At 41.7% G+C, this 57,671-nt stretch carries 47 protein-coding genes, 1 tRNA gene and 1 pseudogene (2 of these 49 cut by a window edge); 31 read left to right on the top strand and 18 right to left on the bottom strand.

Features of this window, described 5'->3' with window-relative positions; all coding sequences use genetic code 11:
- From ACGF49_RS06420 to rtxA, 6 genes are all read left to right on the top strand, one after another.
- On the top strand, window positions 1–542 hold the 3' end of the coding sequence (locus ACGF49_RS06420; protein WP_387490186.1) for an HlyD family secretion protein. The gene continues 724 nt to the left of window position 1, outside the view; 542 of the gene's 1,266 nt are visible here — the last part of the coding sequence; its start codon lies off the left edge, out of view; the stop codon is at window positions 540–542.
- A 3-nt stretch (window positions 543–545) separates the two neighbouring features.
- Window positions 546–1,157 (top strand): cysteine peptidase family C39 domain-containing protein, encoded by a 612-nt coding sequence (locus ACGF49_RS06415; RefSeq protein ID WP_387490183.1) that lies wholly within the window; start codon window positions 546–548, stop codon window positions 1,155–1,157.
- Window positions 1,158–1,165: 8 nt separating this feature from the next.
- Window positions 1,166–2,254 carry an ABC transporter transmembrane domain-containing protein gene (locus ACGF49_RS06410; RefSeq protein ID WP_387490180.1) on the top strand — a complete coding sequence of 363 codons (1,089 nt, stop codon included), beginning with the start codon at window positions 1,166–1,168 and terminating at the stop codon, window positions 2,252–2,254.
- Between the two features lie 62 nt (window positions 2,255–2,316).
- A complete protein-coding gene (locus ACGF49_RS06405; RefSeq protein WP_387490244.1) occupies window positions 2,317–2,904 on the top strand; it encodes an ATP-binding cassette domain-containing protein in 588 nt (195 codons plus the stop codon).
- A gap of 283 nt (window positions 2,905–3,187) precedes the next feature.
- Window positions 3,188–3,724 carry a hypothetical protein gene (locus ACGF49_RS06400; protein ID WP_349010589.1) on the top strand — a complete coding sequence of 179 codons (537 nt, stop codon included), beginning with the start codon at window positions 3,188–3,190 and terminating at the stop codon, window positions 3,722–3,724.
- 634 nt (window positions 3,725–4,358) lie between these two features.
- Window positions 4,359–14,924, top strand: coding sequence for an MARTX multifunctional-autoprocessing repeats-in-toxin holotoxin RtxA (rtxA, locus tag ACGF49_RS06395; protein ID WP_387490176.1), 10,566 nt, complete (start codon window positions 4,359–4,361; stop codon window positions 14,922–14,924).
- A 122-nt stretch (window positions 14,925–15,046) separates the two neighbouring features.
- Here the strand turns inward: rtxA and ACGF49_RS06390 are convergent, their stop codons facing one another.
- Together ACGF49_RS06390 and yefM are read right to left on the bottom strand one after the other, a co-directional pair.
- Window positions 15,047–15,301: a Txe/YoeB family addiction module toxin gene (locus ACGF49_RS06390; RefSeq protein ID WP_228902596.1), complete on the bottom strand. Its 255-nt coding sequence runs from the start codon at window positions 15,299–15,301 to the stop codon at window positions 15,047–15,049.
- The gene (yefM, locus tag ACGF49_RS06385; protein ID WP_228902595.1) at window positions 15,301–15,555 is read right to left on the bottom strand and encodes a YoeB-YefM toxin-antitoxin system antitoxin YefM; all 255 of its coding nucleotides are present in this window, start codon (window positions 15,553–15,555) and stop codon (window positions 15,301–15,303) included. Before yefM ends, ACGF49_RS06390 begins: the two co-directional genes overlap by 1 nt.
- A 524-nt stretch (window positions 15,556–16,079) precedes the next feature.
- On the opposite strand from yefM, the gene ACGF49_RS06380 reads away from it, so the two are divergent.
- The 3 genes from ACGF49_RS06380 (at window position 16,080) to ACGF49_RS06370 (ending at window position 18,434) form a co-directional block, all read left to right on the top strand.
- Complete coding sequence (locus tag ACGF49_RS06380; RefSeq protein WP_387490171.1) at window positions 16,080–16,658, top strand: transposase; 579 nt, start codon at window positions 16,080–16,082, stop codon at window positions 16,656–16,658.
- 257 nt (window positions 16,659–16,915) lie between these two features.
- Entirely contained in the window at window positions 16,916–17,968 is a 1,053-nt protein-coding gene (locus ACGF49_RS06375) for a fucose-binding lectin II (protein WP_271867456.1), read from the top strand.
- 73 nt (window positions 17,969–18,041) lie between these two features.
- On the top strand, window positions 18,042–18,434 hold the full coding sequence (locus tag ACGF49_RS06370; RefSeq protein ID WP_387490168.1) for a hypothetical protein: 393 nt from the start codon (window positions 18,042–18,044) through the stop codon (window positions 18,432–18,434).
- Between the two features lie 60 nt (window positions 18,435–18,494).
- On the opposite strand, the gene vapC is transcribed toward ACGF49_RS06370, so the two are convergent.
- Together vapC and vapB are read right to left on the bottom strand one after the other, a co-directional pair.
- On the bottom strand, window positions 18,495–18,899 hold the full coding sequence (gene vapC, locus ACGF49_RS06365; protein ID WP_228903131.1) for a tRNA(fMet)-specific endonuclease VapC: 405 nt from the start codon (window positions 18,897–18,899) through the stop codon (window positions 18,495–18,497).
- Window positions 18,892–19,134, bottom strand: coding sequence for a type II toxin-antitoxin system VapB family antitoxin (gene vapB / locus ACGF49_RS06360; RefSeq protein ID WP_267479207.1), 243 nt, complete (start codon window positions 19,132–19,134; stop codon window positions 18,892–18,894). The genes vapC and vapB overlap by 8 nt, the downstream gene beginning before the upstream one ends.
- Window positions 19,135–19,548: 414 nt before the next feature.
- On the opposite strand from vapB, the gene ACGF49_RS06355 reads away from it, so the two are divergent.
- Entirely contained in the window at window positions 19,549–20,565 is a 1,017-nt protein-coding gene (locus ACGF49_RS06355; protein ID WP_271859152.1) for a formamidase, read from the top strand.
- A 128-nt stretch (window positions 20,566–20,693) separates the two neighbouring features.
- Here the strand turns inward: ACGF49_RS06355 and ybfF are convergent, their stop codons facing one another.
- Window positions 20,694–21,485, bottom strand: a complete 792-nt coding sequence (gene ybfF / locus ACGF49_RS06350) for an esterase (RefSeq protein WP_113041733.1) — start codon at window positions 21,483–21,485, stop codon at window positions 20,694–20,696.
- A gap of 461 nt (window positions 21,486–21,946) precedes the next feature.
- Between ybfF and ACGF49_RS06345 the strand changes: the two genes are divergently transcribed.
- Entirely contained in the window at window positions 21,947–23,200 is a 1,254-nt protein-coding gene (locus tag ACGF49_RS06345; RefSeq protein WP_113041734.1) for a dicarboxylate/amino acid:cation symporter, read from the top strand.
- Window positions 23,201–23,430: 230 nt separating this feature from the next.
- Here ACGF49_RS06345 and ACGF49_RS06340 read toward each other — a convergent pair.
- Window positions 23,431–23,505, bottom strand: a tRNA-Arg gene (locus ACGF49_RS06340).
- 189 nt (window positions 23,506–23,694) lie between these two features.
- Here ACGF49_RS06340 and mlaA point away from each other — a divergent pair.
- Window positions 23,695–24,447: a phospholipid-binding lipoprotein MlaA gene (mlaA, locus tag ACGF49_RS06335; RefSeq protein ID WP_228901112.1), complete on the top strand. Its 753-nt coding sequence runs from the start codon at window positions 23,695–23,697 to the stop codon at window positions 24,445–24,447.
- A gap of 77 nt (window positions 24,448–24,524) precedes the next feature.
- On the opposite strand, the gene fadL is transcribed toward mlaA, so the two are convergent.
- On the bottom strand, window positions 24,525–25,853 hold the full coding sequence (fadL, locus tag ACGF49_RS06330) for a long-chain fatty acid transporter FadL (protein WP_113041736.1): 1,329 nt from the start codon (window positions 25,851–25,853) through the stop codon (window positions 24,525–24,527).
- Window positions 25,854–26,435: 582 nt separating this feature from the next.
- Here fadL and fadI point away from each other — a divergent pair.
- The 3 genes from fadI to sixA all read left to right on the top strand — a co-directional run bounded on the left by fadI (window position 26,436) and on the right by sixA (window position 30,669).
- Window positions 26,436–27,746, top strand: coding sequence for an acetyl-CoA C-acyltransferase FadI (gene fadI / locus ACGF49_RS06325; protein WP_113041737.1), 1,311 nt, complete (start codon window positions 26,436–26,438; stop codon window positions 27,744–27,746).
- Complete coding sequence (gene fadJ / locus ACGF49_RS06320) at window positions 27,746–29,929, top strand: fatty acid oxidation complex subunit alpha FadJ (RefSeq protein WP_271866017.1); 2,184 nt, start codon at window positions 27,746–27,748, stop codon at window positions 29,927–29,929. The genes fadI and fadJ overlap by 1 nt, the downstream gene beginning before the upstream one ends.
- Before the next feature lie 257 nt (window positions 29,930–30,186).
- On the top strand, window positions 30,187–30,669 hold the full coding sequence (sixA, locus tag ACGF49_RS06315; RefSeq protein ID WP_112876303.1) for a phosphohistidine phosphatase SixA: 483 nt from the start codon (window positions 30,187–30,189) through the stop codon (window positions 30,667–30,669).
- Between the two features lie 20 nt (window positions 30,670–30,689).
- On the opposite strand, the gene smrB is transcribed toward sixA, so the two are convergent.
- On the bottom strand, window positions 30,690–31,223 hold the full coding sequence (gene smrB, locus ACGF49_RS06310) for an endonuclease SmrB (RefSeq protein ID WP_112876302.1): 534 nt from the start codon (window positions 31,221–31,223) through the stop codon (window positions 30,690–30,692).
- A gap of 236 nt (window positions 31,224–31,459) precedes the next feature.
- Between smrB and hutI the strand changes: the two genes are divergently transcribed.
- From hutI to hutC, 3 genes are all read left to right on the top strand, one after another.
- Window positions 31,460–32,701 (top strand): imidazolonepropionase, encoded by a 1,242-nt coding sequence (gene hutI / locus ACGF49_RS06305; RefSeq protein ID WP_228901107.1) that lies wholly within the window; start codon window positions 31,460–31,462, stop codon window positions 32,699–32,701.
- 17 nt (window positions 32,702–32,718) lie between these two features.
- Window positions 32,719–33,675 carry a formimidoylglutamase gene (gene hutG, locus ACGF49_RS06300; protein ID WP_228901106.1) on the top strand — a complete coding sequence of 319 codons (957 nt, stop codon included), beginning with the start codon at window positions 32,719–32,721 and terminating at the stop codon, window positions 33,673–33,675.
- 105 nt (window positions 33,676–33,780) lie between these two features.
- Window positions 33,781–34,512: a histidine utilization repressor gene (hutC, locus tag ACGF49_RS06295; RefSeq protein WP_228901105.1), complete on the top strand. Its 732-nt coding sequence runs from the start codon at window positions 33,781–33,783 to the stop codon at window positions 34,510–34,512.
- Here the strand turns inward: hutC and ACGF49_RS06290 are convergent.
- The gene (locus ACGF49_RS06290; RefSeq protein WP_113041741.1) at window positions 34,502–35,158 is read right to left on the bottom strand and encodes an HAD family phosphatase; all 657 of its coding nucleotides are present in this window, start codon (window positions 35,156–35,158) and stop codon (window positions 34,502–34,504) included. The genes hutC and ACGF49_RS06290 overlap by 11 nt on opposite strands.
- A gap of 113 nt (window positions 35,159–35,271) precedes the next feature.
- Entirely contained in the window at window positions 35,272–36,546 is a 1,275-nt protein-coding gene (locus ACGF49_RS06285) for an FAD-dependent oxidoreductase (protein ID WP_158536517.1), read from the bottom strand.
- 249 nt (window positions 36,547–36,795) lie between these two features.
- On the opposite strand from ACGF49_RS06285, the gene ACGF49_RS06280 reads away from it, so the two are divergent.
- Complete coding sequence (locus ACGF49_RS06280) at window positions 36,796–37,395, top strand: TetR/AcrR family transcriptional regulator C-terminal ligand-binding domain-containing protein (RefSeq protein WP_158536518.1); 600 nt, start codon at window positions 36,796–36,798, stop codon at window positions 37,393–37,395.
- 413 nt (window positions 37,396–37,808) lie between these two features.
- On the opposite strand, the pseudogene ACGF49_RS06275 reads toward ACGF49_RS06280, so the two are convergent.
- Window positions 37,809–38,119 (bottom strand): annotated as a pseudogene (locus tag ACGF49_RS06275) (helix-turn-helix domain-containing protein); the annotation flags it as partial.
- Window positions 38,120–38,699: 580 nt separating this feature from the next.
- On the opposite strand from ACGF49_RS06275, the gene hutU reads away from it, so the two are divergent.
- The 8 genes from hutU to ACGF49_RS06235 all read left to right on the top strand — a co-directional run bounded on the left by hutU (window position 38,700) and on the right by ACGF49_RS06235 (window position 47,548).
- Window positions 38,700–40,379, top strand: coding sequence for a urocanate hydratase (hutU, locus tag ACGF49_RS06270; protein ID WP_228901103.1), 1,680 nt, complete (start codon window positions 38,700–38,702; stop codon window positions 40,377–40,379).
- An 8-nt stretch (window positions 40,380–40,387) separates the two neighbouring features.
- Window positions 40,388–41,932, top strand: coding sequence for a histidine ammonia-lyase (hutH, locus tag ACGF49_RS06265; protein ID WP_387490155.1), 1,545 nt, complete (start codon window positions 40,388–40,390; stop codon window positions 41,930–41,932).
- 87 nt (window positions 41,933–42,019) lie between these two features.
- Window positions 42,020–43,414 (top strand): amino acid permease, encoded by a 1,395-nt coding sequence (locus ACGF49_RS06260; RefSeq protein ID WP_228901100.1) that lies wholly within the window; start codon window positions 42,020–42,022, stop codon window positions 43,412–43,414.
- Between the two features lie 231 nt (window positions 43,415–43,645).
- Window positions 43,646–44,578 (top strand): 50S ribosomal protein L3 N(5)-glutamine methyltransferase, encoded by a 933-nt coding sequence (gene prmB / locus ACGF49_RS06255; RefSeq protein ID WP_113041746.1) that lies wholly within the window; start codon window positions 43,646–43,648, stop codon window positions 44,576–44,578.
- 115 nt (window positions 44,579–44,693) lie between these two features.
- Window positions 44,694–45,779, top strand: coding sequence for a chorismate synthase (aroC, locus tag ACGF49_RS06250; protein ID WP_113041747.1), 1,086 nt, complete (start codon window positions 44,694–44,696; stop codon window positions 45,777–45,779).
- 88 nt (window positions 45,780–45,867) lie between these two features.
- Window positions 45,868–46,671, top strand: coding sequence for a sulfite exporter TauE/SafE family protein (locus ACGF49_RS06245; RefSeq protein WP_228901097.1), 804 nt, complete (start codon window positions 45,868–45,870; stop codon window positions 46,669–46,671).
- 22 nt (window positions 46,672–46,693) lie between these two features.
- Window positions 46,694–47,245 (top strand): elongation factor P hydroxylase, encoded by a 552-nt coding sequence (locus ACGF49_RS06240; RefSeq protein WP_228901096.1) that lies wholly within the window; start codon window positions 46,694–46,696, stop codon window positions 47,243–47,245.
- A gap of 24 nt (window positions 47,246–47,269) precedes the next feature.
- Window positions 47,270–47,548 (top strand): YfcL family protein, encoded by a 279-nt coding sequence (locus ACGF49_RS06235; protein WP_228901095.1) that lies wholly within the window; start codon window positions 47,270–47,272, stop codon window positions 47,546–47,548.
- A gap of 74 nt (window positions 47,549–47,622) precedes the next feature.
- Here the strand turns inward: ACGF49_RS06235 and mnmC are convergent, their stop codons facing one another.
- From mnmC to ACGF49_RS06220, 3 genes are all read right to left on the bottom strand, one after another.
- On the bottom strand, window positions 47,623–49,659 hold the full coding sequence (gene mnmC / locus ACGF49_RS06230; RefSeq protein ID WP_387490149.1) for a bifunctional tRNA (5-methylaminomethyl-2-thiouridine)(34)-methyltransferase MnmD/FAD-dependent 5-carboxymethylaminomethyl-2-thiouridine(34) oxidoreductase MnmC: 2,037 nt from the start codon (window positions 49,657–49,659) through the stop codon (window positions 47,623–47,625).
- A gap of 116 nt (window positions 49,660–49,775) precedes the next feature.
- Window positions 49,776–49,904: a hypothetical protein gene (locus ACGF49_RS06225; RefSeq protein WP_262405128.1), complete on the bottom strand. Its 129-nt coding sequence runs from the start codon at window positions 49,902–49,904 to the stop codon at window positions 49,776–49,778.
- A gap of 187 nt (window positions 49,905–50,091) precedes the next feature.
- The gene (locus ACGF49_RS06220) at window positions 50,092–50,637 is read right to left on the bottom strand and encodes a hypothetical protein (protein WP_113041751.1); all 546 of its coding nucleotides are present in this window, start codon (window positions 50,635–50,637) and stop codon (window positions 50,092–50,094) included.
- Between the two features lie 677 nt (window positions 50,638–51,314).
- Between ACGF49_RS06220 and fabB the strand changes: the two genes are divergently transcribed.
- A complete protein-coding gene (gene fabB / locus ACGF49_RS06215) occupies window positions 51,315–52,529 on the top strand; it encodes a beta-ketoacyl-ACP synthase I (RefSeq protein WP_387490144.1) in 1,215 nt (404 codons plus the stop codon).
- Window positions 52,530–52,591: 62 nt separating this feature from the next.
- Here fabB and ACGF49_RS06210 read toward each other — a convergent pair whose 3' ends face one another.
- The 4 genes from ACGF49_RS06210 to ACGF49_RS06195 all read right to left on the bottom strand — a co-directional run bounded on the left by ACGF49_RS06210 (window position 52,592) and on the right by ACGF49_RS06195 (window position 56,061).
- Window positions 52,592–52,795: a hypothetical protein gene (locus ACGF49_RS06210; RefSeq protein WP_387490141.1), complete on the bottom strand. Its 204-nt coding sequence runs from the start codon at window positions 52,793–52,795 to the stop codon at window positions 52,592–52,594.
- A gap of 309 nt (window positions 52,796–53,104) precedes the next feature.
- A complete protein-coding gene (locus tag ACGF49_RS06205; protein ID WP_011147390.1) occupies window positions 53,105–54,625 on the bottom strand; it encodes a tripartite tricarboxylate transporter permease in 1,521 nt (506 codons plus the stop codon).
- Between the two features lie 10 nt (window positions 54,626–54,635).
- Complete coding sequence (locus tag ACGF49_RS06200; RefSeq protein WP_011147389.1) at window positions 54,636–55,067, bottom strand: tripartite tricarboxylate transporter TctB family protein; 432 nt, start codon at window positions 55,065–55,067, stop codon at window positions 54,636–54,638.
- Window positions 55,068–55,080: 13 nt separating this feature from the next.
- A complete protein-coding gene (locus tag ACGF49_RS06195; RefSeq protein WP_165578515.1) occupies window positions 55,081–56,061 on the bottom strand; it encodes a tripartite tricarboxylate transporter substrate binding protein in 981 nt (326 codons plus the stop codon).
- Between the two features lie 376 nt (window positions 56,062–56,437).
- On the opposite strand from ACGF49_RS06195, the gene ACGF49_RS06190 reads away from it, so the two are divergent.
- The 3 genes from ACGF49_RS06190 to tctD form a co-directional block, all read left to right on the top strand.
- A complete protein-coding gene (locus ACGF49_RS06190) occupies window positions 56,438–57,094 on the top strand; it encodes a hypothetical protein (protein WP_387490137.1) in 657 nt (218 codons plus the stop codon).
- A 268-nt stretch (window positions 57,095–57,362) separates the two neighbouring features.
- Window positions 57,363–57,524: a hypothetical protein gene (locus tag ACGF49_RS06185; RefSeq protein WP_158536521.1), complete on the top strand. Its 162-nt coding sequence runs from the start codon at window positions 57,363–57,365 to the stop codon at window positions 57,522–57,524.
- 11 nt (window positions 57,525–57,535) lie between these two features.
- Window positions 57,536–57,671: the 5' end (the start) of a transcriptional regulator TctD gene (gene tctD / locus ACGF49_RS06180; protein WP_112876278.1), read on the top strand. 542 nt of this gene lie beyond the right edge of the window; 136 of the gene's 678 nt are visible here — the first part of the coding sequence; the start codon lies at window positions 57,536–57,538; its stop codon lies off the right edge, out of view.

Below are 57,671 nucleotides of genomic sequence, written 5' to 3'. Positions count from 1 at the left end.
CATTGTTACAAGAAAAAGAAAATGATATTAATTTGAAAAAGATTGATATAAATTCTGATTCTACTCGTGTCATAACCTCACCTATTAATGGAGTATTGGATTATCAATATAAAACTTTAGGTCAGGAAGTGACTAAAAATGATGTTTTGGTAAAAATCTCACCGAAAAAGGTAGATTCATATTTTATTATATTTAATATTAGAAGCGACAGCTACCCTTATATAAAAATAGGCAGTAAGGTAAATATTAGATTTAGTTCATACCCGTTTCAAAAATATGGTTCATTTGAAGGAATAATAGAAACGATTTCACAATCAACAGTGAGTAATGAAAACAGTATGCTGCAAAATCCAGAAAAAAACATTAAAATAGATCACGATAATTTTTATTCTATAAAGGTTAGGTTGACAGACAAAAATATAACTCAACTAAGATTGGTAGCAGGCATGAAAGCAGAAACTTCTTTAATAGTTGAAAGTAAGAGCATTTATAATTTAATGGTAGATAAAGCTAAGCGTTATTTGAAAAAACACACGGAGTAAATCATGAAGGATAATAATTCTCTGTTTGATTTTATCCCTGATTTATTTTTTAGAAAAAAAATAAATATTATTTATCAAGAGAGTATTGCCGATTGCGGACTAGCATGTATATCCATGATACTTTGCTATTATGGGTGTGATACAACTCTGAAAGAACTAAAAGGAAATAATAATTTTGACTCTAGAGGATTACGGTTAAAAGATTTATTAGAGATTTCAGAAAACAATAAGTTAAATACAAATGTATATTCTTTGGATGTTGATGAAATTAACCTTTTAAAAAAACCTTGCATACTCCATTGGGATATGAATCACTTCGTTATTTTAGAAAAAGTCAATAAAAACAAATTTTTTATATTAGATCCAGAGAAAGGAGAAAGGATCTTATCTATTAATGAAATATCAAAACATTTCACTGGAGTCGCAATAGAACTAACGCCAACACCGGAGTTTAAGAAAAGGTCTTCTTTTAATAAAAAAACAATTAAATTAATAGATCTTTTCAAAAGCTCCAAAGGACTGTCGAGTGCTCTTTTAAAAATATTTGCAATATCTATACCCTATGGATTTCAAGATGCATCGCGGCGGCAAGGGAGCGAATCCCCGGGAGCATAGCAAACTATGTGACCGGGGTGAGTGAGTGCAGCCAACAAAGAGGCAACTTGAAAGATGACGGGTATATACTAATAGAGAGCATTACTCTTACTATACCAATAGGAATCCAATTAATAATGGACCATGTTATAGTAACAAAAGATACGCTACTATTGTCATCAATATGTATTTTTCTTATTTTTTTTACTTTAGTAAAAACTTTTTCCGATATCATAAGATCCTATATGTCTCTTTCTATAAATATTCTTTTGGATATACAATGGAAAAACAGTCTTTTTAGTCATTTATTAAGAATACCAATTCACTATTTTTCTAGTAGAAAACTAGGTGATATCCAATCTAGGTTTAACTCAATTGAAAACATAAGGGAAACATTTTGCAATAACATTGTTGATTTAATCATTGATTTCCTAATGATAATTGGACTGTTGAGCATGATGATTATTTATGGTGGTAGCCTAACGATTGTTGTCATCTTATTTTCGGTATTGTATTTTTTAGTTAAAATAATTGTTTATAAAATTTATAAGAATGCTTCTGATAAAAAAATTCAAGATGAAGCTACTATAAACTCTTTTTTTATGGAAAGTCTTTATAGCATGCCGACAATTAAGATTCTCGGCATTCTTAACAATAGACAAAGGATCTATAGTGATAAAGTAAAAACTTTAAACAAATCTGAAGTAAAGAAAAAGAAAATAGAAATTATTACAATCGCTCTCAGTTCAATTATTATTGCACTTGATCAAATAGTTATACTTTGGGTTGGTTCATACTTAGTAATAAACAGTACAATTACTATAGGAATGTTTATCGCGTTCAATACCTACCGAGGTCAATTCTCGGATCGTATCACGAATATAATCAATAAATCAGTAGAGCTGAAATTATTATCATTACATAACGAAAGATTATCTGGAATTGCTTTGCAAGAAAAAGAAATATTTAAAAAAAATATTAATTCTGAAAGTTATGATATAGCATCTTTAGAGTTATCACATGTTTCTTATACATATGATGAATCAAACTATACAATATACCCGTTATCTTTCAAGCTGCCTCTTTGTTGGCTGCACTCGCTCACCCCGGTCACATAGTTTGCTATGCTCCCGGGGACTCACTCCCTTGCCGTCGCGATGCATCTTGAAATCCATAGGGTATATCAGACTTCTCAATAAAAATTGAGGGCGGTGAATCTGTTGCAATAGTAGGACCTTCAGGCGCGGGAAAATCTACTCTTATTAAAATAATGAGTGGTCTCATTAAGCCTCAATCAGGTGAAGTTTTATTTAATAATCTTGATATTTATAGTTTAGGTGTAAATAATTACAGAAAAAATATTTCTTGTATTTTACAGGAAGACAAGCTTTTTTCTGGTACAATTGCTGAAAATATTTCAGGATTTGATGATGATATTGATATGGAGTACGTTACTGAATGTGCAATTAAAGCTAACATACATAATGAAATAGTTAGTTTCCCAATGGGGTATTATACACAGTTGAGTGAACTGGGTGGAAGTATCTCAGGAGGGCAGAAACAGAGAATAATGATTGCCAGAGCGCTCTATAAAAAACCAAAAATTATATTTATGGATGAAGCAACAAGTCATCTTGATACAAACAATGAATCTATTGTTAACAAATCTATTGCAAATTTAAACGTGACTAGAATCATTGTTGCTCATAGAGAATCCACTATTCAAAGTGCTGATAGAGTTATTCATTTAAATTCTGAACCTAAATGATAAATGCAGAACTAAAGGCTGCATAATATTAATCTGGTGGCGATTTCGATCTAGTATAAATTCAGTAATCCTACTCCCTTAGGAGTTATATGAACAGATATAAACTATCGCTGGATTAATAACTAAGAGATGTAATATTTGGTAAAGACATTTGGGTAGTAAGTATAATGGGTAAAATGAAATTACAGCTATCAAGTGTTACAAACGGGATTTTCTAATGTGGGTAATATTTAAGCATTCATGCGGTTGCCCTGGTGAATTACCCATCCAATAGACCCACTTTGTGGGTTTTTTCATAATCGATCTGAATGATTCCATTATAATTAACTTGCGATATACCCAATGGATTTCAAGATGGATCGCGACGGCAAGGGAGCGAATCCCCGGGAGCATAGATAACTATGTGACCGGGGTGAGTGAGTGCAGCCAACAAAGAGGCAACTTGAAAGATGACGGGTATATATCAATCCTCACCCAACGCGCTATCCCTCATTGTAAAGTCTATAAATTTCCAGAACAGTGTTTGAAGTCTAATTTTGCTATTAATTTAACTCATTATAGTTATACCCTATGGATTTCAAGATGGATCGCGACGGCAAGGGAGCGAATCCTCGGGAGCATAGATAACTATGTGACCGGGGTGAGTGAGTGCAGCCAACAAAGAGGCAACTTGAAAGATGACGGGTATAGTAATATTGTATTTATTGGTCGTATTTATTTAGATCAGAGTAATGGGAGTGAACTGTTGTTTTTTACTATCGATATTTTCTTGAAAAGAAATAAGTTAAATTTTCCTGCATTTCTGATGCAACAATGTTAATAATTTAACCTTAGTAATTTTATTTATGAAAATTTTTTTAATTATTCCAATAAAAACAATAAATTAGCCTGTAGTTTAATCTTGTTTTTCACTATTTTATTTGCATTGTTAATATCAATGTAGGGATATAGGGCAATATATGGGGGGTAAACAGACTTTCTTATGCATTAATATTGATTTTGAGTTTTTGCTCTATATTATTTTATTCTGATTATTCATTTAACCGTATTTTTAGATATATAAGTCCATTATGTCTCTGAGCTTAGGGTTTTTGCTTCACTATATATTTTATAATCTTTTTGAGTAAATTTCTTGTTGAGGAAGAAATATGTCTAAAAAATTCGAACAAATCACTTCTGATATCAGTTATAACAAAGGCGTTTTTTTTCATTATTTCGTTGATTAGAAAGAAAACAATCAATGGAGTAATAACTCAATAGAGTTAGAATAATCTACCTAATTAGACATAATTATATAAATAATGCCTGGGTGATGGCTGTCATTATATTTTTTTACCGTGGGAAGAACGGTGGATTTGCTCTGTCCATGGAAAACTAGATTCTCAAAACCGCTGCTGTATCTGCCAGATGCAGTGGTTTTCTATTTAACCTCAGTTTAAATTAAGGGATTGTTTATGGGAAAATCATCAAACCGCAGTACAGAATATTTCTTTACTGGAAAATATTACGATGATGATGATGGCAATAATATTGTTGCCATTGGTGTCGGAGGGGTTATTTATGCCAAAGGAGGAGATGATCGTATTATCCTCGGGTCAATTGGAGCAACAGTTTATGCCGATTCTGGCAATAAGATAGTCGATGGTAGCGCCGGATATTTAAAAGTAGTGGATAAGGAAGGTAATCTGGCTGTACATGGCGCTGCGGGTTATTCGGGTATTGATAAAAGTGGTAATGGTAATATTTCATTTACTGGTGCGGCAGGGGGTGTTTTTATGGATCATCGGGGTGACCACGGTGATCTCAATTTCTCAGGAGCAGCGGCTTATAATGGCCTGAATCGCAAAGGACAATCCGGTAATGTGACTTTTAACGGTGTTGGTGGTTATAACGAATTATGGCATGAAACGAATCAAGGTAATTTAAATTTTGCCGGCGCTGGTGCCGGTAATAAAATTGACCGTACCTGGTATGATCACTATGAGAAAAGCCACGGTGATGTGAAATTTGACGGTGGGGGAGCAGCGAATAGTATTAGTTCGTGGGTTGAAAGTGGCAATATTAATTTCACAGGTGCCGGGGCTGATAACCACATTATACGTAAAGGTAAAGAAGGCAATATTATTTTGCATGGCGCCGGGGCATCAAACCGTATTGAGCGTTTGCGCCAAAGTCAAGATCAATATGGACAGACGCACGGTAATATCGAATTTGAAGGGGCAGGGGGTTATAACCGGATCTATTCTGATGTCGCACATGGTGATATTACTTTCGATGGTGCCGGTGCTTACAATGAAATATCAAGAATCGGCGCAGATAGCGGTTCTCGTGATGGCGCTCTGGAATATGCTAAAGCCGAAGAGATTGTGTTAACGACAGCGACAATGGGAGGAAGTTGGATTCAGCAATCCCAACAAGTAACAGGTATTAAATCAACTATCGAGCCTGACACTTATCTCTTTGCATTTGCCGATGAAATGTACACTAAGATTAGTAAAGTCCAACTCAGAAATGATCCTGAAACCGGTAAGCTCAATTATTACGCCACTTCTTGGTATAAACAGGGAAATCACCTTAAGAATCTTACTACGGAGAATATCTCTTCAAGCAATGGATTTACTGATATAGGCATCAATGGTGGTTACCGTCTCTCTAATTTAATCTTCGAACATCATCACCCCGTTATTATTCAACATACTGTTGAAGAAGATTTGCAGGAGAACCAGTGGGTGACTTATGCCGGTGGAACCAATGCCCGAGCAGGAGATGTCACGTTAATTGATGCCAAGATGCATGGGCATGCAATCCATTCTGGTGGTTTGATATTAGATGTTTCAGCGGTGAAATCGAACAGTCAACCGAACACTTATATTTATGCCAAGTATGTTGAGTCATATACCAAAGTGGTGATGGTTGAATTGGCGAATAATCCTGAAACCGGCGCACTGCAATATTATGCCAGTGCGTGGTACAAAGCGGGTGATCATACCGGTAATCTGGCTGCTGAAGATTTTTCATTCAAAAATGGTTATCGCTCAATGGATATAGGCGGATATTTGCTAACTAATCTGCAATATAAAGTGAATTCAGTATGCCGTGTTTCTGAGCACTTAGCACATACCGAAGAGTACAGTCATCAGGAGCTGGTGAACTTATCCGCCGATATGGGTGACAGCGCCGGTGACATTAATTTCAAGGGCATGGGGGGCGGTAATGTCATTACCTCCAGTGTCATACGCGGCAACGTCAATTTTGAAGGCGCTGGTGCTGCCAATGTGATTGTGAAACGTGGGGAACAGGGCAATCTGACATTCCGGGGCGCAGGTCTGGCAAACGTATTGGTTCATCAAAGCCAGCGTGGAGAAATGGATGTTTACGCTGGCGGTGCGGCAAACGTATTGGTTCGAATCGGTGATGGGCGGTATTTGGCTCATCTTTTGGCGATGGGTAATATTTCGATTCATCAAGGTAATGGCGATAGCCGAGTTATCATGTTTGGGGGGTACAACACCCATAGCCAAATAGGTAATGCTAACGCTAATTGGTTAGGTGCCGGCGGTTTTAATGTGATGACCCAAACAGGTAAAGGGAAGGTTTCCTCGGTACTGGTGGGTGGCGCTAATGTGCTGACTAAGCTTGGTGCCGGTGATTTGGTTGCCGGTATGCTTGGTGGCGCGAACATTATCACGCATCTCAACGATGATGAAATATCAGGCACTACGGCGGTTGCATTAGGCGGCGCCAATATTCTGACGAAAAAGGGCAGAGGAAGTGCTATTGCGCTGATGGGTGGTGGCGCCAATGTGTTTACTCACATTGGCAATGGAAATATGACGGGGGTGATGTTAGGTGGCGCTAATATCTTGACCAAAATCGAAAATGGTGACACCACGGGTATCATGCTCGGTATAGGTAATGTGCTGACTCATGTCGGTGGCAATCAGACTCTGGGCGTTATGGGAGCCGCAGGCAATGTCTTTACCAAAGTGGGTAATGGAACGGCGATTGCGGCCATGATTGGCGCGGGCAATATCTTTACCTATGTTGGTCGCGGTGATGCATGGGGGTTGATGGGAGGCTTGGGGAATGTTTTTACCAGAGTGGGGGATGGTAAGGCGCTGGCATTGATGATCGCTGCCGGCAATGTGTTTACTCACATTGGTGATGAAATGAGTGTTGCCTTGATGTTGGCGAAAGGCAATATCGCCACCAAAGTGGGTAACGGCATGACGCTGGCAGCCATGATCGGTGAGGCTAATGTGATGACCCATATTGGTCATGGCTCAACCTTTGCCGCGATGATCGGGCAGGGCAATATTCTGACGAAAGCGGGCAATGATTTGGCGCTCGGTTTGATGATTGGTGAGGCCAATATCTATTCGCATGTAGGTAATGGCACCAGTATTGGCTTGTTTGCCGGCGAGCTGAATGTAATGACCAGGGTTGGTGATGGTACAACATTGGCGGCAATGTTTGGTCGAGCCAATATCATGACGCATTCCGGCAATGGCTTAACGGGGGTTTTAGCGTTAGGAGAGGCAAATATTGTCACCAAAGTGGGTGATGATTTTATGGGGGTGGTTGCGGCAGCGAAGTCGAATGTCATCACTCATAAGGGATCATCAACTACTGCTGCCGTGTTATTCGGTAAGGGCAATATTCTAACGAAGGTAGGGGACGGGACAACAGTCGGTTTACTTATTTCCGATGTGGGTAACATCATGACCCATGTCGGTCATGGCGTGACGGTGGGGTTTGCCAAAGGAAAAGCCAATATCATTACCAAAGTGGGGAGTGGTATCGGCGTTAATGTTGTTTGGGGGGATGCTAATATCCTGACTCAGGTTGGTAATGGCAACCGTTATAACTTCGCGAAAGGTAAAGCGAATATCATTACCAAAGTGGGTAATGCGCAGGAAATCACGGTTGTTCAAGGTGATGCCAATATCATTACCCATGTGGGGCTAGGTGATGATTATACCGGCGCTTGGGGCAAATCTAATGTGATTACCAAGGTCGGTGATGGGCGCAATGTCGTGCTTGCCAAAGCTGATGCCAACATTGTGACTCAGGTCGGTAACGGTGACAGCTTTAATGCCTTGTGGAGTAAAGGAAATATTGTCACTAAAGTGGGTGACGGTATGCAGGTTACTGTGGCAAAAGGCAGAGCCAATATCACGACTACGGTGGGGAATGGTTTAAGTGTCACCGCGACGCATGGCGATTTTAATGTCAATACCAACGTGGGGGATGGTGTTTCCGTTAACACCGTGTGGGGTGAATATAACGTTAATACTAAAGTCGGGCATGGTCTCAATGTTGCGATCATGAAAGGTAAAGGCAATGCCAATATTCATGTTGGTGATGGCTTGGGGATTAACGCTTCTTATGCACGTAATAATGTGGCGATTAAGGTGGGTAATGGTGATTTCTACACGCTTTCTATTGCAGAAAGCGACACGCAAAGTAATAACCTCCCCTTACTGTTTAAAAATATTAAACAGACTGTGTTAAATGTGGAAGGTAGCTACGCGATTAACTATCTGATTCACGGTAATGAGGAGAATACTTCTGGAACCCTTAAGGGCCGAGGGGCGATTAGTTTAACCGAAGTTTCTGCTATTGATGGTTTCCAGATGAATGCCATTGATAAAGTTGGTTCGGATCTGCGTGATAAATTAAGTGGCACGGTAACACAGGTGGAGACTCCTGATACTGAGGCTATCCAGAATGCCTTGCATATTGGAGACAAGGTTGATTCGACTCAGAGTGAATCATCATCACAAGCTGACGCTGTTATTAAACATGCAAAACAGGACGGAGCTGCGCAAAATGCGTTAAGTGATAAAGAGAAAGCAGAGGAAAATCGCCGTATTCTGGAACAAGAGCGGGATGATCAACTGAAAATAATTTCAAAATCACAATTCCAATTGGAATCAACGGATCAAAATGCGCTGAAGACCAATGGACAAGTACAGCGTGATGCAATAAGTGGAGAAGAGCGAGCAGTAATGAAGGAACTGTTCTCCATGACTCAACGTCTGGATGCGCTTAATGGCTATGGGAATTACGCTGGTCAATCGGGTGATGAGTGGCGTGACCGGTTTGCTGCGGGATATTTGGACCGTACTCAGGAGAAATTAGATGACACTAAATTTATTTCACAGAAAAAATTAGCGGGTTTACAGCCGAGCCTTATTGATAACCAACAACAAGTAAAAAATGCAATTGGCAAATCAGAAGCAGGTTTAAAGCAAGGTTATCAGAATATCAAGAACGCAGACGACAATATTGAAGATGCGCGTACAAGCGCGAAATCAAGACAGAAAGAAGCAGATTTACAACATCTGCGGGCAGTAAAAGCGGAAAGTGATGCCTATGCCGTGTATGAAGAAGCGAAACAACGCGGTGAACATGATAGTTCGGTAGCGAAAAATAAAGCCGCTCAGGTACAGGCTGATGCAAAAGGTGCGAAACAGGCTGGTGATGCAAAACCCGATCGTAGCGGAGCGACCGGCAGTGGCTTGTCTGGAAAAGCGTATATACCAATCGACGTAGTGAAACCGAAAAGTCATATCAATCCTGAATCTAAAACGGAAGCTAATGGCTGGAACAGTGAAGATCTAACGCTAACAGCTACAGATTTGGCGGCATTGAGTAGTGCGCAACAGGCGATTAATCGGCTACAGATCAACAGGAGTATTCGCGCAGAAAATGTTGGTGCTTCGATCATTTCCCTGTTTACCGGAACGTCATCCGATAGGGTTGTGGAACCTATCTCGAATCAACCTGGAAAGTTAACCAAAAAAGCACCTGTCATTTCGGGTATCAATTTGCAAGGATTGGGGCAAACGGCTGGTGGAGATAGCCTTAAATCTCATTCTTCCATCCTGAGAGAGTTTGAGCCTTTCTTGCTGAGTCAGGGTGACAAACGGTTTATTGATTCGACGAAAAGATATCTTGGTCAGATAAATACCGATCGGCCCAGTAAGGCGCTGGTGGCCATGCGTCAGGCTTTCAACAATGCGGTTGAACAACCTGATGAGCAGCATGTGTTGCAGCTTGAGCAAGCGCTTGCTCATTGGCAACAGCGTAATCCCAATGAATTTGCCAAGCGTGGCCGATTAGTCAAAAGCCTGCGTTTTGAGATGGGAGAATTGGTTGCCTACCTTCAAGCAAAAAGAGCTGAATCAGCCGGGATTTTAGGCGTTAGCTTATCGCCTGACCATGTTGCACGGTTTGACCAACAGGTATCCTTTGATGGCTTCGGGCGGGTGGTAGGTTTGAAAGGTGATATCGCGCAAAGCGAAATTAATCGTCTTACTGATTTACAAATCAAGCCATTGACCCAGATTAACTCTGCGGCGGAACGGGAAGCGCCTAAAACTGAAAGTGAAAGCTTCATCGTTTTCGTTAGCCGATTGCAACAAGAAGCGATTCCCGAAGGTATGCCGTTAGTTGAACGAGCCAAAAACCTTTGGCTTAGCGGACAGGTAACACGACGGGAAACCATTAAGCTATTTGAGGATGCGGTTGCCCAGTTGCAGGCACATCCTGAATTACACATGCTAGCTCAGCAGTTACTGGCTGATGCCCGTAAGGAAAAGGCGACTGGACAATATATTGATAACCTGTTTAGCCGCCATTTTGATTCTGAATTGGCCCATGAATTGGTGAAAACAGCGCCACAGGATGCCATGACCACTTCCAGGCAGACAGGACAATTTTTGGTAGAGAAATTTGAACAGTGGATAGGGGGTTTTTATCCTGATGTCGCCGAGCGTGAAAAGATTATTGCTAAAAAGATGGCCGGTTTTGCCAGGGCCATTAATAAGGACTTTCGTCCCTGGTTTAGTCGAGTGCCTGAATTGACAACGTTCCTGGACAAACCGACTTTTGCCAATTTCAAAACCATGATGACTCAGGTTAATGATGGTTTTGCTGTGATTAAGGTACCATTTCTGGCAGTAAAAATGGCCATTACCCCAGGAATGGGGATGGAGCGTGCGGAGTGGAAGGTGAAAGGGGATCGCTTCTATGAGGAGGTTATCACCAAGGCCCGTTCGACCAGTAGTCAACTGACTAGCGGGGCTGATATCACGTATGAAGTTGAAGTAACCGAAAAGCAGACCAAAGATTATGGTACGGCGTTGCCCTACCAGCCTGCCAATAACAAGTATGATGACTTTTTATATGGCAGAAAGGTTGCTGCGGGTCGAATTTTGGTCCCCGGACGGGAAACGAGATTTGAGCATAATGCGTTAGCGCAAGGCCACTCTGTGGTAACGGGGGCTTCTGGCTCGACCAATATCATGGTTCACCTCAATAACTATATTGCTAGTGAACAGCCTACTTTCTCGGCCAGACAGAGCTATCTCAACACGCTGGCGTTTCTGGTATTTGATGGTGGTCATTCTGTCAACGAAAGTCTGGCGGTTTATCAGGCACTACAGGTAACCGGTGATGGACAACGCAAGCAGTTGCTAAATAGCTACACTACCAATTATAGGGAGCTGGTGGATATTGCCGGTGCAGAAGGCAAAGTGTGGATAAGTCAGGCGCTGGATAACGCGTTCCAAGAAACTGGGGAATTCTATCAAAAACATGCCAGGGTGAAGCCACAAAGTCGTCCAGCGGTGGAAGAGTTAGATGGGTTATCGGGGAAGAATAAGAGGTCAGATCCTACTATCATCGGCGATCCTCATCAGGATCAGAAAATGAGCAGGCCACTCGGTGACTGGCAAATAGAGACGGTGATGCCACAAGCTGATGGCCGTGAAACTCGCTTTGATGGTCAGATGATTATCCAAATGGAGGATGATCCGATCGTCGCTAAAGCCGCGGCCAATCTGGCGGGTAAACATTCAGATTCTAGCGTAGTGGTTCAACTTGACTCTAGTGGTAAATATCGTGTGGTTTATGGCGATCTTGCCAGATTATCCGGTAAGTTACGTTGGCAGATTGTCGGTCATGGCCGTGAGACGTCGGAACAAAATAACATTCGTCTGAGTGGTTACACCGCTGATGAATTGGCGACCAGATTAACGCGGTTTTATCAGGACGTTAATCAGGGTAAAAGCATAACTCACAAACCTGATCACATCAGTATTGTGGGCTGTTCTTTGATAAGTGATGACAAACGGGATGGCTTTGCTCGTCGTTTTATTACTGTGTTAGATAAGCAAGGCATTCGCAGTGATGTTTCCGCTCGCAGTAGTGAAGTGGCTGTTGATGCCAGTGGACGCAAATTTACCCGTGATCAAAATAACCAATGGGTTAACAATTTGCCTGATAATAAAATCGTATTGAGTTGGAATAACCAAAATGAGTTGATCACGCATACCGAGCTAGTTCGCCGTGGTATTGCCGAAAGTGATATTAACTTCTCCAGGGTAGGACATACCGAAGCTGATACCGTTATTAAAGGAGCGATCGCGGGTAACGTTGAACAATTTGTTAAACCAAACAAACGTAAAAATACGATTCAAATTGATGCCAATGAGAAAGCGAATAATCAGCTCAGTTACTCCGGTAATATCCAAGTGAATGTGGGAGATGGGGAGTTTACCGCACTCAATTGGGGAACCTCGAACGTTGGTATCAAAGTGGGTAGCGGTGGTTTTAAATCACTGGCCTTCGGTGATAACAATGTGATGGTACACATCGGTAATGGTGACAGTAAACAGAGCTTCGATATTGCAGGCTACCAGGCGCTTGAAGGGGCGCAAATGTTTATCGGTAATCGTAATGTCAGTTTTAATCAGGGCCGTAGTAATGACCTGATTGTGATGATGGATAAATACATTCCAACGCCGCCGTTGGTTAATCCGTTTGATGGTGCTGCGCGTATTGCTCACGTACTGCAAGGGATTGCCGGTTCCAGTGCGGATCAAGATTGGTTGGTGGCGCAAGATCAACAGTGGACCATCGCTGGTGCGAAGAGGTTTGTGGAGGATATGTCAGGTTTGGACCAAACCAGCAATGTGGACTACAACACATTGATTGATCTGGATTCGCAACATGAACGTAGCAGCCGTGGTTTGAAATACGATGCCGAATTAACTCTGAACAAGAAGTTTAATCAGTGGCTAGGGGAACATGGTGAGGGTGCTGATATGGGCAAAATAAGTCGCATGGATCAGTTTCGTCAGGCCAATCGGAAACTGGCTTTCAACTTTGCTGTTGGCGGGCGTGGCGCTGATATTCAGGTGACAACCGGTAACTGGAACCTGATGTTCGGTGACCATATTCAGTCGATTTTGGATACCAATCTGGGTTCATTGTTTGGTCTGATGACGCAACAATATTCAGCCACGGGCATGGCGAAGACCACCTTTACCTATAATCCACAAGACTTGCCGCGTCAGCTCAAGAATAAACTGATTGGCCGATTAGCGAGTGTAAATGCAGATACCACCTTAGCGGATATTTTTGGCGTGAACTACACCGCAGAGGGGAAAATTATTTCCTATACAGGTGAATCGGTTGATGGTGAGGCAATTCTGCAAGAGATGTTGGAAGTGATAGGGGAATTTAGTGGTGATCAACTGCAAACTTTCACCAATCCAGAAAAGTTACTTGATAGCCTGGAGGCGGGTATTGATATGGGCGAGGAGGGTATCAGGTCATTTGCGGAGAGCCATGGTTTGAAAGAGAAAGCGCCCAATGAGCGTCAGGAATCAGGATCTTCGGTGAGTATCAATGGAGAAAATGCTCAGACCAATAATAAACCCAAGCCTGCATTTGGTTTTAATTCGCTTAACTTACCTAATTTATTTGCGACGATGTTCAGCGAAGAGAAGCAGCGAGAGATGAAATCGTTAGTGGTTAACCTGAAAGAAAACCTGACGACAGATCTGCTTAATATGGAAGAAAAAACGTTTGATTTCCTGCGTAGCAGCGGTCATCTGCAAGGGGATGGCGATATCCACGTATCGTTGGGGAACTATAACTTCAACTGGGGCGGTGACGGTAAAGATCTTGGTGCCTATCTGGGCGATAACAATAATTTCTGGGGTGGTCGTGGTAGTGATGTCTATTACTCGCTAGGTACCTCCAATATTTTTTCAGGTGGTGAAGGCAATGACTTGGGCGTCCTGATGGGGCGTGAAAACTGGATGTTTGGCGGTAAGGGGGATGATACCGCAGTGGTGGCCGGGCGGATTAACCATGTCTTTATGGGGGAAGGCAATGACCAGACATTTGTCTTTGGTGAAGGCGGTTTTATTGATGCGGGTAACGGGCAGGATTACGTTGTCACCTCCGGCAACTATAACCGGGTGGATACTGGGGAAGGTCAGGATTATACGGTGATCATCGGCAATAATAATCAGGCCGAACTGGGAGGAGGCGACGATTTTGCCAGAGTATTTGGTAATGACAACCGGATTGATGGTTACTCCGGCAATGATGCGATTAAGCTGATGGGCTACCATGCGGTGATTAAGGGTGGCGAAGGTGATGATCATCTGATAGCCGCCGCTATTTCGAAGTTCAGCCAGTTTGATGGCGGTGAAGGTCAGGATCTGCTGGTGTTAGGCGGGTATCAGAACAATTTCCGGGGCGGTGCAGGTGTGGATAGCTTTGTGGTCAGCGAAGAAGTGATTGATAACCGAGTGAGCGATATTAACGCAGAAGATATGATCTTGTTTAACGGTGTTGACTGGCGAAACCTGTGGTTTCAGCGTAGCGGGTATGATCTGGTGCTGTCAGTGAATCGCCATACTCAGGACACCACCGCTCAGGGGAAATTTGAATCGGTAGGTTCGGTTACCTTTAATGATTACTTTAATGGCAATCGCGCCAAATTGGTGGCTTGGATGAGCGATGAGGAGGCATCAGGCGAACGTGAATTTACGGCACTGTCAGATAATGCCGTGGATTCCCTGATCCAGGCAATGAGTGGCTTTGCTCCGGCAGTGGGTGATAATGGTTTTATTGCGGGTTTGGACAGTCAGGCGAAAGTGGCTATCGCAACGGCGTGGACCGATGTCACGATTGGTAAGGGGAAATTTGTTTAACAGCAGCAATTTTAGTATTGCGTAAATTCAGGCTCGGCTTTTTCGGTTGGAAGGTGTGCAATTCATCCTGACACCATCCCCAATAAAAAGCCGAGTGGGCTATGACGCTCCATTACACTGCGTTAGTAGTGATAGCGGCATTGTGCTATTAATAATTCATCATTCTCAACAGAGTATACTAACCTCTGTTCCTCAGTAATACGCCTTGACCAGAATCCGGTAAAATTGTGTTTAAGCGGTTCAGGTTTACCAATACCTGTAAATGGCTGTCTTTTTATATCTTTGATTAATTTGTTAATACGCTTCAATATCGCTCGGTCAGTTTGTTGCCAATAAAGATAATCTTCCCAGGCGTTATCTGAAAAAGTTACTTTCATCAGTCTAAATCCAATTCCTTGGCCTTCCCTTTCCCGGTTCTTAACTGAGAGATAGATTCCATAAGGCGATTCGCGTTGGTTGGTGATCTCATCAAATAAGCTGTTTCTTGCAAAGATTCGAAATCAGCTAATGACATAAGTACACAACTTTCGCCATTTTTACGAGTGATAATCACTGGGCTACAATCGTTCACGACATTTATCATCGTTTTAGAAAAATTTTGTCTTGCTTCTGAGTAAGTTAACACTTTCATTTATCCCACCTATGTCAAGAAATGACCTGAAAAATACAACGAAATACCTATTAATAGTACAACATATTGTACGATTGTTTTTGTATCTTGCAAGCTTGTGAGTTCGTAATTTGTGATAACCGAGCTATAGCGGTCATTATGATCAGATTGATCTGGAGCCCTTTGTTCAACCCATTGATAAGAAGACGAGATCCTGCTCCTATTTCAACGATGGATATCGGTAATGAGTGGCTTAAAGTCAAGAAAGTCTTGCCCTGATAATTCCATTAACTATCATTCCGGCTGAAAATAATGCCATTTTAACGTCATGACAGGGGGTAGGTTTGTATTAAATAGAATCGAAATTAACTATTTCAAATGGTTATTATGCTAATAACACATTATCTATTTTGAATTAATATTAATTAGTGAAAATATATTTTTGGTATTTTCATAAAGATGAATAAATAATTGATCATAATTAGTGAAACGTTATATCTTATGTGAAAGAAAGAAGTTTTCTGCGTTAAGTATTGTTTTTAATTTTGGTTTTATTTTATCATGCGGAGAAAGACCTGTATATTTGCCCGACCAATGACAGGTTACTTCATGTCAGTATAGTAAGACCGTCCGAAAAAAGCTGTGAGCATCGGGTCTATACCGGAGTAAATTGTGCCGATTGCCCGGAAAAAGAAAAGTGTACTCAGGCGAAAAAGGGCAGAAAAATTAAACATTACCCGGAAGATGACGTGCGCGATAAACTGCGTTCACAGGTGGACAAACCGGAGTCAAAGCGGATATTGAGTCAAAGAAAAGTCATGGTCGAACCTGTATTTTCCGCCTTACGGGGTATCCAGGGACTGGAGCGCTTTCGGCGTAGAGGTTTATCGGCAGTCAGAGTGGAATTTACCTTGCACGCCATAGCGTATAACTTATCAAGGGCAGTTGCTCTGATATTAGGGATTATTTTTAGCCTGTTATCCATACAAATAACAGGCTGCCCAAAGTCAGTGATTGAATTTAACTTGATGCTTGAAAAAGTGACCTTAACCTTTTGCGACACCCTCTTTAGGCGGGGAGCAGTCACTTCCCTCCTTAAACAAACATATGAAAATATAGAATAATAACTTTCTTCTTGTTTATATATTCTTATCCCTAGCATATGTTTAGTTTTTTTCCATAAAATCAATGGGATTAAATCAGTTAATGATTTATTAATTTATAAGATTGAATTTTATTTCTCAACTGTATTAATTTATGCAGTGTAAAATATATGACAGATTTAAATTGAAAATTCTTGAATCGTTATTGTTATCTGGCAGATGAAAATTTGAAAAATTCAGAATAACAAGTAGTGAAAATATAATAAATGAATAATGTAATGAATACAGATACTTATTTATTTCTTAGTACAGAGAACACCAAATATAGTGAACAATTATATGCAGCATATACCGATTATCCCCAGCCTATTAATAAAAATTGGCCTAACCTTCCTACCGATTTCCAAAGACATATTGATGATGTGATTAATTTTAATGGTTATTTGTATTTTTTCAAAGGATCACAGTATCTTAAATTTGATATAGCAAAAGAACAGGTGAGTGATGGACCAAAACCCATCGTGGAGGGATGGCCTGGATTGAAAGGTACTGAATTTGAAAATGGAATAGATGCCGCTACAGAATTAATGGATATAAAAAAAACCAATTTGACAGATGTTGTTTGCTTTTTTAAAGACGGTGATTGTATCGATTATACAGTAAGTTCACATACAATTCATCAGAATAGCATTGCGACCAGATGGAAGATGGCTGGGAAATACGTAGGATTCGCTGAAAATCTGGATGCTGCTGTTTTATGGCGAACCAGAGGGCATCATTTTATTTATTTTTTCAAAGGAAACTCCAATACCCGATTTAATTTGGAGTTGAATGCTATTGATCATGAGCTGCTTTCTATTCAAACCAATTGGAAAGGAGTCACTTTCAAAAAAGTTCAAGCGGCGGTATCGGTTGATACCGATTTATTAGGCAGTGATCGAGGCAATGACAGAGGGGGAAGTTGTGGTGGAGAATGCGGTATTAATGATACCGGTAAACACTGTTTCCAATTACCCTACAGTATAAGATTTGGTTTGGCCGCTTATGTTAATACGGACATCCATCAACAAATCATAAAAATATATATTGACGACCTTCTGGTAGATATATTAACTAGAAAAGGGACAGATAATGTCATTGGCATCAAAACTTATACATCAGGTAAAGGGAAAGTCTGTATTGAAATTGAGGGAGATAATAAGCCTTGTAAACTTCGTTATGCTTATAACACATTTGACGGAAAACCAGGGATAGCCGTTATCGGTGCAGAAAATGGCACCAACAATAATTATAACGATAGTGTGGTGGTATTAAATTGGCCATTAGTGTGAGTTAAGAATGTTTTAGGTAATAATATAAATAACATCGATGAAACTATTAACAATTTTTTAGGTGGAAATGAAAATGGTAAAAATAATCTCATTTATAGTTTTTTTGCTTCCTTTTGCTTCCTTTTGCTTCCTTTTGCTTCCTTTTGCTGCGTTTGCTGGAAATCCATTAGTTGCAGTTTGCGATGGTGAATTTATTAAAGAAACCCGTATAGATAGCGTAAGTTACTCATCAAACTGGCTAGGACAGGGACCCGGTGTGAATGTTAAAGTTAATGGTGTTTGGTACGGGAAATTAATGTCTGATAACGCAGATAAATTTACTTCAGCACTGAATGATGCCTATTTGAATAGAGTTGTTGTGAATGTTTGTACTCAAAGCGGCTACTTGCGAGAATTTGAGTTCCAACCTTTGGATTCTGGGAAGCAATTATCTAAAGAGAAAATAAACGGAATTCGGGTTAAGTAATAACAAACTCTCATAAAATCTTGCCCCGGCTAACACAGGGGCAGATTTTGCTTAGTGCTGTCAACCTAGTGTCCAATCTTCCACTCTCAATCCATCGATTCTATTGAATTCTTTTGTGTTATTGGTAACAACTATCAACCCCTTGCTTCTTGCATGCCCTGCAATATGCAGATCGTTATCTCCGATCCGTTTTCCGATTTTTTCTAGTGATGCACGAATATTTCCATAGTGAAATGCGGCGTGTTCGTCATAAGGAAGAATAGTTAATCGAGAAATAAAATCTTCTATAATCGCCAAATTTCTCTCAGGATTTCCACTTTTTTCAGCCCCAAAAATCAGTTCTGCTAACGTGATCGTAGAAATAGCCATGTGGTCTGTATTCTTATTGAATTTAGGCAGAATGGATTGAGGGCGCTTTTTTATCGTGAAAATCACGATATTAGTATCAAGCAGATACTTAATCATCGAAAGATTCTCTTTCACTTGTTACTTGATCAGGACGTTCAGGTAAAAAATCGTCAGTTACAGATTGATCAGACAGGAAAAAACTATCCCATGTATTTTGTACGGGCGCAATAATTCGTTCCTTGCCTCTTGACCTAACAGTAACTTCTTTTACATTATCAGGGAAACGGAGATCTGCGGGTAACCTCACATTCTGAGTTCGGTTGCTCATAAAAACTTTACTTTGATATATCATGGCACACCTCTTTAATTATTGCTATATATCACGAGTATATAGCATAAAATCAAATATAGGAAAGGTCTATGGTGACTGCTGATGGTTAACATGCTGTAAAGGCCAAACAGATTGTTTGGGATCTTTTTATAACTCCTCATATTGCTTAAACCGGATTGAGTTCCTTCAAAGTGTTCGACTATTTTGCAAAGTTATTCAGGACAAATTAACCCTAATATTAATAACGGTACTCTTTACTACAAAGTTATTAATTTTTTTATTTAATGTTACAGATCGCATTTTTGTGAACAAAAGAGACGCTATTATGCATTAGTGAAATCGCTTAACGACGGGTAAAGATAACGTTCTATTTGTCTGTATAACGATGAAACTTGTCATTCAATTTTAATAACTACTATTCATTCAGAGGTCTTTATGGGCAGTACCGGAAGTGTCAGTGCGTGGGATGAAGCGTTATTAATTGCCGCTATTCAATATCCTGTTCCTATTATTAAGGGGCCTGAAGATATTCAGGTTCAAGTGCAGCAGATCTGTAAAACAATCGATTCAACTAAAGCCGGTTATCCTGACTTGGATTTTATTGTATTTCCTGAATATTCCGCTCAGGGATTAAATACCAAGATCTGGACTTATGATGAAATGTTATTATCGCTGGACGGTCCAGAAGTTGACTGTTTTCGTCGAGCTTGTATTCGCAACGATATCTGGGGTGTGTTTTCAGTAATGGAACATAATGAAGATCCGTCGCAGCCACCTTATAACACTGCGATAATTATTAACAGCAACGGTGAGATTGTATTGCATTACCGCAAGTTGCAGCCTTGGGTGCCGATTGAACCCTGGATGCCGGGTAATTTGGGCATGCCGGTTTGTGAGGGGCCTAAAGGTTCAAAGCTGGCGGTGTGTATTTGTCACGATGGTATGTTTCCAGAATTGGCGCGCGAAGCTGCCTATAAAGGCTGTAACGTTTTTATCCGTATTTCCGGTTATTCTACCCAAGTCAACGACCAATGGATCTGGACTAATCGCACTAATGCTTGGCAGAACTTAATGTATACCGTATCGGTTAATCTGGCAGGCTACGATGAGGTATTTTATTATTTCGGTGAAGGTACGATTTGTAATTATGACGGTAACATTATCCAGCAAGGGCAGCGTAATCCGTGGGAAATTGTCACTGCTGAGCTGTTCCCGCGTTTGGCGGATAAGGCTCGTGAGAACTGGGCGTTAGAGAACAGTATTTTTAATCTTGGTTGTCGAGGTTATGTTGGTAAACCTGGAGGAGAGAGAGCTAATTATTTGACTTGGGTGCGTGATTTAGCAAACGGTGAATATAAACTACCTTGGGATGAAAATATCCGTATTCGTGATGGCTGGAAATATTATCCAGAAGGTGTGAAATTGGGGCCATTACCGAAAATTGATAAGTAAGCTGAGAGGCTGATATTGATGGGCTACCATGCAGTCATCAACGGTGGAGAAGGCGATGATCACTTGATAGCCGCGGCGATTTCGAAGTTCAGTGAGTTTGATACTTTTATCGCTAATTAACCGGTTTCCTACATTAATTCCGTATTGGTATTAAGAAAACGATGAATTGCCTTTAACACTGCGTCTGGTTTTTCTGCGTGAACCCAGTGATCGCAACCAGCGATAACCCAAGCTTTGGCTTGTGGAAATTGTCTGGTGATATCATTCCGGTACTCTTCCTGGACATAAGAGGAAAGGCTGCCACGAATAAACAGGGCAGGGCGAGGCCATGTAGGGATTTCTTGCCAGCCGATGATCTTTTCATACTGGTTAATTAATACCGGTAAATTGAATTTCCATTCCCCCTGATGGAATGATTTCAGTAAAAACTGAATGACACTTTCTTCCTGAATATTTTCTCGCATAATCTTAGCAGCGTCTTGACGGGATTTAACTCCGGCTTCTGTCACTTTGTTCAGTGCGGTAAAAATTTGGTCATGACGGCGAATCTGATAGGCAACGGGAGCTATATCAATAAGAATAATTTTTTCTATCCGCTCTGGTGCTAATGCGGTCATTGCCATCGCGATCTTACCGCCCATTGAATGACCAATAATAAGGGTGGACTGAATTTGCAGATGATCCAGCAGGGAAATAACATCTTGTGCCATATCGTGGTAATCCATGTTATTTGCCCGTGGAGATAGACCATGATTGCGTACATCGACTTGAATGACGGGATAGTATTGCTGCAAATCACGAGCCAAAACCCCAAGATTATTGAGATCACCGAATAACCCATGGATTAATACCACAGGGGTAGAAGAGAGCGGGTTTTCCGGTATCTGCATATGGTAATTTAACGGGTTGTCTAATTTCATGATGAGAATTGTTTTCTTTCAGGTATTGATATCATGCCGTGTATATTGTTGCTTAAATTATAAAAAAGCAACCAGGCTGTACAATTATAGTTAATAATCTCTTATGATTACATCGTTCTCAAAATGTTCATGTATCAAAAACTTGTTAATTTTTTTTATGGTAATACTTAATGGATTGAAAAATAAACGTTATTCGAGTAAATAATATTTTTAAATGGAAAGTTTTAAATAACTTGTGAGATGATTATTGGTTCAATCATCTTAGTGAGGTTATTGATTGTGTGTTTATGTGATCTGTATCTTAAAAAATTGTGTGTTAATTTTAATTTTTTGTGAAAAAATAATGAAAATTTGCTTTATGTTTTATTAAATAAAGGTATAAAGTACATTTAACAAAAACTACATCGTTCTAATAAGAATAAATAGAATCTGATTTATACTATGGATTAGGGAATTAAGAAGTGAAGAAAAATTTACTAAAGAGTCTTTATTTTCAAGTTTTGCTCGCAATAACTATCGGTATACTTCTGGGGCATTTCTATCCAGAGCTTGGTACAGAAATGAAGCCATTAGGTGATGGATTTGTTAAATTAATCAAAATGGTTATTGCTCCTGTTATTTTCTGTACGGTTGTAACCGGCATTGCAGGTATGGAAAGTATGAAAGCTGTTGGTAAAACGGGTGCTATTGCACTGGTGTATTTTGAAATAGTTAGCACAATTGCTTTGATTATTGGGCTAATTGTTGTCAATGTTATGCAGCCTGGCGCTGGGATGAATATTGATCCCTCTACGTTAGATGTTAAAGCGGTATCCCTATATGCGGAGAAGGCTGCTGAACAAGGGATAATAGCATTTTTACTTGATGTTATTCCTGCCAGTGTCATTGGGGCGTTTGCCAGTGGTAATATTTTGCAGGTCTTATTATTTGCTGTGTTATTTGGTTTTGCACTTCATCGTTTAGGAGAGAAAGGGAAATCAATCTTTAATATTATTGATGGTTTTTCGCATGTTATTTTCGGTATCATCAATATGATAATGCGATTGGCTCCTTTAGGCGCTTTTGGTGCAATGGCATTTACCATCGGTAAATATGGTATTGGTACGTTGGTACAATTAGGACAATTAATAGTTTGCTTTTATATCACCTGTATTCTTTTTGTCATATTTGTTTTAGGGACAATTGCAAAAGCGACAGGATTTAGTATATTCCGGTTTATTAATTACATTAAAGAAGAGTTATTAATTGTATTGGGAACATCATCTTCTGAATCTGCATTGCCACGTATGTTAGATAAAATGGAGAAAGTGGGATGCCAGAAATCTGTTGTTGGATTGGTGATACCGACGGGATATTCCTTTAATCTGGATGGTACCTCCATTTACCTGACAATGGCTGCGGTATTTATTGCTCAAGCAACAAATACTCATATGGATATTGTGCATCAAATAACGCTATTGGTTGTATTACTTTTATCTTCTAAAGGTGCTGCTGGCGTAACAGGTAGTGGGTTTATTGTATTAGCTGCGACAATTTCTGCTGTTGGGCATTTACCACTAGCAGGGCTGGCATTAATACTGGGAATAGATCGTTTCATGTCAGAAGCCAGAGCTTTAACGAATCTAATTGGTAATGGTGTTGCGACGATTGTGGTCGCGAAACGTTGTCGTCAGCTTGATGAAGGCAAATTACACGAAGTGCTAAATGCCAAATAAGTAAGTTTTTATCTATTCGATGACCAATTAATAAAACAATGCCGGCCTTGTGTCGGCATGAATTCTAATCAATGAAGACCAGCAGCAATTCATACTATTCTCCCGCTGATATGCATACAGTGTGACTATTACCCCCGCGTTAGAGCTTATTCCAATTTAGTTCGATTTAGTATGATTGCTTGCTGTTATTGGGTTTTTAGTGGATTTGTTTAGGTGGGTTTAGTTTAGGGTGGCGTCCCCTGCTGGAATCGAACCAGCAATTAGCCCTTAGGAGGGGCTTGTTATATCCATTTAACTAAGGGGACGTAGCTTTATTATAACGGCTTTTCATTCATAATATAAGGCGTTATAAACTGTTTGCCTATTTAATGATCGCTTGAATTGAGTACCATTCAAGTTGGATTGTCAGTAATATTTACTTTATTGATGATCATCGGCGAGTCGAGCAACAAACTGATTTGCCGGATCTAGAAGGTTATTATTTGGAGAGATGTATGAAGTATCGTTTGGGCGGAATCGCTCTTACAGCTGTATTACTCGTGGGATGTGCTAATTCATCTGATACTGTTGAACAGGGGCGTTCAGACCCATTGGAAGGTTTTAACCGTACAATGTTCAACTTTAATTATGATGTTCTTGACCCTTATGTTTTACGTCCAGTCGCGGTAGCGTGGCACGATTATGTGCCGATGCCCGCTCGAAATGGTTTGGGTAATTTCCTGAGTAATCTCGAAGAGCCGGCTAGTATGGTAAACAGTTTCTTGCGTGGTAACCCATATCAGGGGATGAAACATTTTAATCGTTTTTTCCTGAATACCATTTTGGGTATGGGGGGGCTGATTGATGTTGCAACGATGGCAAACCCTAAATTGGCAAAAGAAGAGCCAAAACGCTTTGGGAGTACCCTAGGCTATTATAAGGTGGGATATGGTCCTTATGTTGTATTACCGGGCTATGGCAGTTTCACCCTACGTGATGAAGGGGGAAATTGGGCGGATATGACTTATCCAATGCTGAGTTATCTGACTATTTGGATGTCAGCCGGCAAGTGGGCATTTGAAGGTATTGAAACCCGTGCTCGTTTACTGGATTCTGATGGCTTGTTGAAGAACTCATCAGATCCTTATTTGATGATGCGTGAGGCTTATTTCCAGAGCCATGATTTTATGGCAAGCGGTGGTAAGCTGGAAGCCACGAAAAATCCGAATGCGGAAGCATTACAGGATGATTTGGATAGTATTGATTGATAGTCGTTATTTGATTGTTAACTTTGTAGATAAAAAAGGATAGCAGTGGAGCTATCCTTTTTTAGGGCTGCATATTATTAGAATGCGTAGTTGAAGTTCACACCGTAAAGCCAAGCAGAACCTTTAGCTTCGAATTCATATGGTACGTTAGTTGGATCAGATTTGTTTTCAGATAATCTCTCTTTGACAGTGACTTTCTGACCATGCATATAAGAAACACCTACATCAACAGAAGCATCTTTGTTAAATGCGTAAGTTGCACCCGCGCTCAGCCAGAAACGATCTTGATCTGGAATAGAGATAGAACGGTTTTCTGCAGGGATCGGGCTGTCATCAAAGGCGATACCCGTGCGGAATGTCCAATTGTCATCGTGATAATAAGTTGTACCTAAAGCGATACGGTAGGCATCTTTGAAGCCTTCATGTTTACTAAACAGGACGGAGCCGTCTTTTTTGCTAGTCCCTTTCAGTTCGTCAAACTCACTCCACCCTGCATACGCCAGGCTATAGTGGATAGCCCATTTAGGTGCTACACGGTTATAACCAGAAACTTCCCAGATATCTGGCAGCTTGAGATCCAATTTACCGCCAATGGTTTGACCGCCGGTAGCAGGTAAATGCACTCCCGCTTTTTCCATCATTTTACCTACCTGAACAGGTACGTCATTCTTATAATCACCGTCTTTAAACTTAATTTTAACTTTAGAACGGTAAGTCAAGCTGTAACGGTTATTTTCATCCACTTCATACATGATGCCGGCGTTCCAGCCATAACCCCAATCTTTGCCTTCTAGGTTAGCAACTTCATCTGTTGGGTTTATGGCGCCTCGCAGTTTCTGCGACAGAATACCTGCATGACGGACAATTTTTGCATCCGCATAAACAGCGTTCAGCCCTAAACCAAAGCTAAAGTGATCATTCAGACGATAAGCACCGCTCAGATTGAAGTTCAACGTTGTCAGGTCAGTTTTACCGCCGATGGGGCCTGCTTCATAGTTATTGCTAAAATTGGTTGCCAGGCCGAAATTGGTGGTGACCGAAGTACCAACAAACCATTGATCATCGATTGGCATAATGAAATGTAGGTTAGGTATCCAAGCGGTAGGAGCAATATTTTTAGCGTTAGTACTTTTGCCCGTTATTGGGGATTTACCGGTAATGTCAACATCAGGGTTGATATAGACAGCACCAATGGAAAATGATGGGCGATCAAACAGCGTCATTGCTGCTGGGTTACGACTTCCTACCGTTGCGTTATCAGCAACAACGCCTTCCCCGGAAAAAGCACGGCCCAAAGCCGAAGTAGAAAATTCATTTAACTGGAAACCAGCAGCGCCAGCATTCGATGAAATTATTGCCACTGCAACCGCTAATGCTGAACGGGTGAACAGGTTTTTCTGGTTCATAACCAAAACCCTCTTGTTTATTATTTAACTATGCCACTTATCTTAGCAAGGAGCGCAGGATTGTAGGGTCGGTTTGTCTCAATGACAAATCAGACCAGTTGTGAAGTATAGGTCTGATAACAGTTGGTGTTGCAAGGATGTTTTTAAAATATTACCAAGTTGATATCAAAAACGCGACTCAGTTAACAAAAAAATGATTTTTGATATTAATAAAAACGTTTAAAAATGATTTTTTAAGATCAAATTTCGGCAGATAAATATATTTTAAGAGGTAGAACGAGTTTTCCGGTAGTTAAGAGAGATAAGATATTAAAATTCATTATGAATATTTGAGTAATGAAATTATGACTGATGTAATAAGCCAATTTCGCACAAAAGCTTGCGAACATGTTCGAATAAGCATTGAAACCATTTAGCTATTAAATAAATTAAAGTTGCGCTTCCTCTCATTTTTGGTTTATTCAGGTTTGCTATTTATAAACATTACGCTAACAATGATCTGTCAGGTCAGACCTGTCCAGGTTGGTTGAAGAGTTTTTTCAGTAATTTGATTCAGTTAACGATAATCTTTCAGGAGCCGTTATGAGTCGTCCTTTAACACAAGTGACACATCAAGGTGATCGTATCGCCATTGTCAGTGGGCTACGCATTCCATTTGCTAAACAGGCAACATCGTATCACGACATACCGGCTGTGGATTTGGGTAAATTAGTCGTCAGCGAACTTGTGACAAGGAGTGGTTTACTCCCTGAAAAGATTGACCAACTGGTGTTTGGGCAAGTAGTGCAAATGCCTGAAGCGCCGAATATTGCCCGTGAAATCGTTCTCGGTACTGGGTTAAGTGTGAGTACTGATGCTTACAGTGTATCCCGTGCATGTGCCACTAGTTTCCAGGCGATTGCTAATGTGGCTGAAAGCATTATGGCTGGCACGGTGAATATCGGGATTGCTGGTGGAGCAGATTCCTCGTCTGTATTGCCGATTGGTGTGACTAAATCCTTGGCTCGTACTCTGGTTGAGATGAATAAGGCTAAAACGCTATCGCAACGTCTTAAGTTATTTAGCCGCCTTAAATTTCGTGATTTATTGCCTGTATCTCCGGCGGTAGCGGAATATTCGACAGGTCTGCGTATGGGAGATACCGCGGAACAGATGGCGAAGACTTACCGTATCAGTCGAGAAGATCAGGATGCATTAGCACATCGCTCCCATATTCTGGCAGCAAAAGCTTGGGAACAGGGATTGTTGGTTGATGAAGTCATGACAGCTCACTTCCCTCCATACCGTGAAGCATTGCTTGAAGATAATAATATTCGTAAAAATTCTGTATTGACCTCTTATGCGAAGCTGCGTCCGGCATTTGACCGTAAGTACGGCACGGTCACTGCTGCAAACAGTACACCGCTGACGGATGGTGCAGCGGCGGTCATATTGATGAGTGAATCAGTGGCTAAGGCGTTGGGAATAAAACCGCTTGGTTATCTGCGTAGCTATGCATTCTCAGCCATTGATGTCTGGCAAGATATGTTATTAGGGCCGTCATACGCCACGCCAATAGCGCTCGATCGTGCAGGTATTACACTGAAAGATCTAACTTTAATCGATATGCATGAAGCTTTTGCGGCTCAGACACTAGCAAACCTGAAAATGTTTGCCAGTGATGAATTTGCTCGTAATAAATTAGGGCGTGCTCAGGCAATTGGTGAAGTCGATATGGACAAATTTAATGTCTTAGGGGGTTCAATCGCTTATGGGCACCCATTTGCAGCAACAGGAGCTCGTATGGTGACGCAGGTATTGAATGAGTTGCGTCGTCGTGGCGGTGGCCTTGGGCTGACAACCGCTTGTGCTGCTGGCGGGTTGGGCACAGCTATGGTATTGGAGGTGGAATAATGACTCAGGCTCAGCATAATGCTGCACCCATCACTACGGGTACAAACCAAACTGCTTCTGTTTTCAGTTTTGATGTCAGGCCAGATAAGATCGGCATTATCACCATTAATGTACCGGGAGAAAAGGTAAATACGCTGAAAGCCGAGTTTGTTGATCAATTTCTGAATGTTTTCAAGCAAGCTCAGCAGTCTTCTGGTCTTAAAGGATTAATATTGATTTCCGGTAAGCCGGATACGTTTATTGCTGGTGCTGATATTTCTATGATTGCCGGATGTAAGACCAAAGAAGATGCGCGAGATTTGGCTGAAAAGGGTCAGAAACTATTTTCTCAGATAGCCAATTACCCCTTGCCTGTCGTAGCAGCAATTCATGGCGCTTGTTTGGGGGGCGGTTTGGAATTGGCGCTTGCATGTCATTGGCGTGTATGTTCACAGGATGATAAAACTCGTCTTGGATTACCGGAAGTTCAACTTGGGTTATTACCCGGCTCTGGTGGTACTCAGCGGTTGCCAAGGCTTATTGGTGTTAGTTCAGCGTTGGATATCATTCTGACAGGTAAACAGCTACGGGCGAAACAGGCATTACGGCTCGGATTGGTGGATGATGCTGTGCCGTTGGATATTCTGCTAGACATTGCTATCGAAAAAGTCAAAAAAGGTATTCCTGTGCGTAAGCCTTTGCCGTGGCAACAGCGGCTATTAGTTGGCCCCGTGGGAAGATACTTTTTGTTTAATATCGTTCGTAAAAAGACACTGGCGAAAACTCGTGGTCATTATCCTGCACCTGAACGAATTATTGAAGTTGTCAAAGAAGGTCTTGAAAAAGGCATGAGCCAGGGTTTACGGGCTGAGGCGGTGGCATTTGGTGAACTGGCAATGACACGGGAGTCTGCTGCTTTACGTAATCTGTTTTTTGCTGCAACTTCGTTGAAGAATGAAACGGGGTCATCAGAGAAGCCTGCGGAGATCAAGCGCGTTGGTATATTAGGTGGTGGTTTGATGGGCGGAGGCATTGCGAATGTAACAGCCACCCGTGGCAAACTACCGGTGCGGATTAAAGATATTAATGAAAAGGGCATTAGCCAGGTATTGAAATATACTTGGGATTTGTTGTCCAAGCGGGTGAAGCAAAAACGACTACGCCCGGCAGAGCGTGCTCAACAAATGATGCTAATTTCAGGAACAGTAGATTATCGTGGTTTCGCACAAACCGATATTGTTGTTGAAGCAGTGTTTGAGGATTTGCCACTAAAACAGCAAATGGTGGCAGAAATTGAAACAAATGCTAAACCAGAAACCATATTTGCATCTAATACATCTTCACTACCTATCCATCAGATTGCTGAAAAAGCCCAACGACCAGAGCAGGTTATTGGTCTGCATTATTTTAGTCCAGTGGATAAGATGCCGCTGGTGGAAGTTATTCCACATCAGGGGACCAGTGAGAAAACGATTGCTACAGCCGTTGCTTTGGTGAAGAAACAGGGTAAAACCGCTATCGTGGTAGGTGATAAAGCCGGGTTTTATGTAAACCGGATTCTTGTCCCTTATATTAGTGAAGCCGCGCATTGCCTGGTAGCAGGAGAACCTATCGACCATATCGATGGAGCACTGGTTAATTTTGGTTTTCCGGTAGGGCCGATTAATTTATTGGATGAAGTAGGTATTGATGTTGGCACCAAAATCATGCCGATTCTGGTAGAACAACTAGGTCCGCGTTTTGCTGCACCTGAGTCTCTCGATGCTGTACTGAAAGATGGTCGTAAGGGTAGGAAAAATGGCCGTGGTTTCTATTTATATGCCTCAAGGTCCAGAAAATTCTGGCAGTTTGGTAAGAAAGGCAAAAAAGTTGATAGCTCAGTTTATACCTTGCTAAATATAACACCTGAGTCGCACATGCTCTCGTCAGAAATTGCTCAACGTTGTGTGATGCTAATGCTTAATGAAGCTGTTCGTTGCTTGGATGAAGGCATTATCAGAAGTCCGCGTGATGGTGATATTGGGGCGGTATTTGGTATTGGTTTTCCGCCATTCTTTGGTGGTCCATTCCGTTATATTGATAGCCTTGGTTGTGCCAGAGTGGTGGAGATTCTGCGTAGGCTGGAAAGCCAGTATGGAGACAGATTTGTACCTTGTGAATGTTTAATAAAAATGGCTGAACAGAATAAAAGTTTTTATCCATAGTGGTGGCTTGTACTGTATTGATGAAAAGATGGATTCCGGCGCCGTGGGGCTCCGGAATTATATTAAGTGTTTTTGAATAAAAAAGATCTCTTTATAGGTTCAAACAATATCTATTGGGTTGTCGTTCAATCATTTTATTTGTTTTTGTTTTGAGTAGAATGCTTGTTCACCCTGTCTGAAATGTTTTTTGTAGAAACAATTTTTATTGTATAACTCAGAAGTAGGATAACTGCACTTACTCATTCATACGGTGGACTATGCAAATTTTTATTATGCGTCATGGTGACGCGGCTTTAGATGCAATTAGTGATGCTGCCCGGCAACTCACTCCTCGCGGTTGTGATGAATCGCAAAAAATGGCTTGTTGGTTAGCACAGCAAAAGCATCAGATTGATCTCGTATTGGTGAGTCCTTATATTCGCGCTGAACAAACGTTACAGATTGTTCGTAAATCCTTATCTTTGCCGGATGGTGAAGAGGTGTTGTTGGGATTAACGCCGTCAGGTGATGCGGCTACAGTGAGTAGTTATCTCCAGTTTCTTGCTGAACAAGGTCATAACGCTGTTTTAGTTGTCTCTCACTTACCATTAGTCAGCTACTTAGTTGCTGAGCTATGTCCGGCAGAAACACCACCGATGTTTGCAACTTCTGCAATGATATGCGTGGATTTAAACAGCCAGACTGGCAAAGGGACTCTTGCCTGGCAGGTCAGCCCGTCTCAATTGGTAGCAAAAGCCTAATAACTCAGCGGCGTATTGGCTCAAGGCTCATCAAGTTCGATAAGCATCAATAGTGCGGCGTTACCTCCCCATTCCTTTGGCGCTTGATGAAAGGCTATGATATCTGGGTGTTGGGCTAACCACAGCGGTGTTTGCTGTTTGAGAATGTGTTTTCCGTGGCCGTGCATGATACAAGCACAATAGACATGTTCACGACGGCAAGCAGCGATCAATGCTCCAATTTCCTGTTTGGCCTGCATTTGAGTTAATCCGTGTAAATCAAGAAACAGTTCTGGCGAATAGTCACCTCGACGTAATTTCTTCAATTCATAATGGTTTGTATCTTCCCTTACGTAACGCGTAGGGCCCTCGGTATCAAGGTTGGGCTGAAATTCATCAGAAAAATAGTAGCTGGCATCAATTTGCTCTTGCTGAATTCGTTCAGGGGCAATATAGCTGGTTTTTTTTCTTCTGGGAGAATGTAAGACGGTATCTTGGTTGATGCGTTTAGTGCCTGTTACCGATTGTTGAAATAAGTGAATCTCTTCCTCATTCAGGGAGTATTTATTTTTCATCATTGCTCAGTTGATTAAACCATTTTGTGACAAGTGTACTGCATCTTTTTAACTATTAAACCTGATTATGTTTAATAAAACCTGATTTTACCGAGTTTGTGGTTTAAAAATGCTGATAAGAAGGTATATCCAGATAGTTAATAAAATAATTTGACAATGACAGTTGGTTGGAAAATAAATGTATATACAATTAAAAAACTGATTTATCAGATACAGACCAATACAGGATGCTGATCATGGTAATAGAACTGTGTGATACTGATATCATCTGGCGTAATGCAAGACTGGCAACAATGGATTCTGCTGTCAAGGCAGCTTACGGATTATTAAAAGAATATGATCTTGTGGTGCGTGATGACAAAATTTTAGCTATTTTGCCCACTGCAACATTACAGACGAGTCGTTGTCAGGTAATTGATGTCCAACAACGCTTAATTACCCCTGGTTTAATCGATTGTCACACCCATTTAGTGTTTGGTGGTAACCGAGCTTATGAGTGGGAACAGCGTTTAAATGGTATGTCCTATGCTGAACTCAGCGCTCAGGGAGGGGGGATTAATGCGACAGTTTCTGCGACTCGGGCCAGTTCTCATGAACAACTTGAGCGTTCTGCGCAACAACGCCTTGCTGCATTTATGGCCGAAGGTGTGACCACCATTGAGATTAAATCGGGTTATGGATTAAATCTGGAAAATGAAGAAAAGTTGCTACAGGTTGCGCAGCACTTGGCGCGACATAACCCGATCGAGATCAGTCCCACATTGCTTGCTGCTCATACTTGTCCACCTGAATATAAGCATAATCCCGATGCTTATATGGATCTGATTTGCGAAGATATCCTTCCACAACTTTGGCAAAAAGGGCTGTTTGAGGCAGTAGATATTTTTTGTGAGAGTGTAGGATTTAATCTGGCACAAACTGAGCGACTCTTTCAGGAAGCACAGCGTTGGAACATTCCAGTAAAAGGTCATGTGGAACAGTTATCTCATTTAGGCGGGAGTGAACTGGTCGCTCGCTATCATGGTCTTTCTGTGGATCATATTGAATATTTAGATCAAGCGGGAGTTGAGTCGCTCAGTCACAGTGGTACGGTAGCTGTTTTGCTTCCTGGTGCGTTCTACTTTTTGCAGGAAACACAGCGCCCTCCTATTGATTTATTGCGGCAATTTAATGTGCCGATAGCTGTATCTACCGATTTTAATCCTGGAACCAGCCCATTTGCTTCTTTGAGAATGACCATGAATATGGCATGTGTACAATTTGGATTGACTCCTGAAGAGGTATGGTTAGGTGTAACCCGACATGCGGCTCGGGCATTGGGCAGAGAACAGCATCACGGACAGTTGCGTGCAGGAGCTTACGCCGATTTTGTTGTCTGGGATGCAGAAAACCCCGTTGATATTTTCTATGAGTTGGGTCATAACCCTTTGAATACCAGAGTGTTTCGTGGTGTTATGACTCATTCCAGCATTATGTAACAGATAAGGAGCGGTAAATGAATTTATGGCATGCTACTTCGCCGACTATTTGGCAAGGACGAAATGATTTGGCAGAAGCGGATAATGCACTACGGCTTTTTCAAACAGTTAAACTATCTCCGTATTTTACGCCGGAAGAATTTTCTCACTATATTGCTCTCTTAGGGTTTGAATGTGATGAAGGTGTAAAGCGCAATCAGGGGAGGCCTGGTGCCAATCAAGGCCCTGATTATTTGCGGCAGTCGTTGGCAAATATGGCTAGTCATAAAGGGCATGATAGATTGGTCGATTTGGGAAGCGTTCACGCTAATCCCAATCAATTGAGTGAAGCACAACAAGCCTTGTCTGATGCCGTTACCCAATGTCAACGTCAGAATGTACGTACCTTGGTATTGGGTGGTGGACATGAAACGGCTTTTGCTCATGGTGTTGGAATTTATGATGCTTTTCCACATCAACGTGTTGGTATTATTAACTTTGATGCTCATCTCGATTTACGGCGTTCGCCGCAGCCCACTTCTGGTACACCATTTCGTCAACTTGCTGAATATTGTCAGCAACATCAACGTCTATTTCACTATACTTGCATTGGCACAAGTTTGGCGTCTAATACGCAGGCATTGGTGGATGAAGCAAATCACTTGAACGCTACGATTATCTGGGATAATCAATGTCGTGAAACTATGCTGGACAAGGTGCAACAGCAGATACAAGATATACTCCAGCAAGTTGATTTGATTTACATGACGATCGATTTGGATGTATTACCTGCTTATCAGATGCCAGCAGTCTCTGCGCCAGCCGCATTGGGGTTGCCATTGGAGCGCCTTCTGCAATTAATTCAGCCAATTTGTCAGAGCGGTAAACTACAGGCGGCTGATTTGGTTGAGCTCAATCCAATATTTGATATACAAGGTATAGGTGGAAGAGCAGCAGCACGTCTTGCCTGGCAATTAGCACATTGGTGGTATTGATTATCTAAAATAACAGTACTATTGTGTTTTCTATTTTGGCAAAGATAGCTTGATAAAGTGAGTGTAATTAATCACTTAACATTTTTACAGCATAAGGAATTTATTGTGACGACGCACTTATCAGGATCATTTGCCAAACCTGTGCCCCTGTATGCCAAAGTGAAACAATCTATCATTGAAAAAATCTACACTGGTGAATGGAAATCAAATGATCGTGTTCCTTCTGAAGCTGAATTGGTTAAACAGTTTAACTGTAGCCGTATGACTGCTAACCGTGCACTGCGTGAGTTGACTGCTGAAGGGCTATTAGTACGGCTGCAAGGCGTGGGATCGTTTGTCGCTGAACCGAAGGGGCAATCCGCTCTGTTCGAAATTCACAGCATTGCTGATGAGATTTCAGCTCGTTCTCATCAGCATCGCTGTAAAATATTAAAATTATCCGAGCTGGATGCGGATGTGAAACAGGCCGCTGAATTGGACATTATTATTGGTACGCCGATTTATCATTCGGTTATTGTCCATTATGAAAACGATGTTCCTGTTCAAATAGAAGATCGTTATGTCAATGCTCAATCGGTGCCTGATTATTTGCAACAGGATTTTACGAAACTTACGCCACACGATTATTTGTCAATGATTGCACCTCTAACGGAAGGTGAACACATTGTGGAAGCTATTGCTGGCGATCCTCGATCCTGCAAGTTGTTGCAAATTGAGTCAGGGGCTCCCTGTTTGTTAATTAGTCGCCGAACTTGGTCGACTCATTACACTGTTTCCAGTGCCAGGCTGTTATTTCCCGGTAATCGGTATAAATTGAAAGGACGTTTCAACTCATAGCTATATCCTCATAACTGATTTTTTTCCGTATGAGCTGATAGGGTTGCCATAGATCATTACCTTCATAATGGATTAATGCGATTTCACGTATTTTATCCGTTCCATTTATGGCAACCGTATTGGTAAGCGCATTAAATAAGGGGATGTCAGAGCCAGAATCACCATAGGCAACACATTTTTCCAAATTTAGCCCATGTTCCTGTACATATTTTTTCACTATCTGTAATTTACTTTCGGGTGTTAATATCTGTTCTGGATCAATCGATTCACGAAAAGGTAAAGCAGGAAAATTTGATGCAACAACGATATCAACCCCAAAATTTTTTAAATGTTGGGCAAAGAAGTCTGGTGATAGGGTAATGACCATAGATATTTCACCTTTGGTTCTGATATCGTCAAAAACCTCTTTTATTCCTCCAATCCACGGTGAGGCATGAAAAACTTTAGCAACGTCAGCGTACTGCAAGTTTGACCATAGACGTTGTAATTCAGCGGCAAATTTCTTGGTATCTATATCTCCTTGAGAAAATTGTTTTTCCAGCAGATGAAGCTCTGTCAGGCAATTCATTGTACGGGCAATTTCCAGACTTGCTGTGGTTCCTCTGAGAAGAGTGCCATCCATATCAAAAACATGTAATACTTTCATAATAAACCTAAGTAAATTTTTCGTTATAGGGGGAGGGTAGGTTTGTTCGTGATGGTAAACATATAGGGATTACCTATCTTAGTAATCCCCCGCTTATTCAGTTAGCTCACGAATTAGGCGGCTTCTACTGCCAAGGTTTTAAGAACCGCTGAGGCGGCATAGTGACCACTAATCATTGCAGCAACAATACCTCTGAAAATTCCACAAGCGTCACCTGCAATCCATACAGGATAAGGGGAAGTTTCCAGGCTTAAATCGCCGTCAAGACTGGGGTACCAACCGACACCTTCCAATGTAGGCCCGACGATATGCGTATTTTCGTGATCGATTTCGGGAAATTTTTTAATGATATTACGCAATCCTTGTAACATCTTATCGAATAGTTCTTCTCCGTAAATAGATGCAAGCTGTGTAATTATGTGAGCATTTCCTGCTAATATATCTTGTACTTTGATTCTAAAGTAAGAATCCTTTTGCTTCATGGCAGAAACAACATTGTTGAGTGTTCGGTCCGCGATATCTTCATCAAGAATACGTGTATTAAATCCAACATTAGATCGTCCTGTAGAAGGGCCGTCAGAATGACCGGAAACGGTCCATAAATCTTGAGTTTTTGTTAATACTGTTTCGCCATCCCGGCAAGCACAGAAAGTACGCCATTCAATAACGCCATCATCCGACCGAAACTTTAACTTCGGGTCGAGTTGCTTCATATTTTTAAAAAATGCCAAATCTTCTTGCTGTTCAATGCGGAACCCAACTTCTAACCGATTGAAAGATTGTTTTTTAACTAGACTGGCAATCTCTAATGGACCAAATCTTCCACTAGCTAAAATGATTCGTCGGCATTCAATTTGATAAGTATTGGCATTTTTGTCTCTTAAATTCATAATCAGAGCATCTTTTCTTTTGACGTATTTATAAGACAGGAATTTAGTTTGTGTGATGATATCTGCATCTGCCGTTTGCACCATATCTTCAACAAGATTAATTCTATCTTCAAGAGACATATAATTAGAGGGATAATCTTTTAATACCCATTCCCCGGAACCTACTGTAAAGTCTTTGGGATTTGTTGGGAATGGCGGTGTGTCCAGACCATATGTGTTTAGCGTGGTGCATGTCCATTCATAAGCTTGCCGTAATTCCAGTTCATTTGGTAACTCCCAAAGTGCACTGGCAGAAGGAAAAAATGAGAATTTTCCGTCAGAAAACAGCCCTGCACCACCGTGTCCTTCGGTTATCTCAACGAGATTATCTTTATCGCGTTCATGAATAGCTTTGCCATTATCGATTAGTACGACTCGTAAACCTTTTCCTTTCAATTTCTGTACCGCAGCTAAACCTGCTGGGCCAGCGCCAATAACAGCGACATCATATACAGACATTTCTCTCCTCCATTCTTTAGTCAGAATTAATGTTCCTGGGAACATTTTCTATGAGTTGAGCATTGAATTATTTGTTCGGTTTTACGGAGTACATCCCGTTTTTTGCTAGAAATAGCATTCTATTCCGATTACCCTTATCAAATACGAAACTTCTAGTATCGAAAATAGAGCATCTAAACTTGCTTTTCTGATATTATTTGTCAATACCAAATTGTGGGTATCTTAATTTGTCAATGAATGGAGCGATTTATGAGTGAGAATGAGCGGCTATCCCCATTAAGACGTGGGCGTCCACGCGATAATGACACGACAAAAGCTGTGTTGAATGCTGCACTTGTTCTCGTTGAAAGTGGACGGATTGCAGATATTACTATTAACCATATTGCCTTGTATTCAGGCGTTGCGAAATCGACTATTTATCGTAGATGGCCGAATGTATCAGCAGTTTTAATGGATGCTTTCTTTGATGATATTGAACCTCTAATTATTTATGACAAACAGATGCCGGTGATAGAATCCATGCGGATTACCATTAAAAAGCTTATTGAAGTGTTGCAAAGTAAGCACGGGTTGCTGTTCAGGTATCTGTTGGGATCAGCACAGTACGATACTGAGGTGAGAGAGGTTTTTATTCAGCGCTGGCTTGAACCACGACGACAGTTAGGAAAGCAGATTATTTTACATGCTATCGAGCGAGGAGAGATTTCTTCTCATACTGATCGGGACTTATTGTTAGACTGCATTTTCGGTGCTATTTACTACAAATATATGGTTTCTTTTTCTCTCGTTACACCTGAATTTGTCGATAAGGTTATTGATTGTGCGTTTGGTGGTTTGGCTAGGGATTAAATGCTCATTTCGATAAGGAAGTATTTATTAGCGGTTACAGGTGTTCTGTCCAAAGAGTGATTTTTGCTAAGTCAAAATAACCTTTTTATTATTGATTACGGTTGTAAGATTAATCTGACGGGGTCAGCAATGCCAGCCCCGTTAACCATAATCAGGTTATATTGATATACCCGTTATCTTTCAAGTTGCCTCTTTGTTGACTGCACTCGCTCACCCCCGTCACATAGTTACCTATGCTGCCGGGGATTCACTCCCTTGCCGCCGCGATGCATCTTGAAATCCATAGGGTATATATATTCAAGCGCACATATTTGTCACCAACCTTATTCTTATAAATTTACTTTCTGAAATTATTATTATCTTTATTTATCTTACTATAATCATAGTCTTTTGCAGCGTAATAATGAAATTTAGGCCACGATTTCATGTGTGTGATGGAAAAGATTTTGAGATAAGTGGTCGATTAAAAAATCAGTTTGCTTTCGAGAAAGTAAACTATCAGACCCCCATTATCAGATTGAAGTTTCCCCTGATTGAGGTAATCACCGATATGGCGGTCAACGGTGGTCTGATGGAGTCGCAATGCCTGGGCTATCATCACAGAACTCCACCCTTCAGAAGCCAGAAGGATAGCTTTTATTCTGTCTCGTACTTGACCATCACGAGTTGTGTCGTGAAGACGCTCAAGTTTGATTTTTTGTTCTGATGTAATAAATATTTTCATAGCGAGAATAATGATCTCCATTTCGTATAAAACCAAGCATCTTCAATGATTGCTAGCATATATTGTATAACAAGCTTTTTAATTAGAGCAAGATCGCTAATGTTTTTTTAATCACGAATAAAGAATAAATCAATTAATTCGGCGAAATAGCGCTAAAAAATTTTCTCAGTGGTCAAGTTGAGTAAAATACAGACAATGTAATTGCTGACAAGGTAATGCCGTCATGATTACTCGTTCTGCTTTGAAAAAAGAGAGGCCAGCGATCGAATACCATCATCGAAAAATGGATGATCTGGGTACGCAATACGGGTTATGGCTGTAGTACTAGGAAAATCTTTCCTTCCTTAAATCATATTTTTGTAAAATTAATGTAAATAATTTGTGATTATAAACACAAAAATAAGAAAAATATGATTCCTTGATAATTGGAGAAAAATAATATTAACAAATTGATTCATAAGAAAATAAAAACAATAAACTCATAAATTTATCATTTTAGCTAATGGTTTGGTCTATTGAATATACATGTATGTACAACTATACATTTAGCAAATATCTAAAGACCAAAAGGAGCCAGACCGTGACCGCCCAAAATAGTAAATTCCGTAATGTTGGTATCCGGGCACCCAGAGGAACACAATTAACAGCCAAAAGTTGGCTAACCGAAGCTCCTCTGCGCATGTTAATGAATAATCTTGATCCAGAAGTTGCTGAAAACTCTGATGAACTGGTGGTGTATGGTGGTATTGGTCGGGCTGCTAGAAATTGGGAGTGCTATGACAAGATTATTGAAACACTGAAAGAGTTGGAAGACGATGAAACGTTGTTAATCCAATCGGGTAAGCCGGTTGGGGTATTTAAAACCCATAGCAATGCCCCACGGGTACTTATTGCAAATTCGAATTTGGTGCCGCACTGGGCGACTTGGGAACACTTCAACGAGCTGGATGCTAAAGGGCTGGCTATGTACGGCCAAATGACGGCGGGTAGCTGGATTTACATTGGCAGCCAGGGAATTGTTCAAGGCACCTATGAAACGTTTGTGGAAGCTGGTCGCCAGCATTATAACGGTAATTTACAGGGCCGTTGGGTGTTAACTGCTGGTTTGGGAGGGATGGGGGGAGCACAACCGCTGGCTGCAACACTGGCTGGAGCGTGTTCGCTAAATATTGAGTGCCAGCAAAGCAGGATTGATTTCCGTCTGCGTACTGGTTATGTCGATGAACAAGCGAAAGATCTGGATGACGGCCTGGCTCGAATCGAAAAATATACTCAGGAAGGTAAAGCCATCTCTATCGCACTGTGCGGTAATGCCGCTGAAATTTTGCCAGAATTAGTCCGTCGTGGCGTACGCCCGGATTTGGTCACTGACCAGACAAGTGCACACGATCCTCTCAATGGCTATCTACCGAAAAACTGGAGTTGGGAAGAATACCGCCAACGTGCTATTTCAGCACCGGAAGAGGTCATCAAAGCAGCAAAATCTTCAATGATAGAACATGTTAAGGCGATGTTGATTTTCCAGCAACAGGGCATTCCTGTTTTTGATTACGGCAACAACATTCGCCAAATGGCATATGAAGTCGGCGTAGAAAATGCTTTCGATTTTCCTGGTTTTGTTCCTACTTATATTCGCCCGTTATTTTGCCGTGGTATCGGGCCCTTCCGCTGGGTAGCGCTTTCTGGTGATCCACAGGATATCTATAAAACTGACGCTAAAGTTAAAGAATTACTCCCCGATGATCAACATTTGCATCATTGGCTAGATATGGCGAGGGAACGTATCAGCTTTCAGGGTCTACCTGCCCGTATCTGTTGGGTTGGTTTAGGGCAACGAGCCAAGCTAGGGTTAGCTTTTAACGAAATGGTACGCAGTGGAGAACTTTCTGCACCGATTGTTATTGGTCGTGACCATCTGGATTCCGGCTCTGTAGCCAGTCCGAACCGCGAAACCGAATCTATGTGTGATGGCTCTGATGCCGTTTCGGACTGGCCGTTGTTAAACGCCTTACTTAACACCGCCAGCGGTGCTACCTGGGTTTCTCTGCATCATGGCGGTGGTGTCGGCATGGGTTTCTCACAACATGCCGGTATGGTGATTGTTTGTGATGGAACTGATGAAGCCGCAGAACGTATAGCACGGGTGCTACATAACGATCCGGCCACTGGGGTTATGCGTCATGCTGATGCAGGTTATGAAATCGCTATCCATTGTGCCAAAGAGCAAGGATTAGACTTGCCGATGCTTAATACAAAATAAGGAACATTATGAAGCAGCTAACTATTTATCCAGGCAAATTGACCCTTGATGAGCTACGTCAGGTTTATCTACAACCAATAAAAATCACGCTGGATAGCCAAATTTTTCCTGCTATTGAACACAGCGTGGAGTGTGTTAATGCGATTCTTGCTGAAAATCGCATTGCCTATGGGATTAATACCGGGTTCGGGCTATTAGCCAGTACACGAATTGAAGAAGATAATTTAGAAAAATTACAGCGTTCGCTTGTCGTCTCTCATGCTGCCGGGGTCGGTGAAGCGTTGGACGATAATATGACCCGGTTGATCATGGTATTGAAAATTAACAGTCTCTCCCGTGGTTACTCAGGTATTCGTCTCGCCGTTATTCAAGCATTAATCGCGTTAGTCAATGCGGAAATTTATCCTCATATTCCCTGTAAAGGATCGGTGGGGGCTTCGGGTGATTTAGCGCCGTTGGCACATATGAGCCTGTTATTACTTGGGGAAGGGCAAGCGCATTATCAGGGCGAATGGCTGCCAGCCAAAGAAGCGCTGGCAAAGGCCAATTTACAACCCATTACATTAGCGGCTAAAGAAGGTTTGGCGTTACTCAACGGAACCCAAGTATCCACGGCTTTTGCGTTACGTGGGTTATTTGAGGCAGAAGATCTGTTGGCGGCAGCGATAGTTTGTGGTTCTTTATCTGTAGAGGCGGCATTGGGTTCCCGCAAACCATTTGATGCCCGTGTACATGAGGTACGGGGGCAACAGGGGCAGATCGATGTTGCCGCATTGTATCGTCATGTATTAGAGGAGAGCAGCGAACTATCAGATTCTCACATCAATTGCCCAAAGGTACAGGACCCTTATTCATTACGTTGTCAGCCACAAGTCATGGGTGCTTGCCTGACTCAGTTGCGCCATGCTGCTGATGTTATTCTGACTGAAGCTAATGCCGTATCTGATAACCCACTGGTGTTTGCTGAGCAGGGAGAAGTGATTTCCGGTGGTAACTTCCATGCTGAACCTGTTGCAATGGCGTCTGATAATTTGGCTCTGGTATTGGCAGAGATAGGTGCATTGTCAGAACGACGTATTGCGTTGTTGATGGATTCACATATGTCACAACTTCCGCCTTTTCTGGTTGAGAATGGTGGTGTGAATTCAGGTTTTATGATTGCACAAGTGACGGCAGCGGCGCTTGCCAGTGAAAATAAAGCATTGGCACACCCGGCGAGTGTTGACAGTTTACCAACTTCGGCCAATCAAGAGGATCATGTATCAATGGCACCGGCTGCGGGACGTCGTTTATGGGAGATGGCAGAAAATACCCGAGGTATTCTGGCAATTGAATGGTTATCTGCCTGCCAGGGGATCGATTTCCGTAATGGCTTGAAAAGCAGCCCGATTTTGGAAGAAGCGCGTGTTATCTTGAGAGCGAAAGTAGATTATTACGATCAGGATCGTTTCTTTGCACCTGATATTAATGCTGCTGTGAAATTATTATCTGAGCAACATCTCTCCTCATTACTTCCTTCTGGACAGATATTACAGAGTAAAAATAACTGTTAAATCAACCAATGGCCGGCGCCCGACCGGCCTGATTGTCACATTTATCTTTCTCATAAAACCCAATAATAAAAGATAAGAGGGTAAATCATGCAAGCTTCATTACAACTAGAGCGAGGACTCAACGCACGCCATATCCGGTTTATGGCGTTGGGTTCTGCGATTGGTACAGGTCTTTTTTATGGTTCTGCTGAAGCAATAAACATGGCCGGTCCGGCGGTATTGTTAGCTTATTTAGTGGGCGGTGCTGCTGTCTTTATGGTTATGCGTGCTTTAGGAGAAATGGCGGTTTACAGACCGGATGCCGGCTCTTTCGCCAGTTACGCTCATCAATATTTAGGCCCGTTACCCGGATTTATTACCGGCTGGACTTATACTTTCGAAATGATCATTGTTTGTCTGGCGGATGTGACTGCTTTTGGCATTTATATGGGGCTATGGTACCCGGAAGTGCCGCGTTGGATATGGGTACTTAGTATTATTTTCATTATTGGCGCGCTCAATCTTTGTAAAGTCAAAGTATTTGGCGAAATGGAATTCTGGTTATCGATTCTGAAAGTTGCTGCAATCAGCGCCATGATTATTGCCGGAACCGGTATTATTCTGTTTGGTTTTAGCGGCCATTTTCAGGCAACGGGGGTTCAAAATCTGTGGCAACACGGAGGGTTTATGCCTAATGGGTTGAGGGGCATTATTGAGTCTTTGGCTGTTGTGATGTTTGCTTTCGGTGGTATCGAAATTATCGGTATTACATCCAGTGAAGCTAAAAATCCGGCGAAAATGATCCCGCAAGCGATTAACTCTATCCCGTTTCGTATTCTTCTGTTTTATGTACTCACTATTTTTGTATTAATGGCAATTTACCCTTGGAGCAGTATCGGCCAAGAAGGTAGTCCATTTGTCGCAATATTTCAGGGGTTAGGCATTGGTTCGGCAGCGAATATTCTGAATATTATCGTCATTACGGCGGCAATTTCGGCCATTAACAGCGATATTTTTGGTGCCGGTCGTATGATGTATGGTATGGCGGAGAAAGGATTAGCCCATAAAAAATTTATGCATTTAAGCCGTAACGGTGTGCCTTGGGTGACGATCATGGTTATGACATTGGCGTTATTGTGTGCTGTGGTTCTCAATTATTTGCTCCCTAAACAGATATTTGTCATTGTTGCTTCGATTGCGACTTTTGCCACTGTGTGGGTCTGGTTAATGATTTTGCTATCTCAATTTGCTATGCGCAGAAAAATGTCACCGGGAGAAGCAAAAAAATTACAATTCCCAGTACCGATGTGGCCTGTTGCGCCGATTTTGACCATCGTATTTATGATATTTATTATTGCTGTTCTCAGTTACTTCCCTGCGACACGAATTGCGTTCTATGTGGGAGGCGTATGGATCGCGCTGTTAATATCCGCCTATTATTTATGGATACGAAAAAATGTCATTATTGTGAGCGCTCAATCAGCCAAAGAAACACGGTGTTAAATAGGTAGAAACCAAACCGTCTTGTTGTTGAATAAGACGGTTTGCCCCGAAAATTAATTAAAAATTTACGATAAAATATCTGGGTTGCCTTTTTAGTTGTCATTCCTTAATTCATTGTTCGCTTAACATTAGTACTTAAAATTCTATATCATTAACCTGATATAAAGCTGATTTGTCTCAATGATCGTGGCAAACTAACAGGCTAATGAATTTGCAGGGTTGGAGGCGCTTTTGGACAAGATTTTTATCGATGAGGCAGTAGCTGAGTTATATACCATTCAGGATATGTTGCGCTGGTCTGTTAGCCGGTTTAATGCGGCGAATATTTATTACGGGCACGGTACAGACAATCCCTGGGATGAGGCACTGCAACTGGTTCTTCCATCACTGTTTTTGCCGTTGGATATCCCACAAGAGATGCTAACCACGCGACTGACATCAACTGAACGTCATCGTATTGTTGAACGGGTACTGCGCCGTATTAATGAGCGTATTCCAGTTGCTTATTTGACTAACAGAGCCTGGTTTTGTGGTCATGAATTTTATGTTGATGAACGGGTTTTGGTTCCGCGTTCACCGATTGGTGAATTAATTAATAATGAATTTGCAGGATTGATCCCTGACCAACCCGCTAATATCCTCGATCTCTGCACGGGTAGTGGTTGTATTGCCATTGCCTGTGCATATGTTTTCCCGGAAGCGGAAATAGATGCGGTGGATATTTCCGCAGATGTGCTGGCCGTAACTGAACAGAATATTCAGAATCACAGCCTTGACCACCGGGTCATTCCGATTCGTTCTGATCTGTTCCGCGATATGCCACCGGTTAAATACGATCTTATTGTCACGAACCCGCCTTATGTCGATGCCGAGGATATGAGCGACTTGCCGGAAGAGTTTCGCCGTGAGCCTGAGCTGGGTTTGGCGGCAGGTTCGGATGGTTTGAAACTGGCACGCCGTATTCTGGCAACTGCGCCAAATTTTCTTACTGAACGAGGCGTGTTGATTTGTGAGGTTGGTAACAGTATGGTGCATTTGATTGAACAATATCCTGATGTGCCATTTACTTGGTTGGAATTTGAATATGGTGGTGACGGCGTATTTATGTTGACACGTCAACAGTTGGTTGAACATCACGAACATTTTCGCTTATTCAAAGATTGAATAATTGAATAATTGAATAATTGAATAATTGAATAATTGAATAGTCTGGTAGCTGCGGTAATAATGCAAAACGGGCAGAGTTAAATAAAAGAACGGTTAACAGGAAGGAATTGGGATGGCGGGAAATAGTATCGGGCAATTTTTCCGGGTCACCACTTTTGGCGAATCTCACGGTTTGGCGTTGGGATGTATTGTCGATGGTGTGCCACCGGGCATTGCAATCACAGAAGCTGATTTGCAAGTTGATTTAGATAGGCGTCGTCCGGGAACTTCCCGTTATACAACGCAGCGCCGTGAGCCGGATCAGGTTCGCATTCTTTCTGGTGTATTTGAAGGGGTAACCACTGGCACCAGTATCGGTTTACTCATTGAAAATACTGACCAGCGTTCTCAGGATTACAGCGCTATTAAAGATGTATTTCGTCCGGGCCATGCCGATTACACTTATGAACAGAAATACGGTATCCGCGACTATCGTGGTGGTGGCCGTTCTTCTGCTCGCGAAACGGCAATGCGTGTTGCGGCAGGTGCAATAGCGAAAAAATATTTACTGGATAAATATGGCATTCGTGTCCGTGCTTGCTTGACCCAAATGGGTAATATCCATTGCCAATTGAAAGATTGGGAACAGGTGGAACAAAACCCATTTTTCAGTCCTGATGAGACCAAACTTGAACAACTTGATGCCCTGATGCGTGAACTGAAAAAGGCGGGCGATTCTATTGGCGCGAAAGTGACGGTTGTCGCGGAAAATGTTCCTGCTGGTTTGGGAGAACCGGTTTTCGACCGCCTTGATGCTGATATTGCTCATGCGCTGATGAGTATTAATGCAGTAAAAGGTGTTGAAATTGGTGATGGTTTTGGTGTTATCAATTTACGTGGCAGCGAAAACAGAGATGAAATAACTGCTCGGGGATTCACCAGTAATCATGCGGGAGGAATTCTGGGGGGTATTAGCAGTAGCCAACCAATTGTTGCTCATATTGCGTTGAAGCCAACTTCTAGCATCATGGTGCCAGGTAAAACGATTAACCGTCAGGGTGAAGAAGTGGAAATGGTCACTCGTGGTCGCCATGATCCTTGTGTTGGTATCCGTGCTGTACCGATTGCAGAAGCTATGATGGCGATTGTGCTGATGGATCACCTATTACGCCAGCGGGCGCAGTGTGCTGATGTCGAATCCAGCCTTCCTCGCTGGTGAATTTGAGAATGAAGCTAGCCTTGAAAATTCCAGAGACTGAAATGGGTAGCTTAATGTTGATAAGCGGTTTCTTTTGATGGGATGAAATATGGACTGGTTATTGTCATTAGGTGGGGAAGTTTACGTTCTGCTCTTTTTGGTTGCAGTGATGGCTGGGTTTATTGACTCGATTTCGGGTGGTGGCGGTCTATTGACCATCCCAGCGCTGTTATCCGTTGGTGTCTCTCCGGTGCAGGCGTTGGCGACCAACAAGTTGCAGGCAGTGGGAGGCTCCTTCTCTGCCAGCCTCTATTTTGTTCGTTACGGTGAGGTTGATCTCAAATCTCAACGCTTTGCCATACTGATGACATTACTTGGTTCAATGGCTGGTGCGATTATTGTCCAGTTTATAAAGCCAGATTTTCTCTGTCAGCTATTACCGGTTCTGGTCATTATCATTGGTCTTTATTTCCTTTTGACGCCAGCCATTGGTATGGAAGATAGCCATCGTCGCTTGACGCCTGTGGCTTTTGCCTTGTTTATCGGGAGTGGGCTTGGTTTATATGACGGCATATTTGGCCCCGGTGTTGGCTCATTTTATGCATTAGCTTATGTCGTGCTGTGCGGCTATAACCTGGCAAAATCCACCGCGCATGCTAAGGTACTGAACTTTGCTTCTAATATAGGTTCACTGGCGCTTTTTATCCTTGGCGGTCAAGTTTTGTGGATATTGGGCCTTGTGATGTTGGCAGGGCAGGTGATTGGCGCGCGGTTAGGCGCAAGTTTGGTTTTGACCCATGGGCAAAAATTGATTCGCCCTATGATTGTCATTATCTCTTTTTTGATGAGTATTAAGCTACTGAATGATAATCACGGCGATACGATCCGTAGCTGGCTAGCATTTTATTTTTGATTCAGGATCTTGTTTTTAATTCATGATAACGCATAACTATCAACAACTTATTGATATTTTTAATCGCTGTTTTGGTGATGAATACAACACCCGTTTGGTTAAAGGTGATAATGAACCTATTTATCTGCCAGCAGATGAAGAGGTCTCCTATAACCGGATTGTGTTTGCTCATGGTTTCTATGCCAGTGCATTACATGAAATTGCTCATTGGTGCATTGCGGGTAAAGAGCGTCGTAAGCTAGTGGATTTTGGTTATTGGTATTGCCCGGATGGGCGTGATGCACAGACGCAAAGTGAATTTGAAAAAGTAGAAATTAAACCACAGGCACTTGATTGGTTGTTTTGTACTGCGGCAGGTTTTCCGTTTAATGTCAGTTGTGACAATCTTGAAGGGGATTTTGAACCTGACAGATTAGCTTTTCAGCGTAAAGTTCATGCTCAGATCATGGATTATTTAGCGCAGGGGATACCTGCAAGAGCGGAGTGCTTTATTCAGGGGTTGCACTCGTTCTACAATACGCCCCCATTGAAAGCGGAACATTTTCCCTATCCGGAAGATATATTCGCAGATTGAGAATACTGAATTTGAGGAAAAATAATGCTCGCTGAGTTTGAAACGCGTATTTTGGCGCAAATTGATGACATGGTAGATCGTGCCAGTGATGATGAATTGTTTGCTGGTGGTTATCTCCGTGGGCATCTTACTTTAGCGGTGGCAGAATTGGAGCAGGAAGGTGCGCATACGGCTGAACAGCTTCATGACCGTGTTGAAGAAAGTATCCAAAATGCGATTAAAGCTGGGGAACTGGCGCCACCGGATCAGGTTCTTGTTCTTAATACCTGGCAGCGCCTATTGGATAATGCTAAAACTCAATAATTTTATTAAGAGGCAGAAAACGAACTGTGCTACCAAAATTCATATGAATATCTAACAACTTGCGGCGCGGTTCCTTAATAGCTTTTCAATTTACGGCCTCTCAGTAGTTTTCTGATCCAGAAACGGTTTGGGTGAAGGGCCGCCAGTGTTTCATTATCCAGTGGTAATGGCTCATCAAAGATCTGCCCTGCAAGAATTTCTGCACTGAGTGGCGCAGAGCATAATCCACGGGAACCTAATGCCCCGATAACAAACAGATTGGAATAACAAGGTGCATCTATGATGGGACTCCTTGTGCGGATTTTTTCTGGCAAATCTTGATAATCTGTCATTATCTTATTGAGATCCGGCACATTTCCCACCATTGGCATGTGGTCCCGAACAACGCAGCGAATACCTTGGCGGGATTGTTTAGCAGAAACATCAACTTGGTTTACCCATTCGGCATTAGGTAAACATTTCAGCAATCGATCACGGTTTTCTTGTTGTTCTGTTTCAGAATATTCACTATCAAGCCGATAACGCTGATAACTGGCGCCGATACAGTGGTGTTGATTGGCTGGATTAGCTGGTGTCATATAACCATCATAGCAAAGCACATTTTGCAATTGGCTCAGATCAGCTGTGGTTGGGATGTGGCTGACTTGACCACGTACAGCAGTTACCGGCAGTTTCTCGGTTTGTTCAAACTGGGGTAGATGATGACCGTTAGCAATCACCACCGTTTTGTGCTGTGTGTTTAACGATTGCCCTTGATGCATCAGATGCAGTTGCCAGCCATGTTGGTTGTGATTAAGCGCGGTAACTTGATGATTGAAGCGACAGAGCATGCCTTGCTGTTGTGCCAATGCTGTTGCTGCTTTTGTGAGTTCAGCCGGGCATAGCCATCCGCCCTGTGGATAGTGAATGCCGTGGTGATGAATATCCAACCCACATTTTTCACTCAACTGGTGACAATTCATGCCGATGGCGAGTTCATTCGGCCATTCTGTTGCCAGAATTTTCTCAATTTTCCTGCTACTTTTTTCATCATAAGCAAGTTGGCTGACACTACACCATTGGTGGTCGAAATCAATTCCTTGCGCTGATAGCTGCTCATACTGGCGGCGGGCAAAGGTAAATGCCGGGGTAAAGAATTTTTCGAGTTCGTTATTATTACCGTTAAGTAATGGGTAAAGTGCTCCTTGGCGATTACCGGATGCACCTTGTGCCGGGGTTGTATCCTGACAATAAAGAGTCACCTGCGCTCCACGACGCAGTAGCGCGAGTGCGGTGAAAATACTGGCAATCCCGCCGCCGATAATGGCGATATCATTGGTGCAACTTGCTGACGGCCGGGCAAACCAAGGCGCAGGTAACGGCTGATATTTCTGAGTTGCCAGAGTCCCAGTCAGCATTTCTCTTTTGCGGCCAAATCCTTTGACTTTGCTGACATTAAAACCGGCTTGTTGTAAACCACGACGGACAATACCCGCAGAAGTAAAGGTTGCAAAAGTGCCTTCTGGATGAGCAAATTGCGCCATTGCAGCAAACAACTGTTCACTCCACATTTGCGGGTTTTTGGCAGGCGCAAAGCCATCTAAAAACCAGGCATCTACTTTGCCGTGAAGACTAGAACCCATTGTTGGTAACAGATCATTGACGTCACCAAACCATAAATCCAATGTGACAGCGCCATTTGCCATAATCAATCGGTGGCAGCCTGCCAGTGGTTGAGGCCATTGTTGGCAAAGTTGCTGCGAAAAAATCTCAAGCTCAGGCCAGCGTTGATGTGCGGCTTTTAAGTCGTTGGTTTTCAGTGGATACTTCTCAAAACTGATGAAATGTAGACGTTTCAATGGCGTATCAGGATCTTGCTGTCGAAATGCATCAAATGCTTGCCAGAGCGTCAGAAAATTTAATCCCGTTCCGAAGCCGGTTTCCGCGATTACACAACTAGAACGGGAATGCGTGCAGAATCGTTGGGGGAAGCGGTTACCGTTGAGAAATACATAACGGGTTTCTTCCAGCCCATCCTGATTTGAGAAGTAAACGTCATCAAACTGTGTTGAAATCGGAGTACCTTGATCATTCCAACTTAGGGTTGCGGTACAAATAGCAGAATTTTTCACGGTAATGCCTGTAATATTACTGATAATAATGCGATTTTAGCGAGGTTGGGGTTGATGTACCACCTGGCAGAAGAAAAGAGTGGAAAAGTGTTGAGCCTTGCTTGCGGTGTGTACGGTTAGTCACCTCCATCTATTTTATTTTTATAAATCAATCTATAAATGGTCTCATGATGCAAGGATATTATTTTATACCCGTCATCTTTCAAGCCGCCTCTTTGTTGGCTGCACTCACTAACCCCGGTCACATAGTTATCTATGCTCCCGGGGATTCGTTCCCTTGCCGTCGCGATGCAACTTGAAATCCATAGGGCATATACTGCTTTAGATAATCAACCACTTGCTTTGTATTTATTATGAATAAGCTTTCTTCATAATAACAACGGAATGTTCAATTAAGTAAGTCCCCGCCAGTGTGTGAAGCGGGGATTGTATTTATAAATGAATGTGAAATTCACATAATTTTTTAAATTCTTTTGATTGCTTCTCTTTTAAATGCGAGGAAATCGTATCAATCATTGATACCACTTTGCGTTTAGCTGCCTCTTTATCACCGCCATTATGATTTACTTCTTCAATATAGGATGAACATAACTTACAAAATTCAACTACTCTCTTTTCAAGGGTATTTGAATATTTGTCGATAAAATCATAATGGCGGTAATTATTAGCTCGTTTTAAGTAATCTGAGTTTTGCATCGGTGTAGGTATAAATACCTCCTCTGAATTGAACCCAGTAATCTCCTTAGTATAACTTCTGTATATAGACTCTAATAACCGCTGATTTTTACTGGATATAATCATAATTAGTCCGTAAAGCGTGATGAATGCGCCAATTAGGATATGATTTTGTTGTGAAGAAATTGGTTCTATTTTGTTAAATTTGTTGCCGTATTGTGATAAAATATTTATGTCCATATTAAAAGCCACTAAGATCCATATGATACCAACGCTCAGTAGAAGATAACCAAGTCCTTTCATTATTAACCCCCATTAGGATTATTAGGTAAAGTTACCTAGGTCTTACAATGAACCGACCATTTGCATATGACATAGCATAATTACCATCATTTTTTGTGTGAATAATGGCTTTATCGGTTGATAAAGTCAGAAAACTTTCTGTTCTAAAACATTTGTTGCTGTAAGTTTGAGTATTTCCCGTAATTCAGTCAGTAATATAACATAGGGATTGATTCATTTCATAAAAATTTTATTCATCCTTATTATTCGCAGTTATTAAATTTGTTTCTAATTAGTAAGGAATTTAATAAAAATAGCAAGTATAGAAACTTCTATATAAATATAAGCCTACTAATCATTATTCTGATGCTTGATAAATTCATGTGTATTGTATTGATATTATTATCTTTAGCCTAAATTTTTGATGGAAATTACGAGTGTTTTTTTGATCTTATTGTTTACCAAAATAATTCCTATCTGAAATTTATTTTTATCTATTAAAATCTAAATCTTTTGTACTGTATTCTATGAAAGTTAACAGTTGTTTTGACGTGAAAACATTTTTGGGATTTTTAGTGAGATGAATTTTTCTTCGTAATTTTATCCTGATCGGACTTGTTCAGCGTACAAGTGTACGCTAAAGTGCTACATAGCATAGATGGAAATCCAGCAGATAAACATATTTAATGAGGTATTTAATGAAGCGTGTAGTGATCACTGGCTTAGGTATTGTTTCCAGCATTGGTAATAATCAGAAAGAAGTACTGGCATCTCTGAAAGAAGGCCGCTCCGGAATAACTTTTTCCTCACAATTTAAAGAGATAGGGATGAGAAGCCATGTCTGGGGTAATGTGAAACTGGATACCTCCGGATTAATAGACCGAAAAATTCAGCGTTTCATGAGCGATGCCTCTGTTTATGCTTATCTGGCGATGGAAGAGGCAATTAAAGATTCTGGCCTGGCTGATGATCAGGTTTCCAATATTCGTAGCGGATTGGTAGTGGGTTCTGGTGGTGGTTCCCCGTATAACCAGGTTGCGGGTGCTGATGGGATGCGTACTCGTGGTTTGCGTGGTGTGGGACCTTATATGGTAACCCGCTCAATGGCTTCTGGTGTATCAGCTTGCCTTGCAACTCCGTTTAAAATCAAAGGGGTAAACTACTCTATCAGTTCTGCATGCTCTACTTCTGCCCATTGCATAGGCCATGCAGCTGAACTTATTCAGTTAGGAAAACAGGATATTGTTTTTGCCGGTGGTGGTGAAGAACTCTGTTGGGAAATGAGTTGTGAATTTGATGCAATGGGTGCACTTTCAACGAAATACAACGAAATGCCAGAAAAAGCGTCCCGTACTTACGATAAGAGCCGTGATGGTTTTATTATTGCTGGCGGCGGCGGTATTGTTGTTGTGGAAGAATTAGAGCATGCATTGGCACGCGGCGCGCACATATACGCTGAAATTGTTGGTTATGGAGCAACCTCTGATGGCGCAGATATGGTTGTTCCATCTGGCGAAGGTGCGGTTCGTTGTATGAATATGGCACTGCAAGATGTGAAAGGTTCCATTGATTATGTGAACACGCATGGTACATCTACTCCTGCGGGTGATGTGAAAGAGTTGGAGGCGATCAGGGAAGTCTTTGGTGATACAACACCGGCAATTTCTGCAACAAAAGCGATGACCGGCCATTCACTGGGTGCTGCTGGTGTACACGAAGCAATTTATAGCCTACTGATGTTAGAGCATGGTTTTATTGCACCAAGTATTAACATTGAAGCTCTTGATGATAAAGCGGTAGGCATGAATATCATCACTAAACCTACTGAGCAAAAATTGAATACCGTGATGTCCAATAGTTTTGGTTTCGGTGGTACTAATGCTTCTTTGGTGATGAGCAAGTATTCAGCTTAATTTCCCTCATCACAGACTGTTTCGATCGTGTCCAAACAACAATGGTCGTTATTTGATGTATCTTAGGTGACTGCGTACAGCGAGTCACCTTTGTATGTATACCCGTTATCTTTCAAGTTGCCTCTTTGTTGGCTGCACTCGGTCACCCCGGTCACATCGTTACCTATGCTCCCGGGGATTCTCTCCCTTGCCGTCGCGATCCATCTTGAAATCCATAGGGTATATATTCCTGTTTTTGTGTGCTGTTCGTATCTTGTCTGTTTCAACAGAAAAGGCCATTGTTAACAATGTTGAATACTCAATACTATTTAATAATTAGTTAATAACTATTTAATAGTTATTGGGAGTTTTGAATCACCTATTTGGTAAAGATAGTATTTTGCCAAAGTGATTTTTGCTATGAATGTTGCAACAAATTTAGCATGTTGTGTTATCCGTTTATAAGCATAAATTCAAGTCTGTTTTGCTGAACTTTGATTGTGTGTGAAATATAATGTGAATATGGAAGTATATTCCTGTTATGGTAGGAAAGCCTATAATAATTATGATCTTGTAATATTATAGGCTTTTATTTGTTACGTTTTATTTTCAGTAGCCATTTGCTGAATACGGCGCTTACGGATAATTCGTAATATTGGTGGAATAATCAGAACCAGAGCTGCTAGTATCAATAAACTCTGAGTAATTGTGCTGCTCCACAGAATGCCAAATTCTCCATTACTAATAGAAAGTGCGCGACGTAAATTTTGTTCCAGCATTTCTCCCAATACGAAACCGAGGATTAATGGCGACATCGGGAAATTCATCTTTCTCAGAATGTAGCCAAAAATACCCAATCCTACCATCAACAGAAGATCAAATGTCGTACTGTGTATGGCATATACACCAACCGCTGAAACAGTAGCAATCGCTGGAACAAGGAACCAGAGTGGGATAGTGAGCATCCGTGTAAATAGACCTATCATTGGGATATTCATAATCAGTAGGATAATATTGGCAATCAATAAAGCCGCAATTAACCCCCAGACGATATCCGGTTGTTCAGTGAACATTCCCGGCCCAGGCGTAATATTATAGAGCGTTAATGCCCCCATCATAACGGCAGTGGTACCTGAACCTGGCACGCCTAATGTTAGCATTGGAATAAAGGAGCCACAGGCCGAAGCATTATTAGCCGCTTCTGGTGCTGCTACGCCGCGAATATCACCTTTACCAAATGAATCGCTATTCCCACTGAGCTTCTTCTCAGTCATGTAGGTAATTGCGCTGGCAATAGTCGCTCCTGCACCAGGCAAAATACCGACAAAGAAACCGATAAAGGATGATCTAAGCGTTGGCATAGCGCATTCAGCCGCTTCCTTGCGATTGAACAGCAGACGGCCTGTTTTGCGGATAATGGTTTTGCCGGCCGAGGTACTCTCTAACATCAGCAAAATTTCGCTGACAGAAAACAGACCTATTACCACAACAATAAATTGAATGCCATCTGACAGATGAACGTTGTCGAAAGTAAAACGATAAACCCCGGTGTTGGCGTCTACTCCGACAGTTGCCAGACCCAATCCTATTAATGCTGCTAATAGTGATTTCAGCGGATTCTGGCTCATCATGCTACCCAGACAAGCAATAGCAAAAACCATAAGTGCAAAATATTCAGCAGGGCCGAAAGCCAGTGACCACTGCGCCAGTAATGGTGCAAACAAAATAATGCCGAAAATTGCCAGCAAAGAACCACAGAAAGAACTTACCGCGGAAATAGATAGCGCCACACCTGCACGGCCCTGTTTGGCCATCGGATAACCGTCTAATGCGGTCATAATGGCAGCGGCATCACCGGGAACATTCAGCAGAATCGATGATATACGCCCACCATACTCACAACCGATATAAACAGTTGCCAATAAGATCAGGGCAGATTCAGCAGGCAGTTTTAAAGCGAAAGCCAGTGGCAGCAGAATCGCGACACCATTAATTGGCCCAAGCCCCGGTAACAGCCCAACAATCGTACCGACAAAACAGCCAATTAAAGCAATAATCAGGTTTTGCGGCACCATTGCAACCTCAAACCCTTGACTGAGATACATCCAGGTTTCCATAAATTCTCCGTCAGTTGAGCCAGCTACCGAGAGGCAGGGTTACGTCAAGTAAGCGGTCAAAGGCGAAATATAATGTGACGCCAAGGAACACCCCGGAAATGATTGCGGCAGGCAGTGTTGCGTTAAACAACAGCGCGACACTGAATGTCAGCAGCGCTGTAGCCAGAGGAAAACCAAGCCACTCGAATGACCAACCATAAATAACCAAAGAGAGAATCAACAGCATTAGGCGACGGATAACGGGGGCACTAGGCCAATTGCTCTGCTCTGGTTTTTTGAAAAGTAGTAGTAAAGCACAGAGTGCCATCAGAGACAGAATGATCATTGGGAAAGGTCTGGGCCCCAGAGGTTCATAAGTGTATTCGCTCTGAATTCCCCAACCAATAACTATCCCAATGGCACAGAGTACTAACCAGATAGTAGCAAAGATACGATCGTTCATGATGATGACTCTGTTATTTGGCTAAGCCAAAAGCTCTGGCTTGTTCACGATATTGTTCAACCTGTTTTTTCACATAGCTGTCCAACTCTTTGCCGGTCATGTTGAATTCAAACAACCCACGGATATCACGTTGTTTTTTAAAAGCATCTGTTTGTTGTAGTTTATTAAAAGCATCAACCCACCATTGATACTCTTCGTCAGAAACTTTTGGTCCCATGTAAAATCCACGGATAATTGGCCATATCAGGTCATAACCTTGCTCTTTGGCAGTAGGAATATTGGCTAAATCACCATCCAGTCGTTTATCTGCATAAACAGCCAGAACCCGGATTTTGTCTCCATTCAGATAAGGTACCATCTCGCTCAGATCACCGGAAACCGCCTGAATATGATTACCCAGCAGGGCGGTGATAGGTTCACCTCCTCCCTCAAAAGCGACATAACGCATTTTGTGAGGATCAATTCCAACCTCTTTTGCCAGCAGTGCGGTTTTCATCCAGTCCTGACTACCGATAGAAGCGCCGGCACCAAATACAATGCTGTTGGGATTATCCTTAAAAGCATTCATCAAATCGTTCAGGGTACGGTAAGGTGAATCGGCACGGACAGCGATCATTCCATAATCAGTACCAACACTTGCCAGCCAGCGAACATCGTTAACGTTATAGCGACCAAATTTTCCCTGAGACAAATTGAGTAGAGAGCCGCCAGAAAAGGCGACAATGGTTCCTGCTTCAGTAGGTCGCTGTGCGACGATAGCATTGTAAGCGACAGCACCAACACCACCGGGCATAAAAGTGACACGCATAGGCTTGCTGATCTCTTTCGTATCCAGTAGTGAAACTTGGACCAGCTTGCAGGTCAGGTCGAACCCGCCACCCGGTTTTGCAGGGGCAATACATTCGGTCCGGTTAGGTGCACTGGCAGCAAAAACACTGCTTGTGCCAAATAGTAAAGCGGTTGCCGCTAACATCTTGATCGTTATAGTTTTCATTTGTTTGCTCTCATCAATACCCTTGTAAGATATAATCACTACAAACAGACCTGGTTGGCTTAATTAGTAATAACAAAACCTTTCATTTACCTTTCAGTAACAAGAAAAGTTGTTGATATGTGATTTCAATCGCTTAAATTTGCGTAGCGTTTCGCATTAATGAGTTTACAAATGGCTACAGGCTTCCTTTTTTGTTTTGGTTTGTTGTAAGTTTCTCGTAGTTTTGATGTTGCTCTGTTTTACTCGCGGTAACTTTACATTCGACTAAGGAGGTATCATGCAAATGGTAATTATTTATTTATGCAATGTGTCAAATTAAATGGAAAATTTATTGAATATAATCAGACTTTATCTTGAGGAAATCTGAATTGAGGAAATGATGAGAAAATTGATTCTTTGTAGTGCTATGGGCAGTGCTATGGCTTTTGTTTTGGTGGGATGTAAAACAGAACTCAGTACTTCAGTATCTGTTAACCAACTGTTATCTGAACAAGTTAAAACGGTGACATCTGATTTGTTAGTTGAAGTCAGTGCTTGTGGTGATTATAAAGATTCCAGACAACCATCAAAATCTTTGTTAGACACTCAGGAAAAAGTACCGGCTATTTTTTCCAATGCGGAATACGTGGAATGTTTCAGAAAAAGTATGGATTCGTTTGCTCACTTTAAAGTTCCTGTGAGCGTAGGGAATTCAAGTATCACTGGTTCTACTAAGGGTATTCATCTTTACGGTAATGGTGCAGATATCTTGGTGATAAGCGTACCAAAAGAGATGAAGAAGAAAATTAACCAGATAGATAGTTCAATGGCATCAAAGACCAAAATCTCAATTAATATTAAGAATGATACCAATGAAGTTTTAAAAATGACGGGTTTATCTGCATTTCTTAATGATAAAGAGCCGATGGTGATATCGAATTTTAGTTTAAAAGTAGGCAGTGAAATAAAACTCACTTTGTCTAATGTCTCTGTGGCATCTGCATTGGATGAACGTTTTGATTTTACTCCTGTACTCATGGCAATATATGAGTAAATGGAAGCGGTAATAGATATCTATTACTTAATTCGGTATGACAGAATACCCTGTAATTCATAGCGAGGTATTTTGGCATGAAAATGGAATTGAGTCAGTGTCTGACTATTTTTCAGAAAAATAGGTGTGGCGATATAAACTGGAAATATAGTTATGTCTGTAATTATATATCCTATGAATTTCAAGATGCATCGCGACGGTAAGGGAACGAATCCTGGGAGCATAGCTAATATGTGACTGGGGTGAGTGCAGCCAACAAAGAGGCAGCTTGAAAGATAACGGGTATATTTATACCCAATGGATTTCAAGATGCATCGCGACGGCAAGGGAGCGAATCCCCGGGAGCATAGATAACTCTGTGACCGGGGTGAGTGAGTGCAGCCAACAAAGAGGCAACTTGAAAGATAACGGGTATATATTAATCGATTAGATATTGAAGATATGCGTTTACTTTTAGTGGAAGACCACCCTGAATTATTGCATTGGTTGCAAAAAGCACTGAGCAGTTCAGGATTTGCCGTAGATGTTGCTAGTGATGGCATAGTTGCTGATCAATTATTACAGACAGAAAACTATG

The organism is Photorhabdus sp. RM96S (assembly GCF_042879335.1).
In the GTDB taxonomy this organism is placed as follows: domain Bacteria; phylum Pseudomonadota; class Gammaproteobacteria; order Enterobacterales; family Enterobacteriaceae; genus Photorhabdus; species Photorhabdus kayaii.
Note: the sequence above shows the minus strand (reverse complement) of the source record. Positions and strands in the feature narration are given on the sequence as shown.

Bases quoted from the DNA above. Each gene is read 5' to 3' on its own strand.
- ACGF49_RS06415 (WP_387490183.1), top strand. From the start codon at position 546: ATGAAGGATAATAATTCTCTGTTTGATTTTATCCCTGATTTATTTTTT.
- ACGF49_RS06235 (WP_228901095.1), top strand. From the start codon at position 47,270: ATGCTCGCTGAGTTTGAAACGCGTATTTTGGCGCAAATTGATGACATG.
- ACGF49_RS06285 (WP_158536517.1), bottom strand. From the start codon at position 36,546: ATGTCTGTATATGATGTCGCTGTTATTGGCGCTGGCCCAGCAGGTTTA.
- ACGF49_RS06370 (WP_387490168.1), top strand. From the start codon at position 18,042: ATGGTAAAAATAATCTCATTTATAGTTTTTTTGCTTCCTTTTGCTTCC.
- ACGF49_RS06220 (WP_113041751.1), bottom strand. From the start codon at position 50,637: ATGAAAGGACTTGGTTATCTTCTACTGAGCGTTGGTATCATATGGATC.
- vapB (WP_267479207.1), bottom strand. From the start codon at position 19,134: ATGATATATCAAAGTAAAGTTTTTATGAGCAACCGAACTCAGAATGTG.
- fabB (WP_387490144.1), top strand. From the start codon at position 51,315: ATGAAGCGTGTAGTGATCACTGGCTTAGGTATTGTTTCCAGCATTGGT.
- ACGF49_RS06290 (WP_113041741.1), bottom strand. From the start codon at position 35,158: ATGAAAGTATTACATGTTTTTGATATGGATGGCACTCTTCTCAGAGGA.
- fadI (WP_113041737.1), top strand. From the start codon at position 26,436: ATGAGTCGTCCTTTAACACAAGTGACACATCAAGGTGATCGTATCGCC.
- smrB (WP_112876302.1), bottom strand. From the start codon at position 31,223: ATGAAAAATAAATACTCCCTGAATGAGGAAGAGATTCACTTATTTCAA.
- vapC (WP_228903131.1), bottom strand. From the start codon at position 18,899: ATGATTAAGTATCTGCTTGATACTAATATCGTGATTTTCACGATAAAA.
- ACGF49_RS06200 (WP_011147389.1), bottom strand. From the start codon at position 55,067: ATGAACGATCGTATCTTTGCTACTATCTGGTTAGTACTCTGTGCCATT.
- rtxA (WP_387490176.1), top strand. From the start codon at position 4,359: ATGGGAAAATCATCAAACCGCAGTACAGAATATTTCTTTACTGGAAAA.
- fadJ (WP_271866017.1), top strand. From the start codon at position 27,746: ATGACTCAGGCTCAGCATAATGCTGCACCCATCACTACGGGTACAAAC.
- ACGF49_RS06280 (WP_158536518.1), top strand. From the start codon at position 36,796: ATGAGTGAGAATGAGCGGCTATCCCCATTAAGACGTGGGCGTCCACGC.
- ACGF49_RS06375 (WP_271867456.1), top strand. From the start codon at position 16,916: ATGAATACAGATACTTATTTATTTCTTAGTACAGAGAACACCAAATAT.
- ACGF49_RS06190 (WP_387490137.1), top strand. From the start codon at position 56,438: ATGATGAGAAAATTGATTCTTTGTAGTGCTATGGGCAGTGCTATGGCT.
- hutI (WP_228901107.1), top strand. From the start codon at position 31,460: ATGGTAATAGAACTGTGTGATACTGATATCATCTGGCGTAATGCAAGA.
- hutG (WP_228901106.1), top strand. From the start codon at position 32,719: ATGAATTTATGGCATGCTACTTCGCCGACTATTTGGCAAGGACGAAAT.
- mlaA (WP_228901112.1), top strand. From the start codon at position 23,695: ATGAAGTATCGTTTGGGCGGAATCGCTCTTACAGCTGTATTACTCGTG.
- ACGF49_RS06260 (WP_228901100.1), top strand. From the start codon at position 42,020: ATGCAAGCTTCATTACAACTAGAGCGAGGACTCAACGCACGCCATATC.
- ACGF49_RS06355 (WP_271859152.1), top strand. From the start codon at position 19,549: ATGGGCAGTACCGGAAGTGTCAGTGCGTGGGATGAAGCGTTATTAATT.
- hutH (WP_387490155.1), top strand. From the start codon at position 40,388: ATGAAGCAGCTAACTATTTATCCAGGCAAATTGACCCTTGATGAGCTA.
- ACGF49_RS06245 (WP_228901097.1), top strand. From the start codon at position 45,868: ATGGACTGGTTATTGTCATTAGGTGGGGAAGTTTACGTTCTGCTCTTT.
- ACGF49_RS06390 (WP_228902596.1), bottom strand. From the start codon at position 15,301: ATGAAAGTAACTTTTTCAGATAACGCCTGGGAAGATTATCTTTATTGG.
- yefM (WP_228902595.1), bottom strand. From the start codon at position 15,555: ATGAAAGTGTTAACTTACTCAGAAGCAAGACAAAATTTTTCTAAAACG.
- ACGF49_RS06240 (WP_228901096.1), top strand. From the start codon at position 46,694: ATGATAACGCATAACTATCAACAACTTATTGATATTTTTAATCGCTGT.
- ACGF49_RS06195 (WP_165578515.1), bottom strand. From the start codon at position 56,061: ATGAAAACTATAACGATCAAGATGTTAGCGGCAACCGCTTTACTATTT.
- fadL (WP_113041736.1), bottom strand. From the start codon at position 25,853: ATGAACCAGAAAAACCTGTTCACCCGTTCAGCATTAGCGGTTGCAGTG.
- aroC (WP_113041747.1), top strand. From the start codon at position 44,694: ATGGCGGGAAATAGTATCGGGCAATTTTTCCGGGTCACCACTTTTGGC.
- sixA (WP_112876303.1), top strand. From the start codon at position 30,187: ATGCAAATTTTTATTATGCGTCATGGTGACGCGGCTTTAGATGCAATT.
- ybfF (WP_113041733.1), bottom strand. From the start codon at position 21,485: ATGAAATTAGACAACCCGTTAAATTACCATATGCAGATACCGGAAAAC.
- ACGF49_RS06205 (WP_011147390.1), bottom strand. From the start codon at position 54,625: ATGGAAACCTGGATGTATCTCAGTCAAGGGTTTGAGGTTGCAATGGTG.